At 61.4% G+C, this 56,094-nt stretch carries 57 protein-coding genes and 2 tRNA genes (2 of these 59 only partly in view); 48 read left to right on the top strand and 11 right to left on the bottom strand.

Going from position 1 to position 56,094, the window contains the following annotated elements; translation table 11 throughout:
* From hybB to hypE, 9 genes are all read left to right on the top strand, one after another.
* On the top strand, positions 1-481 hold the final stretch of the coding sequence (hybB, locus tag JFN90_RS07785; protein WP_199394546.1) for a Ni/Fe-hydrogenase cytochrome b subunit. Its footprint begins 857 nt before the window's first position; 481 of the gene's 1,338 nt are visible here — the last part of the coding sequence; the start codon falls outside the window, past its left edge; its stop codon occupies positions 479-481.
* A 34-nt stretch (positions 482-515) separates the two neighbouring features.
* A complete protein-coding gene (locus tag JFN90_RS07780) occupies positions 516-2,195 on the top strand; it encodes a nickel-dependent hydrogenase large subunit (protein WP_199394545.1) in 1,680 nt (559 codons plus the stop codon).
* 299 nt (positions 2,196-2,494) lie between these two features.
* On the top strand, positions 2,495-2,980 hold the full coding sequence (locus tag JFN90_RS07775) for a HyaD/HybD family hydrogenase maturation endopeptidase (RefSeq protein ID WP_199394544.1): 486 nt from the start codon (positions 2,495-2,497) through the stop codon (positions 2,978-2,980).
* 37 nt (positions 2,981-3,017) lie between these two features.
* The gene (locus tag JFN90_RS07770; RefSeq protein ID WP_199394543.1) at positions 3,018-3,200 is read left to right on the top strand and encodes a twin-arginine translocase TatA/TatE family subunit; all 183 of its coding nucleotides are present in this window, start codon (positions 3,018-3,020) and stop codon (positions 3,198-3,200) included.
* 17 nt (positions 3,201-3,217) lie between these two features.
* Positions 3,218-4,072 (top strand): hydrogenase nickel incorporation protein HypB, encoded by an 855-nt coding sequence (gene hypB / locus JFN90_RS07765; protein ID WP_199394542.1) that lies wholly within the window; start codon positions 3,218-3,220, stop codon positions 4,070-4,072.
* A gap of 21 nt (positions 4,073-4,093) precedes the next feature.
* The gene (gene hypF, locus JFN90_RS07760) at positions 4,094-6,367 is read left to right on the top strand and encodes a carbamoyltransferase HypF (RefSeq protein WP_199394541.1); all 2,274 of its coding nucleotides are present in this window, start codon (positions 4,094-4,096) and stop codon (positions 6,365-6,367) included.
* 159 nt (positions 6,368-6,526) lie between these two features.
* Positions 6,527-6,757: a HypC/HybG/HupF family hydrogenase formation chaperone gene (locus JFN90_RS07755; RefSeq protein WP_199394540.1), complete on the top strand. Its 231-nt coding sequence runs from the start codon at positions 6,527-6,529 to the stop codon at positions 6,755-6,757.
* Positions 6,754-7,845 carry a hydrogenase formation protein HypD gene (hypD, locus tag JFN90_RS07750; protein ID WP_199394539.1) on the top strand — a complete coding sequence of 364 codons (1,092 nt, stop codon included), beginning with the start codon at positions 6,754-6,756 and terminating at the stop codon, positions 7,843-7,845. The genes JFN90_RS07755 and hypD overlap by 4 nt, the downstream gene beginning before the upstream one ends.
* A gap of 56 nt (positions 7,846-7,901) precedes the next feature.
* The gene (gene hypE, locus JFN90_RS07745; RefSeq protein WP_199394538.1) at positions 7,902-8,912 is read left to right on the top strand and encodes a hydrogenase expression/formation protein HypE; all 1,011 of its coding nucleotides are present in this window, start codon (positions 7,902-7,904) and stop codon (positions 8,910-8,912) included.
* 55 nt (positions 8,913-8,967) lie between these two features.
* Here the strand turns inward: hypE and JFN90_RS07740 are convergent, their stop codons facing one another.
* Positions 8,968-9,240: a PilZ domain-containing protein gene (locus tag JFN90_RS07740; protein WP_199394537.1), complete on the bottom strand. Its 273-nt coding sequence runs from the start codon at positions 9,238-9,240 to the stop codon at positions 8,968-8,970.
* 196 nt (positions 9,241-9,436) lie between these two features.
* On the opposite strand from JFN90_RS07740, the gene JFN90_RS07735 reads away from it, so the two are divergent.
* Positions 9,437-10,732 (top strand): aspartate aminotransferase family protein, encoded by a 1,296-nt coding sequence (locus JFN90_RS07735; RefSeq protein ID WP_199394536.1) that lies wholly within the window; start codon positions 9,437-9,439, stop codon positions 10,730-10,732.
* A 57-nt stretch (positions 10,733-10,789) separates the two neighbouring features.
* Here the strand turns inward: JFN90_RS07735 and JFN90_RS07730 are convergent, their stop codons facing one another.
* Positions 10,790-11,635: a response regulator gene (locus tag JFN90_RS07730; protein WP_199394535.1), complete on the bottom strand. Its 846-nt coding sequence runs from the start codon at positions 11,633-11,635 to the stop codon at positions 10,790-10,792.
* Positions 11,636-11,769: 134 nt separating this feature from the next.
* A complete protein-coding gene (locus JFN90_RS07725) occupies positions 11,770-12,990 on the bottom strand; it encodes an ammonium transporter (protein ID WP_199394534.1) in 1,221 nt (406 codons plus the stop codon).
* A 239-nt stretch (positions 12,991-13,229) separates the two neighbouring features.
* Between JFN90_RS07725 and JFN90_RS07720 the strand changes: the two genes are divergently transcribed.
* From JFN90_RS07720 to JFN90_RS07665, 12 genes are all read left to right on the top strand, one after another.
* Positions 13,230-14,387: an acetoin utilization protein AcuC gene (locus JFN90_RS07720; protein WP_199394533.1), complete on the top strand. Its 1,158-nt coding sequence runs from the start codon at positions 13,230-13,232 to the stop codon at positions 14,385-14,387.
* Positions 14,365-15,168, top strand: a complete 804-nt coding sequence (locus JFN90_RS07715; protein WP_199394532.1) for a hypothetical protein — start codon at positions 14,365-14,367, stop codon at positions 15,166-15,168. Before JFN90_RS07720 ends, JFN90_RS07715 begins: the two co-directional genes overlap by 23 nt.
* Positions 15,169-15,188: 20 nt before the next feature.
* Positions 15,189-16,133, top strand: a complete 945-nt coding sequence (locus JFN90_RS07710) for a tetratricopeptide repeat protein (RefSeq protein WP_199394531.1) — start codon at positions 15,189-15,191, stop codon at positions 16,131-16,133.
* A gap of 8 nt (positions 16,134-16,141) precedes the next feature.
* Positions 16,142-16,237, top strand: a complete 96-nt coding sequence (locus tag JFN90_RS22375; RefSeq protein ID WP_199394530.1) for a twin-arginine translocase TatA/TatE family subunit — start codon at positions 16,142-16,144, stop codon at positions 16,235-16,237.
* A 58-nt stretch (positions 16,238-16,295) separates the two neighbouring features.
* Positions 16,296-16,700: a CoA-binding protein gene (locus tag JFN90_RS07700; protein WP_199394529.1), complete on the top strand. Its 405-nt coding sequence runs from the start codon at positions 16,296-16,298 to the stop codon at positions 16,698-16,700.
* A gap of 42 nt (positions 16,701-16,742) precedes the next feature.
* Positions 16,743-17,177 (top strand): hypothetical protein, encoded by a 435-nt coding sequence (locus JFN90_RS07695; RefSeq protein WP_199394528.1) that lies wholly within the window; start codon positions 16,743-16,745, stop codon positions 17,175-17,177.
* A 182-nt stretch (positions 17,178-17,359) separates the two neighbouring features.
* Positions 17,360-18,190 (top strand): ABC transporter ATP-binding protein, encoded by an 831-nt coding sequence (locus JFN90_RS07690; RefSeq protein ID WP_199394527.1) that lies wholly within the window; start codon positions 17,360-17,362, stop codon positions 18,188-18,190.
* Positions 18,191-19,195: a DmsE family decaheme c-type cytochrome gene (locus JFN90_RS07685; protein ID WP_199394526.1), complete on the top strand. Its 1,005-nt coding sequence runs from the start codon at positions 18,191-18,193 to the stop codon at positions 19,193-19,195. It abuts the gene before it with no gap.
* A 14-nt stretch (positions 19,196-19,209) separates the two neighbouring features.
* On the top strand, positions 19,210-21,483 hold the full coding sequence (locus JFN90_RS07680) for a hypothetical protein (protein ID WP_199394525.1): 2,274 nt from the start codon (positions 19,210-19,212) through the stop codon (positions 21,481-21,483).
* A 101-nt stretch (positions 21,484-21,584) separates the two neighbouring features.
* Positions 21,585-22,463, top strand: a complete 879-nt coding sequence (locus tag JFN90_RS07675; RefSeq protein WP_328755411.1) for an ABC transporter substrate-binding protein — start codon at positions 21,585-21,587, stop codon at positions 22,461-22,463.
* Between the two features lie 16 nt (positions 22,464-22,479).
* A complete protein-coding gene (locus JFN90_RS07670; protein WP_199394524.1) occupies positions 22,480-22,866 on the top strand; it encodes a response regulator transcription factor in 387 nt (128 codons plus the stop codon).
* Between the two features lie 39 nt (positions 22,867-22,905).
* Positions 22,906-23,295 carry a hypothetical protein gene (locus JFN90_RS07665; protein ID WP_199394523.1) on the top strand — a complete coding sequence of 130 codons (390 nt, stop codon included), beginning with the start codon at positions 22,906-22,908 and terminating at the stop codon, positions 23,293-23,295.
* Here the strand turns inward: JFN90_RS07665 and JFN90_RS07660 are convergent.
* Positions 23,292-23,756 (bottom strand): metallophosphoesterase family protein, encoded by a 465-nt coding sequence (locus JFN90_RS07660; RefSeq protein WP_199394522.1) that lies wholly within the window; start codon positions 23,754-23,756, stop codon positions 23,292-23,294. The genes JFN90_RS07665 and JFN90_RS07660 overlap by 4 nt on opposite strands.
* A gap of 393 nt (positions 23,757-24,149) precedes the next feature.
* On the opposite strand from JFN90_RS07660, the gene sppA reads away from it, so the two are divergent.
* From sppA to JFN90_RS07600, 12 genes are all read left to right on the top strand, one after another.
* Positions 24,150-25,031: a signal peptide peptidase SppA gene (gene sppA / locus JFN90_RS07655; RefSeq protein ID WP_199394521.1), complete on the top strand. Its 882-nt coding sequence runs from the start codon at positions 24,150-24,152 to the stop codon at positions 25,029-25,031.
* Positions 25,032-25,178: 147 nt separating this feature from the next.
* Positions 25,179-25,715 carry a DUF177 domain-containing protein gene (locus tag JFN90_RS07650; protein ID WP_199394520.1) on the top strand — a complete coding sequence of 179 codons (537 nt, stop codon included), beginning with the start codon at positions 25,179-25,181 and terminating at the stop codon, positions 25,713-25,715.
* Between the two features lie 13 nt (positions 25,716-25,728).
* Positions 25,729-25,911, top strand: coding sequence for a 50S ribosomal protein L32 (gene rpmF, locus JFN90_RS07645; protein WP_199394519.1), 183 nt, complete (start codon positions 25,729-25,731; stop codon positions 25,909-25,911).
* A gap of 53 nt (positions 25,912-25,964) precedes the next feature.
* Positions 25,965-27,017, top strand: a complete 1,053-nt coding sequence (gene plsX, locus JFN90_RS07640; RefSeq protein ID WP_199394518.1) for a phosphate acyltransferase PlsX — start codon at positions 25,965-25,967, stop codon at positions 27,015-27,017.
* Positions 27,014-27,994: a beta-ketoacyl-ACP synthase III gene (locus JFN90_RS07635; protein ID WP_199394517.1), complete on the top strand. Its 981-nt coding sequence runs from the start codon at positions 27,014-27,016 to the stop codon at positions 27,992-27,994. Before plsX ends, JFN90_RS07635 begins: the two co-directional genes overlap by 4 nt.
* A 172-nt stretch (positions 27,995-28,166) precedes the next feature.
* On the top strand, positions 28,167-29,099 hold the full coding sequence (gene fabD / locus JFN90_RS07630) for an ACP S-malonyltransferase (protein ID WP_199394516.1): 933 nt from the start codon (positions 28,167-28,169) through the stop codon (positions 29,097-29,099).
* The gene (gene fabG / locus JFN90_RS07625) at positions 29,099-29,839 is read left to right on the top strand and encodes a 3-oxoacyl-[acyl-carrier-protein] reductase (RefSeq protein ID WP_199394515.1); all 741 of its coding nucleotides are present in this window, start codon (positions 29,099-29,101) and stop codon (positions 29,837-29,839) included. The genes fabD and fabG overlap by 1 nt, the downstream gene beginning before the upstream one ends.
* Before the next feature lie 137 nt (positions 29,840-29,976).
* Positions 29,977-30,210 carry an acyl carrier protein gene (gene acpP, locus JFN90_RS07620; protein WP_012531540.1) on the top strand — a complete coding sequence of 78 codons (234 nt, stop codon included), beginning with the start codon at positions 29,977-29,979 and terminating at the stop codon, positions 30,208-30,210.
* 84 nt (positions 30,211-30,294) lie between these two features.
* On the top strand, positions 30,295-31,527 hold the full coding sequence (fabF, locus tag JFN90_RS07615; RefSeq protein ID WP_199394514.1) for a beta-ketoacyl-ACP synthase II: 1,233 nt from the start codon (positions 30,295-30,297) through the stop codon (positions 31,525-31,527).
* 2 nt (positions 31,528-31,529) lie between these two features.
* Entirely contained in the window at positions 31,530-31,976 is a 447-nt protein-coding gene (gene rpiB, locus JFN90_RS07610; protein WP_199394513.1) for a ribose 5-phosphate isomerase B, read from the top strand.
* Positions 31,977-32,109: 133 nt separating this feature from the next.
* Positions 32,110-33,357 carry a serine hydroxymethyltransferase gene (gene glyA / locus JFN90_RS07605; protein ID WP_199394512.1) on the top strand — a complete coding sequence of 416 codons (1,248 nt, stop codon included), beginning with the start codon at positions 32,110-32,112 and terminating at the stop codon, positions 33,355-33,357.
* A gap of 437 nt (positions 33,358-33,794) precedes the next feature.
* A complete protein-coding gene (locus JFN90_RS07600; RefSeq protein WP_199394511.1) occupies positions 33,795-34,679 on the top strand; it encodes a radical SAM protein in 885 nt (294 codons plus the stop codon).
* A gap of 3 nt (positions 34,680-34,682) precedes the next feature.
* On the opposite strand, the gene JFN90_RS07595 is transcribed toward JFN90_RS07600, so the two are convergent.
* Positions 34,683-35,138 (bottom strand): hypothetical protein, encoded by a 456-nt coding sequence (locus tag JFN90_RS07595; RefSeq protein ID WP_199394510.1) that lies wholly within the window; start codon positions 35,136-35,138, stop codon positions 34,683-34,685.
* A 361-nt stretch (positions 35,139-35,499) separates the two neighbouring features.
* Between JFN90_RS07595 and JFN90_RS07590 the strand changes: the two genes are divergently transcribed.
* The 3 genes from JFN90_RS07590 (at position 35,500) to hisS (ending at position 40,779) form a co-directional block, all read left to right on the top strand.
* On the top strand, positions 35,500-37,857 hold the full coding sequence (locus JFN90_RS07590; protein WP_199394509.1) for a DNA internalization-related competence protein ComEC/Rec2: 2,358 nt from the start codon (positions 35,500-35,502) through the stop codon (positions 37,855-37,857).
* A 75-nt stretch (positions 37,858-37,932) separates the two neighbouring features.
* Complete coding sequence (locus JFN90_RS07585; RefSeq protein WP_199394508.1) at positions 37,933-39,312, top strand: GGDEF domain-containing response regulator; 1,380 nt, start codon at positions 37,933-37,935, stop codon at positions 39,310-39,312.
* A gap of 213 nt (positions 39,313-39,525) precedes the next feature.
* The gene (hisS, locus tag JFN90_RS07580) at positions 39,526-40,779 is read left to right on the top strand and encodes a histidine--tRNA ligase (protein ID WP_199394507.1); all 1,254 of its coding nucleotides are present in this window, start codon (positions 39,526-39,528) and stop codon (positions 40,777-40,779) included.
* A gap of 236 nt (positions 40,780-41,015) precedes the next feature.
* On the opposite strand, the gene JFN90_RS07575 is transcribed toward hisS, so the two are convergent.
* The 3 genes from JFN90_RS07575 to JFN90_RS07565 are packed head-to-tail and all read right to left on the bottom strand — an operon-like array spanning position 41,016 to position 42,219.
* Positions 41,016-41,714 carry a pirin family protein gene (locus JFN90_RS07575; protein ID WP_199394506.1) on the bottom strand — a complete coding sequence of 233 codons (699 nt, stop codon included), beginning with the start codon at positions 41,712-41,714 and terminating at the stop codon, positions 41,016-41,018.
* A gap of 32 nt (positions 41,715-41,746) precedes the next feature.
* Positions 41,747-41,947 (bottom strand): hypothetical protein, encoded by a 201-nt coding sequence (locus JFN90_RS07570; RefSeq protein WP_199394505.1) that lies wholly within the window; start codon positions 41,945-41,947, stop codon positions 41,747-41,749.
* Positions 41,948-41,982: 35 nt separating this feature from the next.
* A complete protein-coding gene (locus tag JFN90_RS07565) occupies positions 41,983-42,219 on the bottom strand; it encodes a CDGSH iron-sulfur domain-containing protein (protein ID WP_199394504.1) in 237 nt (78 codons plus the stop codon).
* 538 nt (positions 42,220-42,757) lie between these two features.
* On the opposite strand from JFN90_RS07565, the gene dnaE reads away from it, so the two are divergent.
* On the top strand, positions 42,758-46,231 hold the full coding sequence (gene dnaE, locus JFN90_RS07560) for a DNA polymerase III subunit alpha (RefSeq protein ID WP_199394503.1): 3,474 nt from the start codon (positions 42,758-42,760) through the stop codon (positions 46,229-46,231).
* Positions 46,232-46,282: 51 nt separating this feature from the next.
* Positions 46,283-47,242 carry an acetyl-CoA carboxylase carboxyltransferase subunit alpha gene (locus JFN90_RS07555; protein WP_199394502.1) on the top strand — a complete coding sequence of 320 codons (960 nt, stop codon included), beginning with the start codon at positions 46,283-46,285 and terminating at the stop codon, positions 47,240-47,242.
* 243 nt (positions 47,243-47,485) lie between these two features.
* Here the strand turns inward: JFN90_RS07555 and JFN90_RS07550 are convergent, their stop codons facing one another.
* The gene (locus tag JFN90_RS07550) at positions 47,486-48,748 is read right to left on the bottom strand and encodes a DUF445 domain-containing protein (protein ID WP_199394501.1); all 1,263 of its coding nucleotides are present in this window, start codon (positions 48,746-48,748) and stop codon (positions 47,486-47,488) included.
* Between the two features lie 102 nt (positions 48,749-48,850).
* Complete coding sequence (locus JFN90_RS07545; protein ID WP_199394500.1) at positions 48,851-49,822, bottom strand: PD40 domain-containing protein; 972 nt, start codon at positions 49,820-49,822, stop codon at positions 48,851-48,853.
* Positions 49,823-50,047: 225 nt separating this feature from the next.
* Here JFN90_RS07545 and JFN90_RS07540 point away from each other — a divergent pair, with 225 nt between their 5' ends.
* Positions 50,048-50,836 (top strand): pseudouridine synthase, encoded by a 789-nt coding sequence (locus JFN90_RS07540; RefSeq protein ID WP_199394499.1) that lies wholly within the window; start codon positions 50,048-50,050, stop codon positions 50,834-50,836.
* Positions 50,837-51,023: 187 nt separating this feature from the next.
* Here JFN90_RS07540 and JFN90_RS07535 read toward each other — a convergent pair whose 3' ends face one another.
* Positions 51,024-51,530 (bottom strand): MucR family transcriptional regulator, encoded by a 507-nt coding sequence (locus tag JFN90_RS07535; RefSeq protein WP_199394498.1) that lies wholly within the window; start codon positions 51,528-51,530, stop codon positions 51,024-51,026.
* 193 nt (positions 51,531-51,723) lie between these two features.
* Here JFN90_RS07535 and JFN90_RS07530 point away from each other — a divergent pair, with 193 nt between their 5' ends.
* From JFN90_RS07530 to JFN90_RS07495, 8 genes are all read left to right on the top strand, one after another.
* Positions 51,724-51,927 (top strand): 4Fe-4S binding protein, encoded by a 204-nt coding sequence (locus JFN90_RS07530; RefSeq protein ID WP_199394497.1) that lies wholly within the window; start codon positions 51,724-51,726, stop codon positions 51,925-51,927.
* Positions 51,928-52,046: 119 nt separating this feature from the next.
* On the top strand, positions 52,047-53,117 hold the full coding sequence (locus tag JFN90_RS07525; RefSeq protein WP_199394496.1) for a 3-methyl-2-oxobutanoate dehydrogenase subunit VorB: 1,071 nt from the start codon (positions 52,047-52,049) through the stop codon (positions 53,115-53,117).
* 22 nt (positions 53,118-53,139) lie between these two features.
* Entirely contained in the window at positions 53,140-53,886 is a 747-nt protein-coding gene (locus JFN90_RS07520) for a thiamine pyrophosphate-dependent enzyme (RefSeq protein WP_199394495.1), read from the top strand.
* A 59-nt stretch (positions 53,887-53,945) separates the two neighbouring features.
* Positions 53,946-54,500 carry a 2-oxoacid:acceptor oxidoreductase family protein gene (locus JFN90_RS07515; RefSeq protein ID WP_199394494.1) on the top strand — a complete coding sequence of 185 codons (555 nt, stop codon included), beginning with the start codon at positions 53,946-53,948 and terminating at the stop codon, positions 54,498-54,500.
* 41 nt (positions 54,501-54,541) lie between these two features.
* Positions 54,542-54,615 (top strand) — tRNA-Gln (locus JFN90_RS07510).
* Between the two features lie 38 nt (positions 54,616-54,653).
* Positions 54,654-54,728 (top strand) — tRNA-Glu (locus tag JFN90_RS07505).
* Positions 54,729-54,862: 134 nt separating this feature from the next.
* Positions 54,863-55,762 (top strand): phosphatase PAP2 family protein, encoded by a 900-nt coding sequence (locus JFN90_RS07500; RefSeq protein ID WP_199394493.1) that lies wholly within the window; start codon positions 54,863-54,865, stop codon positions 55,760-55,762.
* A 27-nt stretch (positions 55,763-55,789) separates the two neighbouring features.
* Positions 55,790-56,094, top strand: the 5' end (the start) of a protein-coding gene (locus JFN90_RS07495) for an HAD family hydrolase (protein ID WP_199394492.1). It continues 370 nt past the right edge of the window; the window shows 305 of its 675 coding nt (coding positions 1-305); it begins with the start codon at positions 55,790-55,792; the stop codon falls past the right edge of the window.

The following is a 56,094-nucleotide window of genomic DNA, read 5'->3' as shown; positions in this document are numbered from 1 at the left end:
GCTGATCCCGTTTGTTACCGTGATCTGGCTTACCGTCGTCATCGGCGACCTGTCCTATCGCGGCCAGATTCACGCGGCGCTCAAGGGCGACTTTTACTCCGGCTGGTTCATGACCGAGTTCCTGCTCATCGCAGGCGGTTCGCTGATCCTCTTCGTCAAGAAGTGCAGAAGGTCGGCACGCTGGCTCTTCATCTCGGCGTCCATGATCGTCCTGGGCGGCGCCCTGTACCGCTTCAACGTCTACCTGATCGGCTTCAACCCGGGCCAGGGTTGGAAGTACTTCCCCTCCTTCGCCGAGGTGATGATCACGGTCGGCATCGTGGCCCTGGAGATCTTGGGCTACAAGGTCTTCGTGGCGCTGTTCCCGGTTCTGCCCAACATGGACCTGCACGGCGCCCACAAGAAGAAGGGACACGCGAAGAAGCACAAGGGTGCCGAGGCAGAAAAAACTCTGCCGGCCGGCGAGGCGCACGCGCACTAACATTAATTAAGCAATAAGCCTTTTGGAGGAATAAATGTCTAGAATCACGCTTGATCCCATCACCCGAATCGAAGGACATCTGAGGATCGATGTCGAAGCAAACGGCGGCAAGGTCACCAACGCCTGGTCCTCCGCCCAGATGTGGCGCGGCATCGAGGTCATCCTCAAGGGGCGCGCCCCGGAGGACGCCTGGAGCTTCGTGCAGCGTTTCTGCGGCGTCTGCACCACCGTGCACGCCATCTCTTCCATCCGCGCCGTCGAGCACGCCCTCGACGTCGAGGTGCCGCTGAACGCGCAGTACATCCGTAACATCATGATCGCGCAGCACTCGGTGCAGGACCACATCGTCCACTTCTACCACCTCTCGGCTCTCGACTGGGTCGACATCGTCTCCGCGCTGAAGGCCGATCCCAAGAAGACCGCGCAGATCGCGCAGAGCATCTCCGACTGGCCGGGCAACTCCGAGAAGGAGTTCAAGGCGGTGCAGGACAAGCTGAAGGCGTTCGTAGCCGGCGGCAAGCTCGGCATCTTCGCTACCGGCTACTGGGGCCACCCGGCGATGAAACTCTCCCCGGAAGTGAACCTGATGGCGGTCGCCCACTACCTGAAGGCACTCGACTACCAGCGGAAGGCTTCCCAGGCCACCGCGATCCTCGGCGGCAAGAACCCGCACATCCAGAACCTCGTGGTCGGCGGCGTCGCCACCGCGATCAACACCGAGAACATCGCGACCCTCAACATGGAGCGCCTGATTTACCTCAGGACCCTGATGGAAGAGACCCGCGACTTCGTCCAGAAGGTCTACTATCCGGACCTCCTCGCCATCGCCGGCGCCTACAAGGACTGGTTCAAGTACGGCGCGGGCGTCACCAACTACATGGCGGTGCCGGAGTTCCCGGAAGATACCAAGAACACCAAGTTCATGCTGCCGGGCGGCGTCGTCATGGGCGGCAACATCGGCGGCATCAGGATGGTCAAAGATCACCGCGACGACTACCTGATCAAGAACATCAAGGAGAACGTCACCCACGCCTGGTACGAGGGTAACGGCACCCTGCATCCTTGGGACGGCGAGACCAAGCCGGACTACACCGACTTCAAAGAAAACGGCAAGTACTCCTGGTGCAAGGCTCCGACCCTCGACGGCAAGCCGGTCCAGGTCGGTCCGCCGGCACAGATCATGGCCGCTTACGCCGCAGGAAACCCGAAGGTCAAGAAGCTCGTGGACGGCGCCGTTTCCGCCCTGGGCATTTCGCTCGGAGACATCCACTCCACCATGGGCCGCCTCTTCTGCCGCGGCGCTCGCGCCCACGTCATGGCCGACCTGTCGCTGGATAACCTGGACAAGCTGATCGCCAACATCGCTTCCGGCGACCAGACCTACGCCAACCACACCGTGATCCCGAAAGGCGAGTACAGGGGCGTCGGCTTCCACGAGGCGCCGCGCGGCACCCTGTCCCACTGGATCGTGATCAAGAACAAAAAGATTGAGAACTACCAGGCCGTCGTTCCCTCGACCTGGAACGCCGCGCCGAGAAACGACAAGGGCGAACTCGGTCCCTACGAGGCATCGCTGGTGGGCAACCCGATCGCCGACGCCAGCAAACCGCTCGAGGTGCTGCGTACCATCCACTCCTTCGACCCGTGCATCGCCTGCGCCGTCCACACCGTGGACCCGGAAGGGGCAGAGATCACCAAGGTCAAGGTACTGTAGGGCGAAAGGGGACTGGCACCTCACGGAGCCAGTCCCCATCAACGGGCAGGGGACTGGCTCCGCAGGTGCCGGTCCCCCTCTCGCAGATGGTGGCCGGGACTGGAGAACAGCGGTTAGGTATGTTGGGTAGGGCGGCACAGATTCGGCAATTCCACAAGGCCTAGGGGGCGCGCGCCAGCGAAAAAAGCTTGTGCCGCCGCCGGTACTCGTTTAATTTAGAGCCTGGTTTTGCTAGCCCCCAGTCCCTAGTTCCTAGCCCCTGGTTTTCCCCCCGGTCTTTCTTTTTTTCTGGAGGTTATATGCAGGTTCTCATCTATGGCGCCGGCAACCTGATCCTCTCCGACGAGGGGTTCGGCGTCCATTTCGTTAGACATTTAGAGCAGCATTACCAGATCCCGGAGAACGTCGAACTTTACGACGGCGGCACCTTGGGCATCATGGTGCACTTCAAGTTCGAGGAGGCCGACAAGGTCATCCTGGTGGACGTGGTGCAGGCCAAGGGCGAGCCGGGTGACATCTTCCGCTACGAGCGCGAAGACATCATGCTGAAGAACATCCCGGTCAAGATGTCGCCGCACCAGATCGGCCTTCAGGAGATGCTCCTGATCTCCGAAATGCGCGATGCGCCGAAGCCTGACCTCACCTTCTTTGGTATTGTTGCCAAGTCCCTCGACCCGGGCGACCAGCTCACCCCGCCGCTTCAGGCCGGGCTCGAGAAGGTGGCCGCCCTGGTGGTCGAAGAGCTGGCCAAGGTCGGCGTGGAACTGAAAAGGAAAGATGCCTGATCCGGTCAGCGGATCCGCGCTGAAAAGGAGAAACGATATGTTTGGATTTGGTTTGCCTGAGTTGATCATCGTAGCCGTCATCCTGCTGGTTGTGGCCGGTCCCAGCAAACTGCCGCAGTTCGGCCAGGCGCTGGGGAGCAGCATCAGGGGCTTCAAGAAGGCCATGAACGGCGAAGACGTGGTCCAGATCAACGAGAAGAACGAGAAGAAAGACGCCTAGTCCGGAGGTTGAACGATATGTGCGTAGACTGCGGCTGCGGCCCGAACGATAAGCACGACCATGACCATGAGCACGACCACGATCATCATGGACACCACCATGGGCACGGTCACGACCACGATCACGGGCATGACCATGACCATGGCCATAAGCACGAGCACGGACACAAGCACCACCATCAGCATGACCACGCCCAGGCAGTGGAACAGCCTGCCCGGAAGGTAGTGATCGAGACCGACATCCTCGCCAAGAACAACAGGATGGCTTCGGGCAACCGCGCCCTGTTCCGCGAGAAGGGGCTGTTCGTGCTGAACCTGGTTTCCTCTCCCGGTTCGGGCAAGACCACCATCTTGGAGCGGACGCTGAGGGATCTGGCCGAAACCTGCCGCTGCGCGGTGGTTGAGGGCGACCAGCAGACCGACAACGACGCCATGCGCATCGCCGCTACCGGCGTGCCGGTAAAGCAGGTGAATACCGGCGCCGGCTGCCATCTCGACGCGCACATGGTGCTGCACGCTACGGAGAGCTTCGACCTGGACAACCTGGACCTGCTCCTGATCGAGAACGTCGGCAACCTCGTTTGCCCCGCATCCTTCGACCTCGGCGAACATCACAAGGTGGTGGTCCTGAGCGTCACCGAGGGCGAGGACAAGCCGCTTAAGTACCCGCAGATGTTTCACGCCGCCGACATCATGCTGCTCAACAAGGTAGACCTGCTTCCTTACCTCGACTTCGACGTCGAGAAGTGCAAGGAGATGGCGCGCCGCGTCTCCCCGGGCATCCACATCCTCGAGGTCTCCAGCAAGACCGGCCAGGGGATGGACGAGTGGTACGCCTGGCTCAAGAAAGGGATGGAGCGGTCCAAGGCTTAGTCCGGACCTTTCGGTAACGAGATGACCTCACGCGAGCGCGCCAGCCTGGAGATCGACGGCATCGTGCAGGGGGTGGGCTTCCGCCCCTTCGTGTACCGTCTCGCCCTGCGTTTCGGGCTTTCAGGCTGGGTGCGCAACACCGGCAAGGGGGTGCAGATCGAGGCGGAAGGGGATAGGGACGACCTGCTCGCCTTCAGCCACGCCCTGCGCGAGGATGCACCCCCGCTGGCCATGATCGGTTCGCTCAAGTTGGAGAAGATCGCGCCTGTCGGTGGGGACGGCTTCGTCATCCTGGAAAGCGCCAAGGCGGGGAAGGGGGGCGAGATTTCCCCCGACTGCGACGTCTGCGACGACTGTCTCGCCGAACTCTTCGACCCGAAAAACCGCAGGTACCTCTACCCGTTCATTAACTGCACCAACTGCGGCCCGCGCTATTCCATCATCACCGGCATCCCCTACGACCGTCCCGCCACCACCATGGCCGGCTTCGCCATGTGCGACGACTGCCTGGCCGAGTACCACGATCCGCTGAACCGCCGCTTTCATGCCCAGCCCAACGCCTGCCCGGTCTGCGGCCCGCGCCTGAGCCTTGTCGACCGCGAGGGAGTCGCCGTGACCGGGGATCCGTTGCGGCAGACGATCGAGGCGCTGAAAGATGGTGCCATTGTCGCCGTGAAGGGGGTGGGCGGGTATCACTTGGCGGTGGACGCCTGCAGTGAAGCGGCCGTGGGGCTGTTGCGCCGGCGCAAGAAGCGCGATGAAAAACCCTTCGCCATGCTGGCCCCCGACCTCGACTCCGTGCGCCGCCACGTGCACTGCTCCGATCTGGAAGGACGGCTCCTCGCGGGAGTGGAACGCCCCATCGTTTTGATGAGGAACCTCCCGCAGACCCCGATAGCGGAACTGGTTGCCCCGGGCAACGGCTGGTTCGGCTTCATGCTGCCGGGGAACCCTTTGCAACACCTGCTGACGCGCGGTTTCGGCGGTCCCCTTGTGATGACCAGCGGCAACCTCTCCGACGAGCCCATCGCCTACCGGGACGACGAAGCGCTGCGCATGCTCTCCGGCATCGCGGACCTGTTTCTCACCAACGACCGCGAAATCCACACGCGGACTGACGATTCGGTGATCCGCCTGTACCGGGGCGAGCCTCTCTTTTTACGCCGCTCGCGCGGTTACGTGCCGCGTGCGCTGGCGCTACCGGCCGAACAGGCCAGCGTGCTGGCGTTGGGTGCGGAGCTGAAGGCAACGCTTTGCCTCACCCGCGGCGCTCAAGGGTTCATGAGCCAGCACATCGGCGACCTGAAGAACGCGGCTACCATGGCCTCGCTCGAGGAAAGCGCGGCGCACCTGCAGCGGTTGCTCGAGATTTCTCCCGAGGTGGTCGCCCATGACCTGCACCCGGACTACCTCTCCACTGTGTACGCGCAGGGGCTGGGACTGCCGTGCATCTCCGTGCAGCACCACCACGCGCACATGGCGTCCTGCATGGCGGAGAACGGTCTGGACGGTGATGTGATCGGGGTGATCCTTGACGGGACCGGCTACGGCAGCGACGGCACCATTTGGGGGGGCGAGTTCCTGGTGGGCGGTTATGAAAGTTTCAAACGGCAGGGTTACTTTGCTCAACTGCGCATGCCCGGCGGTGATGCGGCGGTCAAGGAACCCTACCGCATGGCGCTCTCGGCGCTGTACCGGTTGCATGGTGCAGAGCTGTTCAGGCAGCCGTTGGCCGTCTGCGGCGAGGTGCAGGAGGCGGACCGAGCGCTATTTCTGAAGATGCTGGAGAAGGGAATCAATGCGCCGCTCACCTCGAGCTGCGGCAGGCTTTTCGATGCCGTGTCGGCGCTTCTAGTAGTACGGCACCGGATCAGCTACGAGGGTCAGGCCGCCATCGAGTTGGAGGCGCTCGCCGAGACGGGGAGCGCATCAGAGTCCTATCCGTACCTGGTGGCAGGGGAGGGGGAGGAGGTCATCGACTTCGGCCCGGCTATCGCTGCCATCTGCGCGGACCTTGCCGCCGGCAGGAGCCGCGCAGATATCGCCCGTGCTTTCCACCGCACCGTCGCGGCGGGGATCGTTGAGATGTGCGGACGGATCAGGACGGCACGTGGGCTGGACCGGGTGGTCCTGTCAGGCGGGGTGTTCCAGAACCGGCTGTTGACCGAGGACGTGGCGGATCAGCTTGCGGGAGACGGATTCAAAGTTTATTGCCACCGGTTGGTGCCGCCGAACGATGGTGGCCTTGCCCTCGGGCAAGCCGTCATCGCCGGGAGTCTTTTCCGGAGACAGTAAATGCTTTTGCTCCTCCCCCCGGAGAGGTTGGGAGGGGGGGATTGTTTGCACAGCCGCTACGCGCCCCCTCCCTATCCCTCCCCCTCCGGGGGCGGGGACACAGGCAAACCTTATGACGACGAAACGACGAACGCGGATATTGTACAAAGGAGTCCAAAGATGTGTGTAGGTGTACCGATGCAGGTGATCAGCATTGATGGCGATTTCGCCATGACTGAGGTCGATGGCGTGAAGCGCGAGGCGAGCCTGATGATGCTGGACCAGGAACTGAAGGTTGGCGATTTCGTCATCGTCCACGCCGGCTTCGCCATCTCCAAGCTGGACGAGGAAGATGCAAAGGCGACCCTGGAGTTGATGCGTGAAGTCTACTCGCCGGAGTTGATGGGATGAACTACTCGGACAGCTTTCGCGACAAGGAACTTGTGCAGGGACTGGCGCGCCGCATCGCCGAGTTGACCAAGGGGTTGGAGAAGCCCCTGGTCTTCATGGAAGTCTGCGGCACGCACACCATGGCGATCTACCAGTTCGGCCTGAGAAGCCTGCTCCCGCCGCAGGTAAAGCTTATCTCCGGCCCGGGCTGCCCGGTCTGCGTCACCCCCAACAGCTACCTCGACCGGGCCATCGCTTTGTGCCGCCTTCCCGACGTGATAATCACCAGCTTCGGGGATATGCTCCGCGTGCCCGGTTCCAGTTCCTCGCTCATGGAAGAGCGGGCGAAGGGCGCCGACATCCGCGTGGTCTACTCGCCGCTGGACGCCGTGCAGATCGCAACCAAGAACCCGGCGAAGCGCGTGATCTTCCTCGGCGTCGGCTTCGAAACCACTGCCCCCACCATCGCCGGGAGCATCTTGGCGGCGAAGGCGCAGGGACTGACCAACTACTTCGTGCTCGCCTCACACAAGACCATGCCGCAGCCGATGGCGATTCTTTCCGCCGACCCCGAACTGCAGGTCGACGGCTACATCTGCCCGGCCCACGTCAGCGCCATCATCGGTGCCGACGCCTATCGCTTCCTGTGCGAGGAGTACAAGGTGCCCTGCGTGGTGACCGGTTTCGAGCCGACCGATGTCCTTCAGGGCGTCGAGCTGCTGGTACGCCAGGCGCTGGCTGGCGAGAGCAAGGTGGAGATCCAATACTCGCGCGTGGTGCGCTGGGAAGGAAACGCCAAAGCGCAGGCGATGCTGGCCGACGTCTTCACCCCCTTCGACGCCCCCTGGCGCGGCATCGGCGTGCTCCCCGGCAGCGGGCTGCGGATCGCCGACAAGTACGCGGAGTTCGACGCCGAGCAGGCGATCCCGGTGCAGGTGGAGGAGCTCAAGGAGCACAAAGGGTGTCTGTGTGGCGAGATCCTGAAGGGAAAGGTTTCCCCCTTCGACTGCCCGCTTTTCGGCGGAAAGTGCACCCCCGAGTCCCCGGTAGGCGCCTGCATGGTCTCCTCCGAGGGAACCTGCGCCGCGGCCTTCAAGTACGGCCGGTAGGAATAATCGATACCAGTTCGACCAGTCGGACTGGTCAGACTGAAAAGGAGAATCCTTTGAATAACGACCTCATCCTCCTGGGCCACGGCAGCGGCGGGAGGCTTTCGCACCAGCTCCTCGACGAACTGATCATCCCGCAGCTCTCCAGCGTGCCGGTGGCCGGCCAGAACGACGCCGCCCTGCTCAATATCGGCGGCATCAAGCTTGCCTTCAGCACCGACTCCTACGTCGTGGACCCTGTCTTCTTCCCCGGCGGCAACATTGGCGACCTCGCCGTCAATGGCACGGTCAACGACCTGGCCATGATGGGCGCCCGCCCCTTGTGCCTCTCTGTAGGCTTCATCCTCGAGGAAGGTTTCTCCAAGGCTGAGCTGGCCAGGATCCTCGCTTCCATGCGGGAAGCGGCCGACGCTGCCGGGGTAGCCATCGTTACCGGCGACACCAAGGTGGTGCCGAAAGGGAAGGGAGACCGCATCTTCATCAACACCTCCGGCATCGGGGCGGTCGAACATAACCTGCTCATCGACGGCGCCTCGGCGCAGGTCGGAGACAAGGTCATCGTCAACGGCTGCATCGGCGACCACGGCATCGCCGTCCTCTCGGCGCGCGAAGGGCTGGAGATAGACAGTGGCATCCAGAGTGACTCGGCTCCCTTGAACGGGCTGGTGGCGGACCTTTTGCCGCTGGGTCCCGCGCTCCACGTGCTGCGCGACCCGACCCGCGGCGGCGTGGCGACCACCCTCAAGGAGATCGCCCTGCAGTCGGGCGTGACCATCACGCTGGACGAGAAGAGCCTCCCGGTCAATCCGGGGGTCAAGGGGGTCTGCGCCATCCTGGGGCTCGACCCGCTCTATGTCGCTAACGAGGGGAAACTGCTGGCCTTCGTGGCGCCGGATCAGGTCGAAGCGGCCCTGGCCACCATGCGCCGGCACCCGCTGGGGAAGGATGCAGCTATCATCGGCGAGGTCACTGAGACCTCCGCTGGCAAGGTGCAGATGGAAACTTTGGTTGGTGGAGTGAGGGGAGTGGAGATGTTGGCGGGGGAACAACTGCCACGCATCTGTTAAGGCCTGAACGGGCCCGTACCAACTCCCCTTGGGGGCAGTTTATTCCGGACCCTTCTCAGTCGAGAAGGGTCTTCTCAAATTGAAGTCCCATCCCCTGCTCGGTGATCCGGACCACCTTTGCCTTCAGGTCGCACAGTACCTGCGGCGTCAGGGTGTGGTAGATGGTCACGGCTACCATGTCGTTCAGTTCCAGCTTCCGTGCTGCCGTCACGAAGACCCCCTTCATACTGAGGTTTTCGACCTCTCCTTCGATGGTGCGGTCGCCCAGGTGAAGGTTCGCTTTCGCGTGTAAGGCCAGCCTGGCGAAGTTTCTTTTCTCCTTGTACATCGCCCCTCCTTTTTGTCCTTCATTGGTTTTCGACCGGCGTTTTCGGCACAGACGTTAGTGTAGACTAATCTTTTTTATTTGCAACAACCGCAAAAAAAACTTCTCCGGCAGGATTAACGGCCGTCTTGCGCACCCTCATGACTCTGCTATCATCTACAATTCATGTGCGGCAGTTAATGTATTGTGGGGGTGCACCATGACCGAAGACGACAGGCTGGTTCGACGGGCATTTGCAGTGATAGCTCCGCCGGCGCATCACTACTACCCGATCACCATCGCCCGCGGCAAAGGGACGGAAGTGGTGTCCATTGATGGCAGGCGCTTTCTCGACTTCTCGTCCGGGCTCGCCGTTTTGGACTTGGGGCACAACCATCCCAAGGTGATCCAAGCGGTCAAGAAACAGGTGGATCATTACCTCCACGCCGGTGGCATCTACTACAGCGAAGCGACGGTTGCGGCCGCCGAGGAGCTGACCTCGGTCACGCCCCAAGGGCTGGACATGCTTTTCTTCGGCAACTCCGGCGCCGAGGCGGTCGAGGGAGCCCTGAAGCTGGCGCGCTACACGAGCGGCCGTCAGGCCATCGTCTCCTGCACCGGCGGCTTCCACGGCCGCACCATGGGGGCCCTCTCCCTTACCAGCAGCTCCTCCGCCTACCGTAGGCGCTACCACCCGCTGGTCCCCTCCGTGTACCAGGTCAGCTATCCCGCCTGCTTCATCTGCTCGTGCGGCATGAACGCCGAAGCGTGCGGAGGGAAATGCCTGGAGGAGCTGGACCGGCTCTTCCAGCGCCAGGTGCCCCCCGAAGAAGTCGCCGCCATTATCGTCGAGCCGTTCCTCGGGGAAGGTGGCTACTACCCGGCCCCCAAAAGCTATTTGAAGGGGCTGCGCAAGATATGCGACCAGTACGGCATCCTGCTCATCTTCGACGAGGTGCAGTCGGGGATCGGACGGACCGGTAAGTGGTTTTGCTGCGAACATGCCGGGGTAAAACCCGACATCCTGGTGACCGCCAAGGCGCTCGCTTCCGGTCTGCCGCTTGGGGCGGTGGTCGCCTCCAAAGAACTCATGGACAAGTGGGATTCCCCCGCGCACGGTTCCACTTTCGGAGGGAACCCCGTCTCCTGCGCGGCCGCTCTGGCGACGCTGCAGGCGATCAAGGAAGAGGGACTTCTGGATCGGGCCTGTGCGGCCGGCGCCAAGATGGTTTCCTACCTGCAGGAAGTGGCCATGCACAACCCAAGTATCGGCGAGGTCAGGGGGATGGGGTGTATGATCGGAGTGGAATTCGTGGACGAGGCCGGCGCCGCTGACGGCAGGCTCTGTACGAACCTGATCGACGAGTGCCTGGCCAAGGGAGTGATCCTGATCGGCTGCGGTTTGCAACGCAACGTGGTCCGTCTGATCCCCCCACTAAACGTGGGCGACGCCGACCTGAAACAGGCACTGGGGATCTTCTCCGATGCGTTGGTAGAGCTGACCAGGAGGAAGTAACTGAAAGGAAGGCCCGGCAGCAGCAGGCTGTGCTGCCGGGTTAAAGGCTAGATCTGATCAGGCGGGGGGAGCCATCTGGGGGTCTCGGTACTTGTCCATGATTTCGAAGGCGCGTTTCACCCGGGAGACCACGCGGATGGTCATCACCGGCTTGGCGATGAAGTCGTGGAAGCCCGCCTTCAGCGCGCGGTGCTCCTCCTCGGGGGACGCCTTCGAAGTGAGCAGGATCATCGGAGTTCCAGCACTGGCGGGGTTCGCCTTGATGGCGCGCATCAGGGCGTAACCGTCCATCCTGGGGGTCCCAGCATCGCACAGGATCAGGTCGGGCTTTTGCGAGAAGGCAATCTTCAGACCCTCGACCCCGTCCCGCGCTATGACCACCTGGTATCCCTCCTTCTTGAGGGCTCCTTCCACGTCGCAGGTCATCGCCGAAGGATCATCCACCAGCAGGATCTTCATTTCCGCCAGCGCCTGGGCTTGGCGGTAATACTGTTTCACGGCATGGCCGATCTCTTCCGGGGCGGCCAGCAACTGCACGACCCGACGCGAACTGCACCGTTCCAGATGCCGGAGCGTCTCGCCGTCCAGCGGGTCGCCGACTGCGACAAAAAGTGTCCGGTCCTGCTGCTTGAGCGGGAACAGCTGCTTCGCGAGGGCGAGTTCGCCAGGCACCAGCGCCAGGAGCTCCGGCGAGAAGTGATCGAGTGGGATGCTCTTCACCGTCTCGAGTCCGGACTGTTGGCCCAGCGCCTCGAGCAGTTCCTCACCGGTAATCACTCCCATCTCCAGGAGCACCCCGCCAAGCCTCAAACCGCAGCTTTGCTGCCGCGCCAGGGCCCGGTCCAGTGTTTTTACCGTTATGATGCCGGATTGAACCAGCAACTGTCCCAAGGGTATCTTCATGATAAGGTACGCCTTTTAGGGTAATGAGAATTTATTAACATCGGAAATAATACAGTCTTCTCAAAAAAATACAAAACAAAAAAAAGAGGCCCCGGTTTCGGGGCCTCCATAGTGCGGTAACAGGTCGTGCCGGATCAGCGGATATGCTGCTCCGGGTAGGCGCCGATACTGTGGATGGAAAGGTCGGCACCCGCGAATTCCTCCTCCTGGCTCAGCCTGATGCCCACGGTCTTGGCGAGTAAGCCGTAAACCAGGAAGCCGTTGATCAGGGCGAAGACGATTGCGGAGAGCGAACCAAGGAGCTGCGAAACGAAAGTGACGCCGCCCAGGCCGCCCAGCGCCTCATGCCCGAAAATACCCGCGGCGATGCCCCCCCAGGAGCCGATGATGCCGTGCAGCGGCCAGACGCCCAGCACGTCGTCGATCTTCAGTTTCTCCTGCTCGATGTGGAAGCCGTACACGAAAATGACCGAGGCGATGGCGCCGGTAACGAAGGCGAACACGGGATGCATGATGTCGGAGCCGGCGCAGACGGCGATAAGCCCGGCGAGCGCGCCGTTGTGTACGAAACCCGGGTCGTTCTTGCCGGCGACGAGGGCTGCCAGCACCCCGCCCACCATGGCCATCAGCGAGTTGACCGCGACGATGCCGGAGATCTTCTCCAGGTGCCCGGCGCTCATGACGTTGAAGCCGAACCACCCTACCGCGAGGATCCAGGAGCCCAGGGCCAGGAAGGGGATGTTGCTGACCGGAATCGGGTGGGATTTACCCTTGATGTAGCGTCCCATGCGCGGTCCGAGGATCAGGACGGCAGGAAGCGCCAGCCAGCCGCCGATGGAATGCACCACCACGGAACCTGCGTAGTCGTGGAATTCGGCGCCGCCGAGCTGCTTGAAAAGCCCCTGCAGGCTGGAGCAGTGCTGCCCCCAGATCAGGGATTCGAACAGGGGATAGGTGAGGCCTGCGAAGATGGCGCCCGCCACCACCTGCGGCCAGAACTTGGCGCGCTCGGCGATGCCGCCGGAGATGATGGCCGGGATGCAGGCCGCGAAGCAGAGCAGGAAGAAGTAGTGGGTGATGTCATAACCCTGGTTCGGCCCCAGGAGTTCCTTCACCGGCTTCAGGAAACTGATGCCGTAGGCGATGGGGAAGCCGACCAGGAAGTAGACCACGGTCGAGACGGACCAGTCGGTCAGGATCTTCACGAAGGCGTTCACCTGGTTCTTCTGACGCACCGTTCCCACTTCGAGAAACGCGAATCCGGCGTGCATGGCGAAAACCATGACCGCGCCGAGCATCAGGAAAAGTACGTCGCTGCTGTTGCCAAGTGTCGTCATCGCTGACATCCCGTTCATTTGCTACCTCCGTTGGTATCTCGCTCCCCGTCGTTGGAGAACGCCACACCCTAGCAAGCACTCTGCCAAGCCGATATACCCTTGAAATAACAGAGGTGGGCTTTTTTTGCTAATGAGAGGGTCGCTCCGAATTGCCCGGAAAATAAGCAGCGATGCTTAAGGCGTGGGCAGGATTTAAAGGTTGACCTGTAAACGGCCAACGGGTAAATTTGTGCACACTTTCGCCGGAGGTTTACCCGTTGCCGCGCAAAACCGCACTCATAGCCTGTACCGACTTGTCCGGGTACTGCTACGGCGAACAGCACCCGTTCAAGGTGCAGCGCTACCGTTTGGCGCGCGACCTGATGGACGCTTACGGACTTCTGAGCCTGCCGGCGATGACCGAGGTGCGTCCGCGTCCGGTGAGCGAGCCGCAACTGTTGAGCGCCCATTCCGGGGAGTACCTGGACCGGTTGCGGGAGTTCAGCGCCGCCGACGAGCCGAGGGCCGATTTTCGCTACGGGCTGGGCGACGTAGAGAACCCCGTCTTTCCCGGCGTCTTCGATTGGGCCTGCCTCGGGGTCTCCGGCACGCTGGAGGCGGCCCGTCTGGTCGCCGAGGAGGGCTTCGCCGCCGCCTTTAATCCGCTCGGGGGGTATCACCATGCCCAGGCGGGGCGGGCGTCCGGCTTCTCCTACCTGAACGACGCCGTGGTCGCCATAAACTACCTCTTGGAGCAGGGGAAGACGGTGGTCTACCTGGACCTGGACGCCCACCACGGCGACGGCGTGCAGAACGCCTTCTACGGCGATGATCGGGTGCTCACCATTTCCCTGCACGAAAGCGGGGTGTATTTCTTTCCGGGGACCGGTTTTGAAAACGAGACCGGCGAAGGGGCGGGGCAGGGATACTCGGTGAACCTCCCCCTCCTGGCCCACACCGACGATGCTTTGTTCATGAAGGCCTTTGACGAGGTGGCCTTCCCCCTGATCGCCGCCTTCGATCCCGACGTCCTTTTCACCCAACTCGGGGCCGATACCTTCAGGACCGACCCCCTTACCCGTCTCGAGGTGACCACCCACGCCTACTCATATATAATGAGGAAGCTGCGTGCCCTGGAGATCCCCTGGGTCGCGGTGGGGGGAGGGGGGTACGACCAGATGAACGTGGCGCGGGCCTGGACCATCGCCTGGGGCATCATGAACGACCGGGAGCTCCCCCCGCGGCTTCCGGCACGGTTCGTCGAATTGATCTCGCAGCTTGGCTACCCGCACCGGATGCTCCTCGACGCCATGCACTGGGCCGAGGAGGACGACCGCAACCGGGCGCTCGACGCGGTGGAAAAAAGCATCGCCTACGTGCGCGAACACATCTTCCCGGTCCTGATCGGCGACTATGGCAAACGATACCGAACATAAGGTATTGACCGACAGCGGGGGGAGGCAGCTCTTCTCCCTGTATGACATCAACCGGTTGCCCGCCGCCGAAAAGGAGGCGATCTACCGGTCGCTGCTCCCCGAGCGCCTGCTGGAGCTGATCCGGGACCGGGGCAGCGTCGAGGTGATCGCACCTGAGGGGCTGCGCTTTCTGCGCCTAGTGGCCCGCCGGGCTCCCGAGGACCGTGATCCGGTGTTCTTCCTGGAGCTTTGCGATACGCATCATTGCCAGATGGAGCTCTCCTTCTGCACCATAGCGGATCCGATGGCGCCGCGTTACGACGTGGACCTCGACGAGTACGGAAAAAACAACCTCTTCGCGACCCTCGGGCGCAACCTGGCGGAAGAGGAACGCGCCATGGAGGCAGGGCTCTTCCCGAACCAGACCCGGCGCGGCCTGAGGATGTTCGGCGAGTTTCTGCCCCTTCTGGAGCGTTTTACTGAGGCGCTCGGGATGCCGCTCATCGTCGGTGAGCCCCTCACCTACGACAACGCGATCCGCTACGAGAAGTACGGCTTCGACTACACGGTGGGGAAGAGGCTGATGCAGGAGATCGACGCCGGTTTCGCTCCGGGGGGCGTGCTGTACCAGAGGCTGGACGGCTCCACCCCTTTCCGGCGGCCCGGGATGGAAAAAAGCGTGCAGGGGCGCAGTTGGGCCATCCACGACGGCATCCTCGACGAGCCCTGGGACGAGGTGCGCATCTACAAGACCATCGGCGTGCACGCCGGTGTTGACACGTTCCCGGGACGGGAGCGCTAGCGGAAAAAGGAGTGTGTTGCATGGAACGGGATATGACCCCCATCAATGGTGTTACTTATTATCGCCCACCGGCGGGGACCGTGGTGAGTGGGCTCGACGGCAAGGTCTCCTTTACCGTGGGGCCGGAGCCGATCCCGCTTTTGGACGACGACTACCGCGCGCTGGAGGGACAGCTTCCCGGTTACGACGCCGTCGGGCGCGGCATTTACCAGGCGCTGCGCACCGATCCCGGCTGCCGCTGCTGCGAGCTTTACGCCGAGATGCTCAAGGGATATCCGCACTACGTGTCCGAGCTCGCCAGCCACATCCTGATGCTCGGTGAAAAGGACGTCGAGGTTCCCTACCTGGAGCGGCGCGTGAAGCTTTTGCGCATCTTCGCCCTGATGGAGCCGGAGAACGCGCACTTCCCGCTCGAGATCGGGGCGACCCTTTTGGAGCAGGCCTGCCGGTTCTCGGCGCTGCACCTCTCAACGGTCACGCTGTTCAAGGCAGAGGGCTACCTGGACCGGGCCCGCGAGCTGGGAGGCGATCAGCCCCGTTGCCTCACCACCCTGGCCGAGGTTTCTTTCCTTTTAGGCAAGTACGACAAGGCGGCCTTGCTTTGGAGCCTTCTGCTGCCGCAGGTCGAGGCGAAGGCCCAGGCTGAGCTGAAGGCGCGCCTGGAGAGAATCGAGCGGGGCGAGGTGCCCCGGGTGCCCGCGGTGGACTACCTGGAAGCGATCGCGGGGGCCATGGCCCTGCGTGAGGACGGCGGTTACCAGGAGGCGACCGCGATCCTGAACGACGTCATGGCCGACGCCTGGTTCGCCCTGGAGTTCCCCATGGCCGAGATCCCGTACCTTTTGGCGCTCTGCTGCAAGGATCTCGGCGCCGCCGGCGACGCCCGCTTTTACCTGCGCCAGGCCCTGAAGATCAACCCCGATTTTGAAGAGGCCCAGGCCACACTGCAGCAACTGGAACAGTAGGAGGAGTCATGTTCGGATTCAGCCCGGCAGATTGGATCTTCATCGCCGGTGTAATGGTGGTAATCTTCTTCTTCGTCACCGTGAGCGGCATGCGCAATCGGTGATGTAACGAGCCGGCAGGTCACGCGCCGCCGGCACTTGAACCGGATGAGGGAGGTGCTTATGCAAGTTCCTGACATCAAAGAGATACTGACCAAGTACCGCACCGTCGCCGTGGTGGGACTCTCCCCCGACGCCGGCAAACCCAGCCACGAGGTGGCCGCCTACCTGAAGCGGGCCGGCTACCGCATCATCCCCGTCAACCCGGCCGTGGCCGAGGTTTTCGGCGAGAAGAGCTACCCGACCCTGGCCGAGATACCGGAGCCTGTGGAGATCGTTGACGTGTTCCGCCGCTCCGAGTTCGTGCCGGAGATCGTGGAGCAGGCGATCGCCAAGGGGGCCAAGGTGGTCTGGATGCAGGAAGGGGTGGTCCACGAGGAGGCCGCGCAGCGCGCCCGCGACGCCGGGCTCGAGGTGGTCATGGACCGCTGCATGCTGAAGGAGCACGTCAAGGCGGGGAGACGTTGATATTGTTGCTGCGTTTCGTGAGTGAAAACAGCGGGGTGCCGCATGGCCGATGAAAACGGCCGGCGCCCCGCTTCGCTGTGGCCCCTGGTCCTGCTTACCTCTTTCTCGCTGCTGCTCTGCTTCTCCAGTTACGGCAACCCGTTTCCCTTCATGGGGACCCTTTACCAAGGGGGAATCGCCCAACGCTTCGTCTTCGCCGACAGCCTGATCTCGCTTTATCTGCTGCTTGGGGTGCTCAAACGGCAGCGGCTCACCGTCTGGCTGCTGATCGGTTACAACCTGCTCGACATCTGCAACGCCTGGGTCAACCTCTCCCTTATTCCAGCGGCCGAATATGCGCGCTTGGCCGACTCTCCCGTCCCGGAAGGGGAGCTCCTTTCCTCAACGCTGCTCGCGTCCATCGCCCTGGTCCTGATGAACCTGTACATCTTCAGGGTGAGGCGGGAGTTCGATAACCCTTCTCCTTATCTTTTCTGAGTGTGACCACCCTCGCGAAGATTGTGTAAACGTTAAGTGTCCTCAAATATTCCCCCTTGCCAGCGGGCTTACAACTCTGGTAGTATGTGCGCGCTTCTTTGCAACGGCAGGTGGCATAATTTACTGGCAAAGCCGGTCTTATCACGTGCCCGGCACGATAACTCGTTCTCAAAAGGAAACCGATGTTCGAGAAGCTTAAACACGGCCTCCCCGGCTCTTTCTTTCACTCAGAGAACAGCCAGCCGGTGAACCTGCACGATACCAGGGGCGTGGGCATCAGGATCGAGCAGTTGAACAAGTCCTTCGGGCCTAACCACGTACTGAAGAACGTGAACCTCGAAATTCGGGCGGGAGAGACCTTCAGCATCATCGGTCCGTCCGGCACCGGCAAGAGCGTCCTTTTGAAACACATCGTGAAGCTGGAGACCCCGGACAGCGGCGAGATCTACATCGACGAACTCCCGATCTTCGGCGCCGGTGCCCAGCCCGCGGCGCACGATTACCGCTACAGCATGGTGTTCCAGTCCTCGGCCCTGTTCAACTCCCTCACCGTCGGGGAGAACGTCGGGCTCTGGCTCAGGGAGAAGAGGGTCTGCAAGGAGCTGCAGGTCCGCGAGATCATCAAGCAGAAGCTGGAGATGGTAGGCCTTGTGGGCAAGGAGGAGCTGCGCACCTCGGAGCTCTCCGGCGGCATGAAAAAGCGCGTCGCCATCGCCCGCTCGCTCGCGATGAACCCGGACCTGATCCTGTACGACGAGCCGACGGCCGAGCTCGACCCGGTCACCACGGACGAGCTGGCCAACACGATCCTGAAGCTCAAGGAGAGCACCAGGAACACCACGGTAATCGTCACCCACGACCTCAACTTCGCGCTGTACATCTCGGATCGGATCGCCATGATGCATGGCGGGTCGGTGGTCGAGATCGGCACGCCGCGCGAGATCAAGAAAAGCGAGAATCCCATCGTGCGCGGCTTCATCTACACGACGACCAAGGGGATAAGGGGGGAATAGATGTCAGCACGTCTTCTGCGCCGCGGCAAATTCGTGATCCTCATGGCGCTTTTCCCCCTTCTGTCGGTCTCCTGCGCCGATCTCAAGCAGAGTAAACCCATCCTTCCCATCCGCGACTACGAGAAGATGATCGTAGGGCGCCTCGACGCCGAGTACGTCGGCACCAACAACTGCGTCTCCAAGTGCCACGCGCACGACAAGATCACCCATGACTTCAGCCACAGCGTGCACGGTGAACAGATCAAGCCGGAGACCGGCCTGCCGCTGGTCAACTGCGAATCGTGCCACGGTCCCGGCAGCCTCGCCATCGCCCATTTAAGCGACGACCGCGAGGAGAACACCCGCCTCAAGAAGAAGTGCGACACCTCGACCTTCCTGGACATCATGCACCTGCCGCCCCAGGCCCAGGCCCTGCTTTGCCTGAAGTGCCATTCGGCCGCCTCGATCCCGGTGCTCTCCCACTGGAACGCCAGCCCGCACGCGCTGCACGACGTGGGGTGCCTGGACTGCCACAAGCTGCACCAGGGGCCGCAGCAGAAGGTGAGCCGGCAGCAGATGTCCGAGATGTGCTTCACCTGCCACCCCGAGGTCCAGGCGGAAAATGCCCTGTTCTCGCACCATCCGCTGCGCGAGAAGAAGATGTTCTGCGTGGACTGCCACGAGGTGCACGGCTCTACCCAGGACCGCCTGCTCAAAGGGAATACCCCCAAGGAAACCTGCACCAGGTGCCACATGGAAAAACAGGGGCCCTTCGCCTTCGAGCACGGTGACGTCACCGAGAACTGCATGAACTGCCACACCCCGCACGGGTCGGTGAACAACCACCTGCTGAACGCCGCCATGCCGTTTCTGTGCCTGCAGTGCCATACCGGGCACCTAGCCACGGACAACCAGCCGGGGCTGAAGCAACTATTCGTCAACCGCTGCACGGACTGCCATTCCCAGGTGCACGGCACCGATACCCCCTCTCCGGCCATCACCGGCAGGGGCACGCTGCGCCAGTAACAGAAAGGAGCCGGATGGTGGAAAAACCTCTCATATCAACCGTCGTCTCGCCTCTGCTGCTTTTGCTGCTGGCCGCCGGGGGAGTGGCTGCCCAGGACTTGGAGCCGCTTCCGGCGGCGAGCCAGGAGGCGCCCGCGGCTGCCGAAAAGGATGCTCCCGCCGATGAACCTGCCGCCACCGCCACGGGCGAGGAGCAGCAGAGCGATCTCCCCCCTCCTGCCGCCACGGAAGAGGCGCCTGCCGCAGGCGCGGAGGTCCCCCCCGCCGTAACCGAGGAGCCCGTCGCACCGCCGCAGATCGAGGGCGCACCACTGTCGGAGGACGAGCGCCAGGTGGAAGTGCTGGAGCAAAAAGGGGGCTCGCTCGGCTACAACTTCATTTTCGGGGACGGGTACCGCGGGCGAGCCGTGGAGTACGGCTTTCTGAAGTCCAGCCGTAGCGGCGGGCTCTTCTACCGGCACATGGAGAAAGACACCAACCTCGAGCTGGAAGGGTTCTACCTTAACGAGAACGATTACCACGCCGACCTGCTCATGGACTATAAGGGCGATTACCGCCTGCATCTGAGGACGGAATCTCTGTACCACAACCTGGACCGGGAACTGCTGTTCCCCGCCCGTTTCGAGGCGGGTAGAACGGATGACCGCAACTCGCTGGCTGAATACATACCTCTCCAGGACCCGGTTGCGAACTACGGCGTGAGCGTGGTACAGGACCGGGCGGATTTCCGCTACCGGCTGCATAACTACCCCCTCCACGTAAATCTTGGGTACTGGCGCTACGTCAAGGAAGGGACCATCCAGCAGCGCTTCGCCGATACCGCCTTCGAGGGGGCCACCAACAAGATATACGCCCAAGCCCGCCGAGTGGATCAGCAGATCCAGGAAGGGCACGTGGGTCTTGACTCCCACCTGGGACCGGTCGACCTCGTGTACGACTTCAAGGTGCGTTACTTCGAGGACCGGATGCCGATCCCCGTGGACACTTATGCACAACGTAACAAGTTCAACGGTACTCCCGACTTCTTGAGCCAGTTCCCTTCAGGTTTGCCGCGGCAGCACAACGAAAACCCCGACAGCAGCTTCTTCTCCCACACCGTGAAGCTGCACACCTCGCTGGCCGGCGGCCTTGTCGGCTCCGGCTCGTACAGCTTTGAACAGCGCGAGAACCTGTCGGAGCTAAGTGATACCAGCGGCGTCCGTCACATGAAGAGCTACCTGCAAAACGCGGCGGGGGACCTCATCTATACCCCCAGCCGCGAGTACACCTTCGCCCTCAAATATCGGCGCCAGGAGATCGACTACAACAAGCGCGGCCCCCTCAGCAACAGCGCCTTCACCGATCCGGTCATGGTCGTCAAGGCGCCCAGTGAAACCACGCGGGACCTGATAACCGGCACCTTCTCGTACCGTCCCCGCCTGGACCTCGCGCTGGTCGGCGAGTACCGGGGCGACTTTCTGCGCAGGGACAACGTGGCTGAGCTGCCAACGGAGACAACCTGGGGGCTGCCACAGAGCACCTCGACCCACACCGGGTCGCTGTCGGCGTACTATCGCCCCGTGAAGGGACTGAGGACCAGCGCCCACTACAGTTATGCCAGCGCCGAGCACCCCGCCTACGGCGCTTCCTTTCAGAACCGCCAGGAAGCGAAGCTGTTGGCGACCTACACCGTCAACAACCGCTGGGGGCTCACCAGTCACGCCATCTTGCGCCGTGACCAGAATGACGAGGTGAGAAAGTACCTGGTGAACTTCCCGTTCGAGCCGCTCTCCTTTTCCCTGGCGCCTTTGACCTCCCGGAGCACCAACAGCGAGAACGCGAACATCGGCGCCTGGTGGGTGCCGCTGCAGGGGCTCACGGTAGGGGCAACCTATTCGTACCTGCACCAGGAGGTCGAGCAGGGGATTCTCTTCACCGGTGTAGTTGTCGGCAGCCAGGCTGTTTCGCAGTTTTCCAGTATGTCCCATGTCTATGGTGTCAACGCCTCGTATGCGCTGACCGAGAAGAGCGATTTAGCGGTGGCGGCACAGCAGATCAGGTCCTCGGCCGCTTTCAGCCCCAGTGACAAGAGCTTTTCGCTGACCAGCAGCACCGACGGCATCAAGGAGATCACCGCGCAGGACACCGTGATCACGTCATTGTCGACACGCGGCGAGTACCGCTTTACCAGCGCGCTTTCCACCACGCTGGAATATTCGTTCAACGACTACAACGAGCTGAAGTCCGCCTACAAGAGTTACAGTGGCACCGTTCACACCATCGTCGCCGCCGTGGCGGCCAAGTGGTGACCAAGGGGTAGCGTATCAAGACACTGGTCCGTTCCATACTTCTGCTTCTGCTGCTTTGCGCGGTGATCCCCGCGGCGGACTCCCGCGCGGCCGGAAAGCTGGTGGCGGCGTTGCTGACCTGCGACCTGCCGCGCTACCGGGATGCCCACAAGGCGTTCGTAAAGGCGCTGGTACAGAAGGGATACGATCAGAGTAACGTAGAGGTGATCACCCAGACCCCCAACCCGGACCTCATCTCCTGGTCCAACAGCGTCAGAAAGTTCAACGCCATTGGTGCGGACGTTATTGTCACCTACGGCACCTCCGCCACTTTGGCTGCCCTGCGCGAGGTGCAGGACATCCCCGTCGTTTTCGCCGATGTCTACGGTCCGGTGGAGACCGGGGTTGCCAGGAACATGGCCTCCAGCGGGCGCAACAGTGCCGGGGTAAGCTCCAAGGTTCCCCTGGTCACGCTGATCAAGACCGCCACGGAAGTCAAGCCGATCAGGACCCTGGGCATCATCAGCGCCAACCGGGAAGAAGGGGCCTTGGTGCAGCTTAAGGAGGCGCGCAAGATCGCCGCCCAATCGGGGATCGTGCTGGTGGAAACCAACGTCGGCTCGGTTGGTGCGCTGGATGGAGCCTTGGCCACCCTCTATGCCACAAGGGTCGACTGCGTCTATGTTACGGAATGCACCGCCGGGAGCCGTTCCTTCGAAAAAATCGTGCACCGCTGCAACGAACTGAAGATCCCCGTGATATCGCAAATGCCGGGAGCCGCCCACAAGGGGGCCCTGATTTCACTGGAGGCGGACCCTGTCGAGCAGGGGCAGCTGGCTGCCGAATACGTGGCACGCATCCTGAGTGGCAAGAAAGCGTCGCAACTGCCGGTGGTCACGCCGAGGCGTGTGGATCTCATCGTCAACCTGAAAGCGGCGCGGATGCTTGACCTGAATGTCCCTTTCCCGGTGCTCAGCGCTGCGACCCGGGTGCTTAAATAGATACAAAGAGGTATGGATGGGAAAAATTCTGATCGTTGATGACGACGCGGCATTCGTAGGGGCGCTGAGGGACAAGATCCACGCGCTCTATCCGCTGTTGGACGTCATAACCTGTACCGAACCGCTGTTGGCCCTGACCATACTGAAGCAGGGCAAGGTCGACCTCTTGCTGGTGGACCTGGAGATGCCCACCCTGGACGGGTCCAAGATTTTCAGCTATGCCGTTTCCGTCGGTATGGACAAGAACCGGATCGTGATCCTTTCCGGGCGGGACTCCGACTACCTGCACGAGCAGTTTCCCATGGGGACCTGCCTGGCGGTTCTCAACAAGTACGAGGCGAAGCAGAAGGCGGTGCTGGACATGATCTTCAGCTCGATGCAGAGAAAGGCCGCGGGGAGTTAATATCGGGGGCTCGCCCCTGTTTTCAGGAGTTATACAAGCATGGCAAAACAGATGAGACTTACCTGTTACGGACGCAGCAAGAGTAAGCCTGAGTGGGAGGGGATCCTTTCCGGATTCACCTTTGATATCTTCTTCGCGGAACTGGCCCAGGAACTGGAGCGCTTCGGCATCACCTTGGAACTGGGGGAGGACCCCGGGCAGGTGATAGAGGTGAACGGCTACGGCGACCTCTTGAACTCGATTCGCATCGCTTCGCCGTCGGACGGGATCAGCAACATCTGCATCGGACATGTCATCGGACAGAGCCCGCGCCTTGATCTTCAGGAAGACATCCGGCGTGCGGTGAACCGCATCGCCTTCGCGCCGGAGACCGTCGCTCCGGATGACGAGAACCGCAAGGTCTGCCACAACTGTGGCTGCGGCTGCTAGAGAGGGAAGATCTCGGCCCTTGCCGTGGCTCCCTCGACGGTGACGATGGCGTAGCTCCCGGGTAGTCCCTCCTTCAGGGCTCCCGGGTTCACCAGCAGCATCCCGTCCGCCGAGTGGACGTCGGCGAGGTGGGTGTGGCCGTAGAGGACCACCGACGCTCCCAGTTGCATCCCCCGCCCGATCAGTTGAGACAGTCCGCTCTTCACGTGCTGGCGGTAACCGTGGGTCAGCAGGAACCGGCACTCCCCAAGTTCCAGCGTGAGCTCCGCCGGCACATGCCGGTCCAGATCGCAGTTGCCGGCCACCCGGTGCACCGGCACTTCCAGTACTTCCTCCAGCATGCGGGCATCATCGCAGCCATCCCCAAGATGAACGATGTGATCCACCGGTCCGGCTAATTCGTGCGCCTTGAAGGCGTGGGCGTAATTGCCGTGGCTGTCTGAGATAACCAGTACTCTCATAATTCCTCTTCTCGTATCTGTTTCACACGCTGTACACTCAGCCGGGCTCAAACGCGCTGGATATTTGCTTTTGCGCCACGGCCTGCATAGTGTAGAGTTGTTGGCGGCGCGCGCAATGCCTTTAACGCCTACTGTTCAGATATAGGACAGAGTCCCGGTAAAAGACAAGCAAAATAAGCCGTAAACGTTTGATCCTGTAGGGGCGAATAATTATTCGCCCATTGTATGGTTCCGTGGTGGTTGAGTAGTTGTAGAGGCAAATAATTATTCGCCCAGATCAGTTGCAGCAGTCAATGTCGATGGAGAGCGATGCCGAGGTGGCAGACGCGGTAAAGGCGGGCGAATGATTATTCGCCCCTACAGTTGGCTGGACATGGAAGAGACGGAGGAGTCATGAAGAAAGTGCTACTGTGGACCGCCGCCTTCAGCGTGGGGATCTTGCTCCTTTTCGCAGCCTGCGTCGCCGTGGTCACCTCCCTGATTGGAGACCGTGACACCCTCGCCGGAGGGGACGGGATCGGTATCGTCGAATTGAAGGGTGTCATTGTCGACGGGCAGGAGATCATCCGCCAGCTGCGGTCTATGAAGAAGGACGAGCACGCGAAGGCCGTGGTGTTGCGGGTCGATTCCCCGGGCGGCGTGGTGGGCCCCTCGCAGGAGATCTACGCGGCGGTGAAGGATCTGGCCAAGGTGAAGAAGGTGGTGGTCTCCATGGGGAGCGTCGCGGCTTCCGGCGGCTACTACGTCTCGGCCCCGGCGAGCCTCATCTACGCCAACCCCGGCACCATCACCGGCAGCATCGGGGTGCTGATGAAGTTCTCCAACCTGGAAGGGCTGATGGAGAAGGTCGGCATGAAGGCCTTCACCATCAAGACCGGCAAGTTCAAGGATACCGGTTCCCCCTCGCGCACCATGACCGACGAGGAAAAGGCGATGCTGCAGGGGGTGATCGACTCCACCCACGGCCAGTTCGTCAAGGCGGTGGCGCAGGGGAGGAGGCTCCCGGAAGAGCAGGTGCGCAGCATCGCAGACGGCAGGATCTTCTCCGGCGAACAGGCGCTGGCCCTGAAGCTCGTGGACCGGATCGGGACCATGCAGGACGCCATCGATGAGGCCGCGCGGCTGGGGGGCATCAAGGGTGAGCCGCGGCTGATCCGTGTGCCCAAGAAGAAGGGGCGCGCCCTGGACTACCTGGTGGAAACTGCGGCCCAGCGCATGGGCGTCCTCTCCGACTCAGAGAGCGGTGTCAGTGTCGACTACCGGCTTGGTTGGTAGAGTTTTGAGCGCGCAGAGAGTGCCTTTTATGCGGCTCTGTCAGTGGCTGAACGCCTGCCTGTGGCCCCTCCGCTCTCTTTAGATTTACCTTGACAAAAAAACCGCCATCTATATACTGGGAAACTTTGAAAAAGGGGAGATCTTCCTTTGAAGATAGAGATAGAGAAGGTCAAAAAGAAGCAGCTCGACCTCTCGGAATCGGAGCCTGCATCACACTTTTCTACCTTGGTAGAGATGGAAAAAGCGGGCGAGTGTGTCTTTACGGCGCCAGTCAACGCGCAGGTTACGGCGATCTGGGAGTACGACCACGTGAGGGCCACCGGCAAGGTGGAGAGCGCGGTGCGTCTCACCTGCTCACGCTGCCTGGCCGAGTACGATGCCGCGATCTCCTCGGACTTCACCATCTTCTACACCGAAAGCAAAGGTGAGGATCTGGACGAGGAAGTCGAGCTTTCCGACGAGGAGCTCATTTCGGCCACCTACAGCGGCGACGAGATCGACATGGATTTCGAAATCGCCGAACAGGTTATGCTGGAAGTACCTTATAAACCGTTATGCAGCGAGACGTGCCGCGGCCTTTGCCCCGTGTGCGGAGCTGACCTGAACGCCGGAGAATGCGGCTGCGATCGCGGCGGGATAAATCTGAAAATGGCCGCTTTGAAGAAGATCAAGATAGAAAAGTAAAAAGGAGAACATCATGGCTGTACCTAAGAAGAAAACCTCCAAGTCGCGCAAGAACATGAGGCGTGCACACGATTTCCTCACCGCTCCGACCGTTTCGTCCTGCCCGCAGTGCAAGGCCCCGAAGCTGCCGCATTGCGTCTGCCCGTCCTGCGGTACCTACAAGGGACGTCAGGTGCTGAAGGCTGAAGAGCTCTAGGATTTCGTTTCACCTAAGCCGTGACTGTTCGGAATCCGCTCCCTAGGGGAAATATGAGAGTTGCTGTCGATGTAATGGGGGGCGACAACGCCCCTCATGTTGAAGTAGAAGGTGCGGTAGCTGCCGCCAGAGAATTCGGTATCCCGGTTACTCTGGTCGGCGACGTTGAAAAGGTGCAGGCCGAGCTGGCCCGCCACGATTGCAAGGGGCTGGACATCGAACTCTGGCATGCCTCCGAAGTCGTGGGCATGCACGACTCCGCCTCCGATGCGGTGCGCAAGAAGAAGGATTCCTCGATCCGCGTCGCCTTCGAGTTGGTCAAGGGTGGCGAGGCCGTGGCCGTAGTAAGCGCGGGGAACTCGGGCGCCACCATGGCGGCCGGCATGTTCGTGCTGAAAAGGATGAAGGGGATCGATCGCGCCGCAATCGCCCAACTCTTTCCCACCGTTACCGGTAAGACCCTCGTTCTCGATGTCGGCGGCAACGTCGACTGCAAGCCCATCCACTTGGTCCAGTTCGCCGTCATGGGCGAGGTGTACGCCAAGTTCGTCATGGGCGTCGACAAGCCCAGGGTTGGCCTACTCTCCAACGGGGAGGAGGACAGCAAGGGGAACGAGCTCACCCGCGAAACCAGCACCCTCCTGCGTGACAAGCCCATCAACTACATTGGTTACGTGGAAGGCCGCGACATCTTCAATGGCTCGGTCGACGTCGTCGTTTGCGACGGCTTCGTGGGCAACGTCGCGTTGAAGCTGTCCGAGGGGCTCGCTGATGCTGTGGGCAAGATGCTCAAAGCCGAGATCAAGCGCAGCTTTCTGTGCCAGATCGGCTACCTCTTAAGCCGCAAGGCGTTCAAAAATTTCAAGAAGACTGTAGATTATGCCGAGTACGGCGGTGCGCCTCTGCTTGGGATCAACGGCGTGGGGATGATCTGCCACGGCGGCTCGAACCCCAAGGCCATCAAGAACGCGATCCGCTTTGCCCATGAATACGCACTCAAAGGGGTCAATGGCCGCATGGCCGAAAAGCTCAACGAGAGCTTCCCCGGTGAGACTCGCGAGCGTACCGGCCAGAACCCGGACGCCACAGAAAGGGTTGCTTCATGATTAGACCGAGAATCACCGGTACCGGTTCCGCCGTGCCGGAGAAAGTGCTGACCAATTTCGACCTTGAAAAGATGATGGACACCACCAACGAGTGGATCGTCACCAGGACAGGTATCCGCGAACGCCGCATCGCCGCCGAGGGAGAGTACACCTCGACCTTCGCCATCGCCGCCGCCGAACGGGCGCTGGCAGCCGCCGGAGTGAAGGCGGAGGAAATAGATCTCATCGTGGTGGGCACGCTCACCCCTGACTTCCCGTTCCCCGCCACCGCCTGCATCGTGCAGCAGGCCCTCAAGGCCACCAACGCCTTCTGCTTCGACCTTTCCGCTGCCTGCTCCGGTTTCATCTACGCCCTGTCCACCGCGCAGAAGTTCATCCTGTCCGGTCAGGTGAAGAAGGCCCTGGTGATCGGTGCCGAGGTGCTGTCCCGCATCGTCGACTGGAATGACCGCAACACCTGCCTGCTCTTTGGCGACGGTGCCGGCGCCGTCGTGCTCGAGGCGCAGGAAGGCGACAGCGGCATCCTCTCCACCCACATGCACAGCGACGGCAACTACTGGGAGATCCTGTACCAGAAAGGCGCCGGCAGCCGCAACCCTGCGACCCACCAGAACGTGGACGACGGTCTGGTCTTCCTGACCATGCAGGGCAACGAGGTGTTCAAGCTGGCCGTGCGCTCCATGGGCGAAGTGGCCATGGAAGCACTCGAGGCCAACGGGCTTACCCCCGACGACGTCAACCTGTTCATACCGCACCAAGCCAACCAGAGGATCGTTGACTCCGTCGGCAAGCGTCTCGGCATCACCGGCGAGCGCGTCTTCGTCAACCTGGACCGCTACGGCAACACCTCGGCGGCGTCGATCCCGATCGCGCTGGACGAGGCGGTGCGTGCCGGCCGTCTCAAGGAAGGCGACCTGCTGCTGCTCGACGCCTTCGGCGGCGGTCTCACCTGGGGCTCCGCGCTGGTGCGCTGGTAAAAAGTCCCCTCTCCCGCCGGGAGAGGGTGCCCGAAGGGCGGGTGAGGGAATTGCCCTGGACTGAGTAGTTGCAGCTGCGGACGCCCTCACCCTGACCCTCTCCCTGAGGGAGAGGGGAGGTGGACGTAGCTGGCAAAGATCACGCCCAACAGCAAAAGAAAAGAGGTTACCTATGCAATCCTATGCATTCATCTTCCCGGGGCAGGGTTCCCAGTACGCCGGGATGGGGAAGGATCTGGCGGATAACTTCAAGACCGCCAAGGTCGCCTTCGAGGAGGCCGACGACGCGCTCGGCTTCTCCCTTTCGAAGCTCTGTTTCGAGGGGCCCGAGGAGGATCTGAAACTCACCGCGAACACCCAGCCGGCCATCCTGGCCGCCAGTGTCGCGGCATTCAGGGTGCTCAAAGAGGAGTCCCCGCTTGTGCCCTCCTTCGTGGCCGGCCACTCGCTGGGCGAGTACTCGGCCCTGGTTGCCGCCGGCGCGCTCAACTTCGCCGATGCGCTCAGGACCGTTCGTGCCCGTGGCAGCTACATGCAGGACGCCGTTCCGGTCGGGGTAGGGGCCATGGCCGCCATCCTCGGCGCCGAGGCGGACGTACTCAAGGACATCTGCGCCGAGGCGGCGCAGGGTGAGGTTGTCTCCCCGGCCAACTTCAACTCCCCCGGCCAGATCGTGGTCGCCGGCCATACCGCCGCGGTGAACCGCGCCATCGAAATCGCCAAGGCGAGAGGCTTCAGGAAGGCGATGCTCCTTCCGGTTTCCGCACCCTTCCATTGCGCCCTGATGAAGCCCGCCGCCGACCGTCTGGCGCAGACGCTCGAGGCCGTGCAGGTGAACGCGATGACCGCTCCGGTGGTCAGCAACGTCGAGGCCAAGCCGAACTCAGACGCGGCCCGCGTCAAGCCGCTTCTCGTGGAGCAGGTCTGCGCGCCGGTCCTGTGGGAGCAGATCATCCAGAACATCGTCGCCGCCGGCGTCACCAACTTCATCGAGATCGGACCGGGCAAGGTGCTCGCCGGCCTGGTGAAGAGGATCGACAAGGAAGCGGCCTGCGTTAGCGTGCAGGATGCCGCAGGCGTAAAAGCAATCACGGAGGTGGCGTAATGAGCCTGAACGGACAGGTAGCAGTCGTCACCGGTGCCTCCCGCGGCATCGGCCGGGCCATCGCCCTCAAACTCGCCGCACAGGGCGCCGCCGTGGTGGTTACCGCCACCAGTGTGCAGGGTGCCGCCAAGACCGCCGACGAGATCGTCGCCGCGGGTGGCAAGGCCCTCGCAGTCAAGGTGGACGTCTCGGTGGTCGCCGAGGTGGAGAGCCTCTTCAAGCAGTCCGTGGAGGCCTTCGGCAAGGTCGACATCCTGGTCAACAACGCCGGCATCACCAAGGACGGCCTTCTGCTGCGCATGAAGGAAGAGGACTGGGACGCGGTGCTCGACGTGAACCTCAAGGGCTGCTTCAACTGCACCCGCGAGGCCGCCAAGCTCATGTCCAAGGCACGCTTCGGCAGGATCGTCAACGTATCCTCCGTGGTGGGCGAGATGGGTAACCCGGGCCAGGCCAACTACTGCGCTTCCAAGGCGGGCATGATCGGCCTCACCAAGTCGGTGGCCAGGGAACTCGCCAAAAGAAACGTCACCGTCAACGCGGTCACCCCGGGCTTCATCGAAACCGACATGACCTCTGAACTCTCTGAGAAGACCAAGGAGTCGCTCCAGGAGCAGATTCCCATGGGCCGATTGGGGAGCGCGGATGACATAGCGGGGGCGGTTCTGTTCCTCGTTTCGGACGCTGCAGCATACGTTACCGGGCATGTTCTCTCGGTCAACGGCGGCATGTACATGTGAGTTGACTAACGGCGTTCTTTTTACTTTCAGCGCCAAAAATACCTTTTGCAAATTCTACTTTTCATGCTATGAAATAGCAGTCTTGGGCACAACAAATCAAATAACGTCTGACGTTACAATCAAATGGAGGTAATTGAATGGCTTCGATCGAGAAACGCATTAAAGAGATAGTCGCTGAGCAGCTTGGTGTTGACGAGGCTCAGGTGACCAACGAGTCCTCCTTCATGGACGACCTCGGCGCTGACTCCCTGGATACCGTAGAACTGGTGATGGCCCTTGAAGAGGAATTCGAAATCGAGATCTCCGACGAGGACGCCGAGAAGATCCAGTCGGTTCAGGACGCGATCGACTACATCACTGATCACACCTAGTAGAGAGGGGGGAGTTATGCTTCCCCTTTTTCATGCCGCCTCCGGGCGGCCATGAGTCAACAGTACCTAAGGAGAGTTCAGAGTATGAGAAGAGTTGTTGTCACGGGGGTAGGCGTGGTCTCCCCGCTGGGGACCGGTAACGGCAAGAACTGGGACGCGCTGGTGGCCGGTACATCCGGCATCGCTCCCATCACCCGTTTCGATGCCTCCGACCTGCCGGTGAGGATCGCTGGCGAGGTCAAGGACTTCGTCGCCGAGGATTTCATCGACAAGAAAGAGATCAAGAAGATGGATCTCTTCATCCAGTACGCGCTGGCCGCGGCTCACTACGCCATGGAGGACTCCGGGCTGCAGATCACCGAGGAGAACGCCGAGCGCGTTGGCGTCCTGGTGGGCGCCGGCCTGGGCGGGCTTCCCGCCATCGAGCGTTACCACACCGCGCTGCTGGAGGGAGGGTACAAGAAGGTCTCCCCGTTCTTCATCCCGATGCTGATCATCAACCTGGCTCCGGGACACATCTCCATCAAGTACGGCGCTAAAGGTCCCAACGTTTCCTCCGTCTCCGCCTGCGCCACCGGCACCCACTCCATCGGGGACGCCTACCACATGATCCAGCGCGGCGACGCCGACGCCATGATCGCAGGCGGCACCGAATCCACCGTGACCCCGCTGGGGATCGGCGGCTTCTCCGTGATGAAGGCGCTTTCCACCAACAACGAGAATCCGGCCGGCGCTTCCCGTCCCTTCGACAAGGGCAGGGATGGCTTCGTCCTCTCCGAGGGTGCCGGCATCGTGGTGCTCGAGGAGTACGAGGCGGCCAAGGCGCGCGGCGCCAAGATCTACGGTGAGGTCGTGGGCTACGGACTTTCCGGTGACGCTTACCACCTGACCTCTCCCGCCCCGGGCGGCGAGGGTGCGGCGCGCTGCATGAAGATGGCGCTGCGCACCGCCGGCATCAACCCGGAGCAGGTCGACTACATCAATGCCCACGGCACCTCGACTCCCTTCGGGGACGTCGGCGAGACCACGGCGATCAAGACCGTGTTTGGCGACCATGCCACCAAGCTGATGGTTTCCTCCACCAAGTCGATGACCGGCCATCTGCTCGGCGCAGCCGGCGGCGTTGAGGCCGTTTTCTGCCTGATGGCGATGCAGAACTCGGTGGTGCCTCCGACCATCAACTACACCGATCCGGATCCCGAGTGCGATCTCGACTACGTGCCCAACACGGCGCGTGAGGCGAAGCTCGACTACGCCATGAGCAACTCGTTCGGCTTCGGCGGCACCAACGCGTCGCTGCTCTTCAAGAGGGTCTAGGCATGATAGTCCTTGGTAGCGATCACGGTGGGCTCGAGCTGAAGAACGAGATCAAGAAACTGCTCGAGGAGCGCGGCCTTCCCTGCGAGGATCTCGGCACCCACAACGGCGATTCCGTCGACTACCCGGATTTCGGGATAGCGGTCTCTCGTCGTGTTTCCGCGGGGAGCGCCGAGAAGGGGATCCTGGTCTGTGGCACCGGTATCGGCATGTCCATCGTGGCCAACAAGTTCCCCGGCATCCGCGCGGCTCTTGCCACCGACGTCTTCATGGCGACCATGGCCAAGGAGCACAACAACGCAAACATCCTGGTGTTGGGCGGGCGCGTGTTGGAGACCGAGAAGGCGCGCGAGATGGTGGCGGCCTGGCTCGATACCGAGTTCGCCGCAGGCAGGCACCAGAAGCGGCTGGACAAGATCGCCGAAGTGGAGCGCGAGCTCAAGGGATGATGCACTACCCAAAAGCGAGCGGATCATCAGCACAGCGGCACTGGTAAGACACACGATTCTAAAGCACAGAACGGGACTCCCAGAGTCCCGTTTTCTCATTTCCACAGCACTTTTTCACTTAGGAGAGTCAGACATGTCAGTACTGGAAACATTCGACCCGGCAGTGGCGGAAGTCATCAGGCTCGAGACTGAGCGCCAGGAGTACAACCTCGAACTGATCGCATCGGAGAACTTCGTCTCCGCAGCGGTGCTCGAGGCGCAGGGATCGGTCCTTACCAACAAGTACGCCGAAGGGTACCCCGGCAAGCGTTACTACGGTGGCTGCCACGAGGTGGACAAGGTCGAGAACCTGGCCATCGAGCGCGCCAAGGAACTGTTCGGCGCCGACCATGTCAACGTCCAGCCGCACTCCGGTTCCCAGGCCAACATGGCGGTCTACTTCTCCGTGCTGAAGCCGGGCGACACCGTCCTGGGCATGAACCTCGCCCACGGCGGCCACCTGACCCACGGCTCCCCGGTCAACTTCTCCGGCAAGCTCTTCAACATCGTTCCCTACGGCGTCTCCAAAGAGACCCAAACCATCGACTACGAGGAGTGCGAGCGCCTCGCCGTCGAGCACAAGCCGAAGATGATCGTGGTGGGCGCCTCCGCGTACCCGCGCATCATTGACTTCGAGGCCTTCCGTCGCATCGCCGACAAGGTAGGCGCGGTGGTCATGGTGGACATGGCCCACATCGCCGGCCTTGTTGCCGCCGGCCTGCACCCGAGCCCGGTTCCCTACGCCGAGTTCGTGACCACCACCACCCATAAGACCCTGCGCGGACCGCGCGGCGGCATGATCATGTGCCGCGAGGACTGGGCCAAGACCCTGAACTCCAACATCTTCCCGGGCATCCAGGGCGGCCCGCTCATGCACGTCATCGCCGCCAAGGCGGTCGCCTTCAAAGAGGCGCTGACCCCGGAGTTCAAGCAGTACCAGCAGCAGATCGTGAACAATGCCCAGGCGCTCGCCGCCGGCCTCACCAGCCGCGGCTTCAAGCTCACCTCCGGCGGCACCGACAACCACCTGATGCTGGTCGACCTTTCCCAGACCGAGCTGACCGGCAAGGTAGCCGAGGAGGCACTCGACCGCGCCGGCATCACCGTGAACAAGAACGGCATCCCCTTCGACACCCGCTCGCCGTTCATCACCTCCGGCATCCGCATCGGCACCCCGGCGGCCACCAGCCACGGCCTGAAAGAGGCCGAGATGGAGCAGGTCGCGGGCTTCATCGCCGAGGTCCTGGGCAACGTGGGTGACGAGGCGAAACTCGCCTCCGTCAAGACCCAGGTGAACGCGCTGATGAAGCGCTTCCCGCTGTACGCCGACCGCCTCAAGTAAATAGCTACCGTTATTGCAGTAAAGAAAAAGGGGACGATTTTATCGTCCCCTTTTTAGCAAGGTTTTTAAAATTGAGGCTGAACCCGGAGTGTACGACGCTTCAAGCACCGCACGAGAACTCACGTCCTCCCCTTTGCGAAGGGGAGGCAGAGGGGATTTGCTTTTGCGGTAGACCACGCAGTCGCCATCAGGTGACTTAAGTTCTGGATGAGATGTTGCTGGTGTGTAGCTAAGATCAAATCCCCCTTGTCCCCCCCCTTCGCAAAGTGGGGAACTCTGTACCACGTGCGCTGCCTGGCGGTCAACATTCCACACTGTCCCAAATTGCCAGGTGAACGTTTGCAAAGGATCACAGCGGGATTTGATCTTTGCCCCTTTCTCAGGTACAGTACCCGCCTATTCTGCTCCTGTACCGTCAGTCTTAGGGGATTCACCGCATGTTCTTCCGTTACCACGAGCCGCTCTTTCGCCCCCCTTCCGAGGCCGGCAGCCTCATTTTCCAGATCACCATCGGCTGCTCGCAGAACCGATGCAAATTCTGCGGCATGTACAAGATGAAGCAGTTCCGGGTCCGGTCGCTGGACGAGGTCTTGGCTGAGGTCAGATCCATCCCGCCGCACTACCGGCCGGGTGTGCGGCGCGTATTCCTCGCTGACGGCGATGCCCTGATTTATCCCCAGGAGGGGCTGGAGCGCATACTGGATGAACTGAGCGAGGTCTTTCCCTCCCTCACCCGGGTGGGAGCCTACGCCTCGCCCAACAGCCTCAACCTCAAAAGCGGGCAGGACCTCGCCGCCCTGCGCGCCAGGAAGCTCCGCATCCTGTACTACGGGCTGGAAAGCGGGGACGCGGCAACCCTGCGGCTGATCGACAAGGGATTCGATCCGGAGCAGATGCTGGAGCAGTGCCGGAAAGCAATGGCCGCCGGCATGAAGCTCTCCATCACCGCCATCCTCGGGCTTGCTGGTAGAGCACGCAGTGCCGAGCACGCCGCCGCCACCGCGAAGTGGATCACCGCGCTCTCGCCGGAATATTTCTCCCTGCTTACCATGTTTCAGCGCCACAACGACGATTTCCTGAAGCTGATCGAACCGCTGAGCCACGGGGAAATCCTGCTGGAGACCCGGGAGTTGCTGCAGCGGTTGGCCCCCCAGGGCACCATCCTGCGCTCCAACCATGTCTCCAATTTCCTAAGTCTGGCTGGCAGCTATCCCAAGGACCGGCAGCGCCTTATCGATACCGTGGAAGCCGCCCTTATTGAAGCAAAAAGGGACCCCCGCTGGTACGCGGAGATCCCTTCTTATCAAGAGGAGTATTACTAGGTACTATCTCGCCACGCCGCAAAGCTTCAGCTCGTTCTCCAGCTTTTCGCGAGAGATGCCGAGCACCCGGCATGCCTTCTCGCGGTCGCTTTGGTAGCGCTCCATCACCAGCAGCAGGAGGGCCTTTTTCAGCGAGGCCGAAAGTTTGTCCATCACGCCCTGCCCCTGGGTTGCCGCCAGGGTTGAGACCAGGGGCTCCAGGTTTTTTTGGAACAGCTTGGCGCTCTCGTCGATGGTACGACCCGTCGGCTCGTTCCGCTTGAGCCGCACCACGTTCCCGACGCAGTGGTCCATGTTGTCCTGCACAAAACGCAAGGTGTCCCAGTGGCTGTCCACGGTCATGAAGCGCAGGTCGTCCTTGGTCCCTTCCGGTGCACCCTTCTTCCTCAGGCGTACTTCCATAATCGTATAAGCGTAAGAGCCAGACCTTTCATTGGTGCTGCGATCTCTGTATGCCATGGTGTCCTCCCGGTAGAAATGCCGTTTTCTTATGCTTTTCAACGGCCGTACCAAAATTGACATGGACTCCCTCAATGTCGTAACTAGCCGAAACCTCACGGCAAAAAAGTTGAATCATCCACTTTTGACCGCGAGGTCGAAAATGGCGGGTCTGTGCTAAACCTGCACAAGGTTTTGTCTTGTATTAGATATTAGTCTATAAAACCGAATAGTTACCTGCGTTGCGAACTCTGAACAGCAGCTGATGAATGCACAGAGCGTTGTGCAACCCTTGCCATCTGCTATAACGTGTGTGGCTTTTTATTTTCCTGTGTGCTCCCACCCTGCAGCCGGGAGGTGACCCCTGGAGAGACCTCTGCTGGTGCCGTTAGCCGCGCTGATCGCCGGCCTGGCCACCACTCACCTTTTCGAAACCTTTCCACCACCCTGGTGCCTGCCGGCGTTGCTTGGTCTTACCCTCTGTACTTCCTTCCTCAGTTCGCGAGTCACTTTCCTGGTTCCTTTGGCCGTTCTCTTCTTCGCGTGGGGTCAGTTGTCTCTGGCTCCGTTCCTGAGGCCGCAGCCCGGTTTGGAGGGCTTCGCCTCAGATCGGCCGGTGGTGATCGAGGGGGTGCTGGACGCGCGGCCCGAAGCCACTTCAACGGGTGGGAGCAGGGTTTATCTGCAGGTGGAGCGGGTGAGCACTGACGAGCGGGACTTCCTGGAGTCGGGGCGTTTGCTGGTGTACGTGAAGGAGGGGCGTGCCAGACTCCATATCGGCGACAGGGTCAAATTCGTTTCGCGACTCCGGGTGCCCCGCAACCTGGGACTGCCGGGTGAGTCCGACTGGGTGCGCAGGCTGGCCTACCAGCAGGTGCACGTCACCGGATTCGTACTGGCGGCGGAGGATCTGGTGCTGCTGCGCGAGGGAGCGGGATGGCTGCACGACATCGACCTCCTGGCGCAAAGGCTCGGGAACTTCATCATGAAGGTGGAGCCCGGACCTGAGGGGGGTGTCCTGAAGGCGCTGCTGCTCGGGGATCGGGCCGACGTGCCGGAGCAGTTGCAGGAGGCGTTCGCCCGCAGCGGCGTAAACCACATCCTCTCCATCTCCGGCTTCCACGTCGGCATCGTCTTTCTGTCTTTGTGCCAGTTTCTCTATTATCTGGCTCGGCGCTCGGAGTGGCTCGCCCTGCACCTCAAGTTGAGGCCCTTGATCATGCTGGCGTCCCTGCCTATGGTGGCCTTTTACTTGGTCCTGTCCGGTCAGGCTCCCGCCACGCTGCGCAGTGTGCTGATGATCTGCGTCGTCGTGGCGTCGCTGCAGATGAAACGGGAAGTGGATCCTGTCCACACCATCATGCTGGCCGCTTGCGCCATCCTGTTCGCCGCACCGCAACTCGTCTTCGACGTCTCCTTCCAACTCTCCTTCCTGGCCATCTGGGGGCTCTCCGTGCTGACACCGACCCTGCCGGCATCACCTGACAAAGCGGGAAGGATAATGCGGTGGGTGTTGCTCCTTTTGATCGCTTCAGCGGCAGCCATCGCCGCCACCTCCGTTCACGTCGCCTACTACTTTCAACGGGTGTCGCTGGTGGGGTTGGTCGCCAACCTTCTGGTGGTGCCGCTCATGGGATACGGGGCCGTCGTCCTCGGCTTCAGCGCACTGGCCGTAAGCTGCTTATGGAAAACGCCTGCCGCCGTGCTGCTCCAGTTGGCGGCGGCCCTGGTGCGCTGGTCCGACCTGGTGGTGGGGCAACTCTCCCGGGCGCCAGTCTTTACCGGTTACGTCCCCGGCCGCCTCGACCTCCTGCTGGCTTGCCTGGTGCTGTGCGTGATCACTTTCGTCAAGTCGAAAGGGTGGCGTCGTACCACCGCGCTGGTGCTCGTTGTCGGGCTTGTCGTGCGAGCGGTTCCGGCGGCCCAGGCGATGGATGGGATCCTGCGGCTGTACTTCCTGAGCGTGGGGCAGGGGGATGCCGCGTTGGTGCGCCTGCCGGACGGCAAGTGGATGCTGGTCGACGGCGGCGGCAACGCCACAGACTCCGATACCCGGGTGGGGTCGCGGCTGTTGCTCCCTGCCCTGAGGGCCCTTTCGGTGCGGCGCATCGATTACCTGGTTTTGTCCCATGGGCATCCGGACCATCTGCAGGGGGTGCTGTACCTGGCGGCCAACTTCGAGATCGGCGAATTCCTGGCTGAGCGCCAGACCTTGGCTGCGCCGGAGTTGCCGCAACTGAAGTGGGTCCTGGCTGCGCGTGAGGTTCCGGTGCGGGAACTTGTGACGGGCCTGCCACCTGTGCAGGTGGGGGGCGCGCAACTGGAGCCGCTGTGGCCTGTTGCCGGGATTGCGTCGCCGTCGGATGCAAACGCATCTTCTTTGGTGTTCAGACTGACACACGGGAGGAGTTCGGTGCTGTTCACCGGGGATATCGGCGTGAGGGAAGAGCGGGAGCTTCTCGAGCGGGGAGCGTTACAGCGGTGCACCCTGTTGAAGGTGGCGCATCACGGCAGCAGGTATTCTTCCAGCGACCCCTTTGTAGAAGCGGTGCAGCCGGCGGCCGCGGTCATTTCCGCAGGGTACGGGAACGCCTTCCATCTCCCTGCGGCGGATACGCTTGTGAGACTGCAACGCCATGGCGTCACGATCTACCGGACCGACCTGGAGGGTACTGTCGAGGCGGCCTGCAAAGCGGACGGTTCAGTTATATTATCGAGCCCTTTGGGGCATTTTAATTGACACTCCAGAGCCCTATCTGCTAGTTTATGCTGGCATTGCCCCCGGTAACACCCGATCATCCAGGAGATTCTTTGCATGGAGAGAATTCTTTTAGTCGAAGACGATAGCTTTTTCCGAGAGGTCTACACGGATCTGCTCAAGGAAGACGGCTATGTCGTCGAAGTGGCCGCTTCCGGAGAGGAGGCGCTGGAAATGATCAGCAATGGAGGGTACCAGCTCGTTGTCACGGACTTGGTGATGCGCGACGTGTCGGGTCTCGATATCCTCTCGGAGGTGAAGAGGCTCGATCCTGCCACTGCGGTAATCATGGTCACCGGACATGCCAACGTAGAAACCGCCATATACGCCCTCAAAAACGGCGCCACCGATTATCTCATCAAGCCGATCAATCAGGACGAATTCCGCCACATCGTCGCCCATTGCATGGAGCAGCGCAGGCTCCTGGACGAAAACCTGGAGTTGAAGGGGCTGGTCAACCTGTTCCAGGTGAGCCAGAACATCGCCAACTGCCTGGAGCTCGAGCGCATCTACTCGATGCTGACCGATGCCCTGCTCAAGGAAGTAGGTGTGACCCGGGCGCTGGGGTATTTCAACGATAACGGACAGCTCACGTTACGCGAGATGAAGGGGGTCGAGGAGTTGAGCGCGCACCTGCTGGGACAGGCGGTGATCAGCGAGTGCGACCTTCGCGACGACGGCAGCACCAACCAACTGCTCCTGAGGAACTTTCTCCCAGAGGATGCCGATTACGGCAATGAAGTGACCGAGGTCATGTGCCTTTACCTGCGGCAGAAGATGGATCTGCAGGGGGTCATCATCCTGTTCAACGATACCGGCCACCTGCTGCCCCGGGAGATAAACCGCAAGCATATCTCCTTCCTGCTCGACCAGGGTTCGCTGGCCCTGGACAACGCCGCACGCTACAACATCGCCAAGGATCTCCTCTATATAGACGAATTGACCGGCCTGTACAACTACCGTTACCTGGACGTTGTATTGGAGCGGGAACTCAAGCGCTGCGAGCGCTACGGCTCCAACCTGGGCATCCTTTTCCTCGACATCGACCTCTTTAAAGGCGTGAACGACAACTTCGGGCACCTGATCGGGAGCCGCGTGCTGCGTGAGGTCGGCTCGTTGGTCAGAAAGAGCGTACGCGACGTGGACGCGGTGATCCGCTACGGCGGCGACGAGTACACCATCGTCTTGGTGGAGACCGGGATGGAAGGCGCTGCTATCGTGGCCGAGCGCATCCGGAAGACCATCGAGGGGCACACCTTTGCCAAGGCGGATGGGTTGGCCATCAGGCTCACTGTGAGCCTTGGTTTCGCCTGCGCTCCCGACGACGCCAACACCAAGGCCGAACTGCTGGAGATGGCGGACCAGGCCATGTACCGCGGCAAGAGCGCCGGCAAGAACCGGGCGTTCCATGCCGAAAGGATGATCACCCCGCCCTGACCGTGGCGCGGGATGACAGCATGTTGCAACGGACCGGACAGTAGTCTCGCCGGTTTTTTTGTTTTTAGAAACTCAACGCAAAGGCGCAAAGGTGAACCAAGGATTTGGGTTTGCTTTTCCCCCAGCTGCAGTTTTTCTTCGCGCCTTAGCGGCTTTGCGGCTTTGCGTTAAGTTGTTCGGGTTTTATTTCGTGAGTGAGGAGAGGGATTAACCGTGGCAATCACCGGCATTAAAGGTTTTAACGACATCCTCCCGGGCGAGGTCGAGAAGTGGCAGCACATCGAGGCCACCGCGCGCCGGGTTTTCGAGCTTTACGGGCTTTCCGAGATCAGGATCCCGATCCTGGAGAAAACTGAACTCTTCTGCCGCTCCATCGGTGATGCCACCGACATCGTCGAAAAGGAGATGTACTCCTTCGTGGACAAAGGGGAGAACAAGGTCACCATGCGCCCGGAAGGAACCGCTTCGGTGATGCGCGCCTATGTCGAGCACAAGATGCACGCCCTTGATCCGGTCGCGCGCCTGTACTACATGGGGCCGATGTTCCGCTACGAGCGCCCGCAGAAGGGGCGTTACCGCCAATTCCACCAGATCGGCGCCGAGATCACCGGTGTCGCGGCTCCCACGGTCGATGCCCAGGTGCTCACCATGTTGACCCATTTCTTCCAGGAACTGGGGCTCACCGAACCTTCGCTGCAGATCAACTCGTTGGGCTGCCCCTGCTGCCGTCCCGCGTATCGCGAGGCGCTCAAGAAGTTCCTGCTGGATCGCATCGACAAGCTTTGTGACGACTGCAAACGCCGCTACGATACCAACCCGCTGCGCGCGCTGGACTGCAAGTCCGCCGGCTGCCAGGAGGCGACCCAGGGGGCGCCCTCCATGCTGGACCACCTCTGCGCCGAGTGCGGTGACCACTTCGACAAGACCAGGAAGTACCTGGAACTGGTCGGCACCCCTTACAGCATCAACCAGCGCATGGTGCGCGGCCTCGACTACTACACGAGGACCACCTTCGAGATGGTCACCACCATGCTGGGGTCGCAGAGCGCCGTTGCAGCCGGTGGCCGTTACGACGGCCTGATCTCTTCCATCGGGGGACCGCAGATTCCCGGCATCGGTTTCGCCATGGGTGTCGAGCGCGTGGCGCTCCTTTTGGCCGAGAAGGATTTCTCCCGCCGCCCGGACCTCTTTATCGCAGCGCTGGGGGATGAGGCGCATCCCGAGGCTTTCCGCCTGATGAGCGCCCTGCAGCGCCTGGGTTTGGCCGTCGAGATCGACTACGAAGGGAAAAGTCTGAAGAGCCAGATGCGGCGCGCCGACAAGTTCAATTCCCGCTTCACCCTGATCATCGGCGGCGACGAACTGGCCCGCGGCACCGCACCGCTCAAGAACATGGACGGCGGCAGCCAGATCGACGTTAATCTGGACGCGGCAAGCATCCAGGCTGCCATGACCGGCGGAGCGTAAAACTACCTGAAGGGCTGCAAGTAGCATGTCCCCTTCATTCCCGGTCATAGTCTCCTCCCCCGGAGGGGAAGGGTTAGGGAGGGGGAGCCTGCGCCAGGAATCGATTTCCCCCCTCCCGACCTCCCCCCTCCGGGGGGAAGAGCGACGTCCGTCTCGTATAAAAAAGAAAAGAAAAGGGGACAGGCTACTTTTCAGGATAAAGTAGCCTGTCCCCTTTTTGTCTGCCGCGTATGCCGCTACGGCAGTTCAAAAACCAGCAACTCGCTGGCTTCCTTCCCTACCAGGCGCAGCAGTTCTTCGTTGCTGACCGCCGCGCCGTCGCCTGCCTCCAAAAGATGGCCATTGACGAGCACCTTGCCGCGCGCGACCTGCACCCAGGCGTGGTGTGCCGCAGGCAGGTGATGCACTATTTCCTGGCCCGGGTCGAGAAGCGTCGCGTACAGCCTCGCGTCCTGATTGATGGTGACCGAACCGTCCTTCCCGTCCGGGGAGGCGATCAGCCTGAGGCTCCCCCGTTTCTCCTCATCCGAAAAGAATTTCTGCTCGTAACCCGGTGTTAGTCCCTCGCGTTGCGGCAGAATCCAGATCTGGAAGAAGTGCAGCGGTTCGTCTTTGCTGTGATTGAACTCGCTGTGGGTAATGCCGGTCCCGGCGCTCATTCTTTGCACGTCGCCGGGGCGTATCACCGATCCCGTCCCCATGCTGTCGCGGTGCGCCAGTGCTCCTTCCAGCACGTAGGAGATGATCTCCATGTCCCGGTGCGGGTGGGTGGGGAATCCTACCCCGGGCTGCACCCGGTCCTCGTTGATGACCCGCAGGTTCCGGAACCCCATGTGGCGGTCGTCGACATATCCGGCGAAGGAAAAGGTGTGGTAGGTGTTGAGCCAGCCGTGGTCGGCGTGGCCCCTGTCTGCCGATCTTCTTATCGTGATCATCGTATTTCTCCTCTTCGGTGCTGCTTGCCCGTTCACTCACGGGCAAGCAGTTCTTTTGGCAACAGGCCGAGCGTTGCGAATAGGCAGAACGGGATAATGAACCCGCCAAAGAACATGCCCCACATGAACCCGCCGCTGCTGAGCACGGACCACTCTACCCATGCACCGATCGCCAAGGCCAACAGCAACGCCGCCCACCCTGTCACCTTAAGTATCAGCTTGATATGGTACATCTCGCCCACCTCACCTTATCCTTCCCGCCATCTCTTTAGGGTTTTTGGCAGCTGCCGTCGCAATAGGGGGCGTTGGCGGTCTTGCCGCAGTTGCAGAGATACACTTGCTGCTTTTCTTTCACCTCGAAGGCAATCGGGGCATGCTCGGTCCCGGCGTGTGCGCCGTCGCAAAATGGCATGCCGGCAGATTTGCCGCAGGTACAGCGGTAATAGGTTCCTGCTTCGAGTTCCATGACGATGGGTTGGTTGGGGGTGATAGTGACGTCGCTCATCTGTTCTGTCTCCTGTTTCCTGTTTCCTGTTTCCTGTTTTGTGATCTCCCCACGAGGGAAGGTTGATATTGATTAGTTCAATGTTAAACCATATTTGCCAAAAAAACGGCCTGGTACGAGGCCCCTGTACTGCTGCTCTTGAGTTGTGTGCCGAACGTGATACTGTTTCGACTTCAATGATTTGATATTGAACTAACCTCCCGCGCTTGTCAATGGCTTTTTTTACGGTGCTTCCGTGGAGCGCTCCCCTCGACGTGAGGCGGGCCATGCTGTCTGCCGGGAAATGCAGGGGAAAGGCTTCTTTTCACCGACCCGCAGTCCCGGTTCTACAGCGGCTGCGCCTCGTCCGGTTCGCACATTGTTTATGCGCCCTTTCTCCCTGTCGACGCCCCTTCTGTTTCATTGACAGAATTTCCACTTCGTGAGATATTTGGGCGCAAATTTTCCCCCGAAACAGTCACTGGAGCCACTAAAACTACGGCTCCTTTTATTGTTTCAACCCAGACAGTTTTCGATTCTTGATTAAGGCTTACCTGCTATGGATTCAGCGAATTTCGTACATCTGCATCTGCACTCCCAGTATTCCCTGCTGGACGGGGCCATCCGCATCGGCGACCTGGTCAAAAAGGCCAAGGAATACCACATGCCGGCGGTGGCGGTTACCGACCACGGCAACATGTTCGGATCCCTCGAATTCTTCCTGAAGGCCCAGGACAAGGGGATCAAGCCGATCCTTGGGTGCGAGGTCTACATCGCCCCCGGCTCCCGTCTCGACAAGAAAGCCCCCACCGCCGCAGATCCGGTCACCAGCTACCACCTCATCCTGCTGGCCGAGAACATGACCGGTTTCAAGAACCTCTGCTACCTCACCTCCGCCGGCTACAAGGAAGGCTTTTACCGTCGCCCCCGCATCGACAAGGAGCTGCTGGAGAAGCACCGGGAAGGTCTCATCTGCCTCTCCGCCTGCCTGCAGGGAGAGATCGCTTACCTCGCCGGCAGGAACAAGATGGAGGAGGCCAAGGCCGCCGCCATCTGGTACGCGGACATGTTCCCGGGGAGCTACTACCTGGAGATCCAGGAGAACGGGCTCCCCGAGCAGACCATCGCCAACAGGCGCGTGATGGAGATCGCACGCGAGCTGAACCTGCCGCTGGTCGCCACCAACGACTGTCACTACCTCAACAAGGAAGACGCCAAGGCGCACGAGATCCTGCTCTGCATCCAGACCGGCAAGACCATGAGCGACCCGAGCCGAATGCGCTTCACCACCGAGGCCTTCTACGTGAAGAGCCCGGAAGAGATGGCGCGGGAGTTCCACTACTGTCCGGAGGCGCTGACAAACACGGTCAAGATCGCCGAGCGCTGTCACTACGAGTTCGACTTCAAGACGTACCACTTCCCGGCCTACGAGGCGCCGCCGGGTGAGACCCTCGACCAGCAGTTGGAGCGCGAGTCGATAGCAGGCCTCAAGCTGCGCCTTGAGAAGATCAAGATCAAGTACCCGAACCTGACCCCGGAGCAGGAGCAGGCCTACCACGACCGCCTGCGCATCGAGCTGGACTGCATCAAGCACATGGGGTTCCCTGGCTACTTCCTGATCGTGGCGGACTTCATCAACTGGGCCAAGGACCACGGCATCCCGGTCGGGCCGGGCAGGGGCTCGGCGGCCGGCTCGCTGGTCGCCTTTTGCATCAGGATCACCGACATCGACCCGATGCCGTACAACCTGCTGTTCGAGCGATTCCTCAACCCCGAACGTATCTCCATGCCTGATATCGACGTCGACTTCTGCCAGGACCGCCGTGAAGAGGTGATCCAGTACATGGTCGAGCGCTATGGCAGGGACAAGGTCTGCCAGATCGCGGCTTTCGGTACCATGGCTGCCCGCGGCGTCATCCGCGACGTGGGGCGCGCCCTCGACCTCACCTTCGCCGACGTGGACAAGATTGCCAAGCTCATTCCGGAGGTCTTGGGCATCACGCTGGATAAGGCGATCGAGCAGGAGCCCAAGATCAAGGAGCTGATGGCCGCCGACGCGAAGGTGAACGAGGTCATGACAGTCGCCCTGCGCCTGGAGGGCCTCGCCCGTCACATCTCGACCCACGCCGCCGGCCTCGTCGTCGCGCCTAGGCCGATGGAAGACTTCTGCCCGGTCTACAAGGACCAGAAGACCGGCTCGCTGACCACCCAGTACTCGATGAAGTACGTGGAGAAGGTCGGCCTGGTGAAGTTCGACTTCCTCGGCCTCAAGAACCTGACCGTCATCGACAACGCCTGCAAGCACATCCGTAACGGCAAGGACCCCAACTTCGACATCACGCTCCTGACCGACGACGACCCGGAAACTTACAAGCTGTTGCAGGCCGGCAACACCACCGGCGTCTTCCAGCTCGAGTCCAGCGGCATGAAGGAGCTCCTGGTCAAGCTGAAGCCCTCCTGCTTCGAGGACATCATCGCGGTCTGCGCCCTCTACCGTCCGGGCCCGCTCGGCTCAGGCATGGTGGACGACTTCATCGAGCGTAAGCACGGCCGCAAGCAGACCGTCTACGACCTGCCGCAGCTCGAGCCGGTCCTCAAGGACACCTACGGCGTCATCGTCTACCAGGAACAGGTCATGCAGATCTCCCGTTCTCTGGCAGGCTACTCGCTTGGGGGCGCGGACCTGTTGCGCCGCGCCATGGGTAAGAAGGACGCCGAGCAGATGGCGAAGGAACGCATGAAGTTCATGGAGGGGTCCGAAAAACTCGGGCTCGATGCCAAGAAGTGCGCCGCCATCTTCGACCTCATGGCGAAGTTCGCCGAGTACGGCTTCAACAAGTCGCACTCCGCGGCCTACGCCCTCGTCGCCTACCAGACCGCGTACCTGAAGGCCCACTACCCGGTCGAGTTCATGGCCGCCCTCCTTACCGAGGACATGAGCAACACCGACAAGGTGATCAAGAGCATTGGCGATTGCCGCGAGATGGGCATCGAGGTGCTGCCGCCGGACATCAACGAGTCGCTGCGCTCTTTCCGGGTGCTGGATACCGCCATGCGCTTCGGCCTGGGCGCCGTCAAGAACGTGGGGGAGGGTGCCATCGAGGCCATCCTGGAGGCGCGCGGCAACGAGCCCTTCAAGGACATCTTCCACTTCTGCGAGCGGGTCGATCTGCGCCGCTGCAACAAGAGGGTGATCGAGGCGCTCATCAAAAGCGGCGCCTTTGACTGCACCGGCGCCAAGCGTGCCCAGCTCATGGCCGCCCTGGAAGACGCCGCCGCGCAGGGGCAGCGCGTGCAGCAGGAGCGTGACAGCGCCCAGGTGTCGCTCTTCGGTATGGCCGAGATCCAGCGCGGCTCCAACGGCGGTGGCAACCGGCTCCCCGACATCCCCGAATGGGACGAGAAGTACCGGCTGGGCTGCGAGAAGGAGGCGATCGGCTTCTTCATCACCGGGCACCCCCTCGACCGTTACGTAGCCGACATGCGCCGCTTCTCCACGGTGGACTGTTTCTCGATCAACGAGAGCAAGGACAAGAGCGAGGTGAAGATCTGCGGCGTCCCCGCGAGCCTCAAGGAGATCATGACCAAGAAAGGCGACCGCATGGGTTTTGTCACCCTGGAGGACCTGGTCGGCTCGCTGGAGGTGGTCGTCTTCTCCGACGTCTATGCACGCAGCTCCGAGTTCCTCAAGGGCGATGACCCGGTGTACATCACCGGTACGGTGGAGCACGGCGAGAAGGGCGCCAAGATCATGGCCAGCGACATCGTGCTCCTGCGCGACCTGGTGGAGCGCGAGACGCGCCGGGTGAACTTCACCATCGACGCCAAGGAAGCCGATCCGGTAAAGCTCAAGACGCTTAAAGATATCATCTCCCGCTACCAGGGGATCTGTCGGAGCTTCCTCCACCTCGACATAGAGAACAGTTCGCGAGTCACCATTCGACTTTCCGATGTATACAAAGTGGCGGCCAGTGAAGAATTAACAGTGGAAGTGAGTAACCTCTTCGGCTATAATGCCGTGTCCTTCGAGTAGCCTCAGGATGGTTGCGTTTATTTTTATTTGAAAGCAAGGAGATAGAGATATATGGCATTGCAGCAAAGCTATCTGGAATTTGAGAAGCCGCTGGCGGAACTGGACAAGAAGATCCAGGAACTGCTCGCATTTTCCACCGAGGGGGTCGATCTCTCCAACGAGGTCGCCAAGCTTGAGGAGAAAGCCGAGAAGATGCGTACAGAGATGTTCGCCAACCTTTCCCGCTGGCAGACGGCCCAGGTGGCCCGCCATATCAACCGTCCCTTCACCCTGGACTACCTGAGCCTGATCTTCACCGAGTTCGTGGAACTGCACGGCGACCGTAACTTCGGTGACGACCACGCCATCGTGGGCGGCTTGGCCCGCCTGGACGGCGAACCGGTCATGGTGATCGGCCACCAGAAGGGGCGCGACACCAAGGAGAAGGTGTTCCGGAACTTCGGCATGCCCAACCCGGAAGGGTACCGCAAGGCGTTGCGCCTGATGGAGATGGCCGAGCGCTTCAAGCTCCCCATCATCACCTTCGTCGACACCCCGGGCGCCTTCCCCGGCATCGGCGCCGAGGAGCGCGGCCAGGCCGAGGCCATCGCGAGGAACCTGAGGGAAATGTCCCGCCTCACCGTCCCCATCATCGTGGTGATTACCGGCGAGGGCGGCTCCGGCGGTGCGCTTGCCATCGCGGTGGGCGACCGGATCTTGATGCTGCAGCACTCCGTCTATGCCGTCATCTCCCCGGAAGGTTGCGCCGCGATCCTCTGGTCCGACGGCACCAAGGGGGCCCAGGCTGCCGAGGCGCTCAAGCTGACCGCGAAGGACATCAAGGATCTCGAGGTCATCGACGAGATCGTTCCCGAACCGGCCGGCGGCGCGCATCGCGATCACGAGGCGATGGCGAAGAACCTGCACGAGGCGCTCTCCAGGAACCTCAAAGAGCTGAAAGCAATTCCGGCCGATGAGCTGATCGAGCAGCGCTACCAGAAGTTCAGGAAGATGAGCCGCTTCGCCGAATAGATTTCGGCTGATGAACTGATAAGGCGCACCCTGTAACGGGGTGCGCCTTTTTATTGAGGGCTAGCGAGAAGAAGTTCTTCCCAGGCACCCTGAAGAGCTACATGCTTTTCCGGCGCTGAGACTAGATTGAGTAATGGGGCATGGCTGTGATAGCCATGCCCCATTTTGATCTCTGAACACCGGCCGAAACGATGGTAATCAACCAGGCGGCGGTGAAGTGGGGGGGGAGGGGGCGGAGGGAGGTTAACCTAAAAACAGTGACACCGCGTGCAGCAGGATGCCGATCATGCCGCCCACCAGCGTGCCGTTCATCCTGATGAACTGCAGATCGGAGCCGATGCTCAGCTCGATCTCCTCGATGAACTCCTCGTTCTTCCACTCCTTCACAGTCCCGGCGATGTGCCTGGCCAGGCCGCTACGCAGATCGCCGGCGTACCTTCTCACCACACCCTCCAGGTGCTCGTTGATGGAGTCGCTCAACTCGTTGCTGTGGGAAAGGGTGTTGCCCAGTGCTACCGCCGCGTCGGCGATCTTTCTGTGGATGGCGGAATGTTCCTGATCCAGGTCCTGCACCATCCAGTTCTTCAGGTCACTGACCAGACCCTTGGCATACTGTGAGAGCTGCTGGTTGTCGACCAGTTCCTGCTTCAGTTCCGCCACCTTGGCTCGCATCCCTTCGTCTTCCTTGAGCTTCACGATGAAGTCGCCCACTACGCGGTCGAATTCGTTCCGCAGTTCGTGGCCGGGATCCGCGTTGACTGCATCGAGGAACCCGCTCACCTTCATGACGATCTTTTCGCCGGCGTTACGGGCGAACTGGGGACGGTTGGGAATGAACTTGCTCAAAAGCGGGTACTCCGCCTCAACCCAGTTGTCGAGGGCGACGGCTACCTTCTCCTGCGACTCCGGCGTCGACAGCCAGCCCCCCAGGCGCCTCAGCAACTCGTCAAGCACCACCTGGTGCCTGCTCTCACTTCTCAGGCTCTCCAGGATGTTGCCGGCCGAGGTTGCCACGTCGAACTTGTCGATGCGATCGCTCAGCGCAGCGCTCACCACCTTGCTGACCCTCTCGTCCTCGAGAAACCCGATGGATTCGGAGATGACGCGGGTGATCCCCCTGGCCAGCCCCTCCGCGTTGTCGCGGCGGAGGAGGTAGCTGCACAGGTGCCGGGCGGGGTCGAATTGGCGCATCCGCTCCACCAGGACTTCGGTGGCGAGAAACTTCTCCTGGATGAAGCGCCCCATGTTGTCGGCGATACTCTCTTTCTTTTCGGCGATGATGGCCGTGTGCGGGATGGGGACTCCCAGCGGGTGCCGGAACAGGGCGACCACGGCGAACCAGTCGGCGAGAGCGCCCACCATGGCGGCTTCCGCGAAGGCGGCGACCCAGCCCCAGGCGCCGGCGCCGTGGTTCAGGCGGGCCACGATGAACAGTAAGGCGGCGCCGACCAAGAGGGCGCCGGCGACGGTCTTGTTCTTTTTCAGTGCTGCTTGTCTGGTATCCATCTGCTTCTACTCCTTGTTTCCTGGCGGATCTGTCGCCGAAGACGGCGGCCCACCTTTTTAGCAGGTTGCCGGAAACAAGGCAATAACCAGAATGGCACCGCGCTATATCGTGATGCCTCCGGCCGGTCCGGCGACGGTGACATGGTTTGCTACCTGGGGAGGATGCATGGTCATGTCGAAGGTCACCAGTTCGCTGCCGCTAACCATGTACAGCCGCGTCCCGTCGGGGCTGAAGGTCATCGGCCCGGGCGCGTAGGTGCTGGTAAAGAACAGGCCGGTGCCGAGCGGGATGGCGGAGACATCGTATATCGCGTAGTTTCCCTCTCCACCGGCGGGCTCGGCGTATCCCATGAGGAGCAGCCGACCATCGGGGCTGAGCGCCGAGCCGTTCACCTCGCCGCTACCCACGGTGGACAGCAGCACCGGCGGGGTGGCAGCCGCATCGAAGACGTTGATGCCGCCTTGTCGAAAGCTCGCGATGGCAAAGGAGCCGGTCGGATTGACATAGACGAATTCGGGGCTCTCATTCTGCCCCTCCACGGTAGCTATCAGGACCGGCGCGCTGCCGGTGATGTCGTACACGGAGAGGCTGTCATTGATGGTGTCATCCTTGGGGCCGCCGGCTACAAACAGCCGCTTGCTGTCTGGTGGTACGGCCAGGCCCCGGAACAGCAGGCCGCCCACGGGCGTGGAACTTCTCAGGGCCGGCTTTGTCCCGGTGAGGTCGATGACCTTGATGCTTCCCGCGTCCATGGGACCGCAGCTGACGAAGATCCTGGTGTCTTCCGGATCGAGCGCTATCGCCCAGGGCTCCGCTGCCAGTGCGACGGTGGCGATCACTTCCATGGCGACGGTGGTCGTGTCTACTATGCTGATACTGTCGGAGCCCCTGTTCATGACATAGAGCCGGGTCTTGCTCCGGTTGGTGACCAGCTGCTCCGGCTGGACGCCGACCTTTATGGTCGTCACCTCTTTAGGCTTGTCTTTACCGGTGTCCATGACCGATACGCTGTCGCCTGTTTTATGGGAGAAGTAGAGATACTGCTGCCCGTTTCTTTTTTCGGGATTGGTCATGTCAGTGGGTCTCCTTTTGGTTTGGGTTGGCTCGCCGTCATGGTGTTCGCCTGATCGAGAACCAGGTAAGGGTATCAAAGTGTGATTAAAGATCTATAACCGTTGCAACTGTGTCAGCGGGGCAGGGTACGCGGCCGGCGTGGGGTAAAAGCTTGCGGTTGCTACAGCAGCATGTTATGAGTAACTTCGTTCAGAGAACCGGGTAGATCCGGGTAAGGAGAATAGATGCAGGAGCGTTTGCAGAAGATACTTTCACAGGCCGGAGTCGCGTCGCGCCGCGAGTCGGAAACCATCATCACCACGGGGCGGGTGGCCGTGAACGGTGTCGTGGTAACCGAGCTGGGAACCAAGGCCGATCCGGACACCGACACCATAACCTTGGATGGCAAACCGATCACGGTAGCAGAAAAGCGGGTTTACCTGCTCCTTTATAAGCCGGTCGGCTACATGACCACCATGAAGGATCCGGAGGGGCGCCCCATCGTCTCCGACCTGTTGAAGGGGATAGACGAGCGCGTCTACCCCGTGGGCCGTCTGGACTACAACACCGAGGGGCTGCTGCTTCTGACCAACGACGGCGCCTTCGCCAACATGCTGATGCACCCAAGCCACGAGGTCGACAAGGGGTACCTGGTGCGGGTGAGCGGGCACGTGTCGACTGCGCAGATAGAGAAGCTGGCTGCAGGGGTGAAGCTGGAGGATGGCATGACCGCACCGGCCAAGGTGGTTCCGGTGAGCGAAAGCGACAACAACTCCTGGATTTCGATCACCATCCACGAGGGACGGTACCGGCAGGTCCGGCGCATGTGCGAGGCGGTGGGGTTGAACGTCGTGCGTCTTAAGAGAGCCCGCTATGACTTCCTGGTAATCGGGGACATGAAGCCGGGTGAATTCAGGCATCTCGCTCCCGAAGAGGTGGCGAAACTGAAGCGGAAGACGGTTCCCAGCGGCAGCGGACGCGGGCCCAGGAAGACGGGGGTCGTGGCCAGGAGAAAGAGCGCACCGCGCAGGTGACCCGCTAAGTGCCGGTTACAAAGAAGAAAGCCGCCCGCAGGCGGCTTTTTTCATAGATATATTATAACTGCACGCACTGGTGGGACTCAGGCCGAGGGAGGGCAGCTCCCGTCGGAATCGTCCTCTGACGGCTCCGGGAACCCCGAACCGTCCCACTGGAAGCAGACAGGAATCATCACATTTGGTGCTACGCGCTCATCTGCTGCTTCTGTTTCGGCACCCGCGGCGCCTTCGCAGGCTTTTTTTCAGCACCACCTTTGGCCGCCAGCTTCGCCGCGCGTACGGCGCGTGCCTTGGCCAAATTGTCCGCCAGTCCCTTCTCCTGGGCCATCCTTCTACGCGCCTCGGAGAAGTTCTTCGCGGTCAAGGCCTGGTTGCTGGGTATGCCGAATTGCTTGCGGTACTCGCCGGGTTTGATGCCGTGCACCTGTGCCAAGTGACGCGCGAGGGTCTTCATGCCGCTCTTGCCGCAGAGCATGCAGCTCACCTGGTCGGGTTGGAAGGCCTTCTTCAGGGTAACCGCAGGCCCTTTGCCCTCGACCCTTTCCACCCCCTCACCGGTCTCCACTTCGAGTTTCTGCAGGGCGCCATGGACCTTCTGCAGTTCAAGAAGCAAATCTTCGCCTGACATCTCTGTAACCGAGGCATGTGAAGATACAATGTTTGCCGTCAATTCGAGCAGTGATGATGCCATCGTTTCGCTCCTCCTTTTAGAGTTTTAAGGTGCGCAAATGAGACGCTTATTATTAAACTATACACACGTTTAAAAGCAAGTGATAAATCACATGTGTAAACAAAAAAGTTGACTGGCTTCACAGATTTCTGCTAGTTTTCCAGCGCTGATTGCATGGCCGGAGCAGGCCGCGAGACAATGAGGGGACTAAGGCATGGGTAGAATTGTAATAGACGAAATGCGCTGCAAGGGTTGCGGTATCTGCACCATTGCTTGCCCAAAGAAGCTGATCAGGCTATGCGAGAAGGTCAATGTCCAGGGCTATGCACCGGCTGAAGCTCCCGACTTGGAGCAGTGCACCGGGTGTGCTCTCTGTGCCGAAATCTGTCCTGATGTTGCCATAACTGTTTTTAAGTAATTTCTTCATTCACACTGAAAAAGTGTTGCCTGCTGTCTCATCGATGGTGACCGGCGCGTCGCCCGGACACGTCGACCGCCGGGGTGCGCCTCGGCCGGCAGGATCTGTGGGAGGGTCAATTGTCTAAACGGCTTTTTGTCAAGGGGAACGAGGCCGCCGCCATGGGCGCGGTCGAAGCCGGCTGCCGCTACTACTTCGGTTATCCCATCACCCCGCAAAGCGACATCCCGGAATACCTTTCGCGAGAACTCCCCGGGCTGAACGGCGAGTTCATCCAGGCCGAGAGCGAGATAGGGGCGATCAACATGCTCTTGGGCGCCTCCGCGACCGGTGCGCGTGCCATGACCTCCTCCTCGAGCCCCGGCATCTCCCTCAAGCAGGAGGGGATCTCCTACATGGCCGGAGCCGAGCTCCCCGGCGTCATCATCAACATCTCCCGTTCCGGCCCCGGACTCGGCGGCATCGACGCCTCCCAGTCGGACTACTTCCAGTCGGTCAAAGGCGGCGGTCACGGCGGCTACCACATCCCGGTGCTCGCCCCCAACTCCGTCCAGGAGATGTACGACCTCACCATGCACGCCTTCGACCTGGCCGACCTGTACCGCACCCCGGTCATGCTCTTGGGCGATTCGGTCATCGGCCAGATGAAGGAGGCGCTCATCGCCAACCCGCGCCCGGTGCGCGAGCTCCCGGCCAAGGGATGGGCGGTGCGCGGCAAGGGAGGCGCCGAACAGCGTGTGGTCAAGTCGCTGTTCCTGGGCGACGGCGAGCTGGAGGCCCATAACTGGCGCCTGCACGCCAAGTACCAGGTGATGAAGGAGAAGGAGTGCATCTCCGAGGAGTACGAGACCGCTGACGCCCGCCTCATCGTGACAGGTTTCGGTTCCGTTTCCCGCATCGCCCATACCGCCGTGACCATGGCGCGGGCCGAGGGAATGAAGGTCGGGCTCTTCCGCCCGGTCACCCTGTTCCCGTTCCCGGAGCAGGCCCTGGCGCAAGCAGCGGCACGCGCCGGCAAGGTGCTGGTCGTGGAGCTTAACACCGGACAGATGGTCGAGGACGTACGTCTCAGCGTAGGCGCCGCCGCGCAGGTCGCCTTCTACGGCAGGCCGCCGGGAGCGGGCTCGCTTCCGTCACCGGAGGAGTTGCTCGAAGTGATCAGGAAGAACTACGAGGGGTCGGCGCGCTAGGCCGGGAGAGGGGTTGATCCATATGCAACAGGTTTTCCAAAGACCGCAGAGTTTGAAGGACGTGCAGACCCATTTCTGCCCCGGCTGCCACCACGGCACCATCCACCGGCTGGTGGCGGACGCCATGGACCTCCACGGGGTGCAGGACCGGACCATCGGCGTGGCGTCGGTGGGTTGCTCCGTCTTCTTGTACGGCTATTTCGATATCGACGTCGTCGAGGCGCCCCACGGCAGGGCTCCCGCCGTGGCCACCGGCGTCAAGCGCGCCAAGCCGGACAGCTTCGTCTTCACCTACCAGGGAGACGGCGACCTGGCCGCCATCGGCACCGCCGAGATCATCCACGCCGCCAACCGCGGCGAGGACATCACCGTCGTCTTCGTGAACAACACCACCTACGGCATGACCGGCGGTCAGATGGCCCCGACCACGCTGGTAGGGCAGAAGACCTCCACCTCCCCCTACGGCAGAGACAAGTCCAAGGACGGCTCCCCCATCAAGATGGCCGAGCTGATGGCGCAGTTAGGCGGCGTCGCCTACTCCGCGCGGGTAGCAGTCGATTCGCCCAAGCACGTCCTGGAGGCCAAGAAGGTGATGCGCGAGGCGTTCGGCTACCAGGCCCAGGGCAAAGGCTTCTCCTTCGTCGAGGTACTCTCCGCCTGTCCGACCAACTGGGGTATGAACCCCCTGAAGGCCAACGCCAGGATCGGGGAAGAGATGATCCCCTATTTCCCGCTGGGCGTGATCAAGAAGGAAGAGGCGGCGGATTAAACTTAGAACGTAGAACATAGAACGTAGAACAGGTTCTTGTTCTTTGGGGAGGGACGTGGATGCGTAAAGATGTCTTGATTGCAGGGTTTGGTGGCCAGGGTGTGCTTTTGGCCGGCAACCTGCTCTCCTATGCAGCAATAGATGAAGGAAAGAACGTCAGTTACTTTCCCGCCTATGGGGTCGAGAAGCGCGGCGGTTCCGCCACCTGCACGGTCGTCATCGCCGACGGCGCGGTCGGTTCTCCTGTGGTCGGGCAGCCCTCGGTGCTGGTGGTGCTGAACCAGGCTTCGTTGGAGCGTTTCGGCGCCCGGGTGCGCCCCGGCGGCATCCTCATCGTCAACTCCTCCCTGGTCGATGTTTCCGCCCTTGGCCGCAGCGACATCAATGTCGTGCCGGTCGCGATGAACGACATCGCGACCGACCTGGGTGATCCCAGGATGGTGAACATGGTGGCCCTTGGTGCCTACGTCGCCCTCACCGACGCCGTGCAGCTCCCGTCCCTGGTGGCCGCGCTGTCCCAGGCACTCCCCGAGCGCAACCACAGGTTCATCCCGGCCAACGTCAAGGCGATAGAAACCGGCGCCGAGGCGGCCATGGCGAAAAAAGAAGCTTGACTTTAGCGTCACTGTTCTGGTATTAAACTTGTCTCTCGCGATGGGGTATCGCCAAGCGGTAAGGCAACGGACTCTGACTCCGTCATCCAAGGTTCGAATCCTTGTACCCCAGCCATACCATCCCCAGCTTCATTGCAAGCTGCTACATAGTTAGGTCCCATCGTCTAGTGGTTAGGACACCGGCCTTTCACGTCGGTAACAGGGGTTCAAGTCCCCTTGGGATCACCACCTTAAAAACAGCGCCAGAAGCAGGGCGCTGTTTTTTTTTAAGCTGTGCCGGTGCCGCCGCCGCGTCTGTGCACGCCGTCCCCCGCCCCGGAGTTGCTCGAACAGTGAGATAAATGAAAGGACGGAGAAAGTCGATGATCAGGACAGTGACCGTTTCAGAAAGAACCTCGCCAGCGCAGCAGTCAGCACCCGCCACCCTCAGCACTACCCGTCGCCCCCGAACCGGCCTATCCGCATTACTCTTAGCCCTGCTCGCTATCTGCCAACTGGCACTGGTCATGCCGCTTCATGCCGCCGACAGCGTCTTCACCAGCACCACCGCCATCAAGGAAGAGGTGGTGCGTTTCGGAGGAGAGGGGAAACTGTTCATGAAGGGGCCGGTCGACCCCTATCTCACCGGGACCGTCGTGACCGCGGGGCTCTTCGGCCTGACCTACCTCTTCGACGAAAAGATCCGTGACGAGTTTGCCGGTTCGCACCATGGTGTGATGAGGGGCATCACCGATGGCGCCAACGCCGTCAGTAACCCGCTGCTTCACCTTGGCGTGGCAGCCGCCTTCTATGGGGCCGGTGCCATGACCGACCAGGTGAAGGTCATGCAACTGGGCGAGGAGATGGGGGAGGCGCTGCTTTTAGCCGACGGCGCTACCTTCGTGCTCAAAGGAGTGATCGGGCGAGGGCGCCCGTACCAGGTCGACAGCAGCACGAGCTACCGCCCCCTCCAGTTCAAGGACGGCTACGATTCGCTTCCCTCGATGCACACGGCGAGCTCCTTTGCCCTAGCCCACGTCGTTGCCGCCAAGACGGACAACATCTACGGCAAAGTCGCCTGCTATGCCGCCGCCGGCCTGGCCGGTTTTTCCCGCGTGTACCAGAACAAGCACTGGGCCAGCGACGTGGTGCTCGGTGCCGCCATAGGCGAGCTGGCCGGCGCCGCCGTCACCAGGTACCGTTCCGCCCCCGCCGGCAGCGTCACCGTGGCACCCATGGCCATCGAGGGGGCTCCCGCATTGGCGCTGCTGGGCAGATTTTAGACCCCAATTATATATAAGGAGCTTCGCATGCTGCAGGCAGTCATCTTTGACTTCGATGGGATCATCGTGGACACCGAGCCGTTGCACTACAAGGCGTTCCAGGAACTGCTGGTGCCGCTTGGTCTGGGCTACTCCTGGCAGGAATACCTCGATCTCTATATCGGCTTCGACGACCGCGACGCCTTCCGCGAGGCCTTCCGGGTACACGGCCGTACCCTCGCCGACCAGGAGCTCAAGGAACTCATCAAGGGGAAGGCCGCGGCGTTCCTGAAGATCGTGTCGGGCGGCGTCGCGCCGTACCCCGGCGTGGTGGAATTGATCCGTGCCATCTC

This window comes from Geomonas propionica, assembly GCF_016458235.1.
Classification (GTDB): domain Bacteria; phylum Desulfobacterota; class Desulfuromonadia; order Geobacterales; family Geobacteraceae; genus Geomonas; species Geomonas propionica.
The sequence above is the reverse complement of the archived record's forward strand: the minus strand, read 5'-3'. Positions and strand labels throughout refer to the sequence as shown.

Bases quoted from the DNA above. Each gene is read 5' to 3' on its own strand.
- JFN90_RS07515 (WP_199394494.1), top strand. From the start codon at position 53,946: ATGCGTAAAGATGTCTTGATTGCAGGGTTTGGTGGCCAGGGTGTGCTT.
- JFN90_RS07710 (WP_199394531.1), top strand. From the start codon at position 15,189: ATGGAACGGGATATGACCCCCATCAATGGTGTTACTTATTATCGCCCA.
- JFN90_RS07570 (WP_199394505.1), bottom strand. From the start codon at position 41,947: ATGTACCATATCAAGCTGATACTTAAGGTGACAGGGTGGGCGGCGTTG.
- dnaE (WP_199394503.1), top strand. From the start codon at position 42,758: ATGGATTCAGCGAATTTCGTACATCTGCATCTGCACTCCCAGTATTCC.
- JFN90_RS07535 (WP_199394498.1), bottom strand. From the start codon at position 51,530: ATGGCATCATCACTGCTCGAATTGACGGCAAACATTGTATCTTCACAT.
- rpiB (WP_199394513.1), top strand. From the start codon at position 31,530: ATGATAGTCCTTGGTAGCGATCACGGTGGGCTCGAGCTGAAGAACGAG.
- JFN90_RS07595 (WP_199394510.1), bottom strand. From the start codon at position 35,138: ATGGCATACAGAGATCGCAGCACCAATGAAAGGTCTGGCTCTTACGCT.
- fabD (WP_199394516.1), top strand. From the start codon at position 28,167: ATGCAATCCTATGCATTCATCTTCCCGGGGCAGGGTTCCCAGTACGCC.
- JFN90_RS07700 (WP_199394529.1), top strand. From the start codon at position 16,296: ATGCAAGTTCCTGACATCAAAGAGATACTGACCAAGTACCGCACCGTC.
- JFN90_RS07660 (WP_199394522.1), bottom strand. From the start codon at position 23,756: ATGAGAGTACTGGTTATCTCAGACAGCCACGGCAATTACGCCCACGCC.
- JFN90_RS07755 (WP_199394540.1), top strand. From the start codon at position 6,527: ATGTGTGTAGGTGTACCGATGCAGGTGATCAGCATTGATGGCGATTTC.
- JFN90_RS07665 (WP_199394523.1), top strand. From the start codon at position 22,906: ATGGCAAAACAGATGAGACTTACCTGTTACGGACGCAGCAAGAGTAAG.
- JFN90_RS07725 (WP_199394534.1), bottom strand. From the start codon at position 12,990: ATGAACGGGATGTCAGCGATGACGACACTTGGCAACAGCAGCGACGTA.
- JFN90_RS07685 (WP_199394526.1), top strand. From the start codon at position 18,191: ATGTCAGCACGTCTTCTGCGCCGCGGCAAATTCGTGATCCTCATGGCG.
- JFN90_RS07635 (WP_199394517.1), top strand. From the start codon at position 27,014: ATGATTAGACCGAGAATCACCGGTACCGGTTCCGCCGTGCCGGAGAAA.
- JFN90_RS07740 (WP_199394537.1), bottom strand. From the start codon at position 9,240: ATGTACAAGGAGAAAAGAAACTTCGCCAGGCTGGCCTTACACGCGAAA.
- rpmF (WP_199394519.1), top strand. From the start codon at position 25,729: ATGGCTGTACCTAAGAAGAAAACCTCCAAGTCGCGCAAGAACATGAGG.
- JFN90_RS07540 (WP_199394499.1), top strand. From the start codon at position 50,048: ATGCAGGAGCGTTTGCAGAAGATACTTTCACAGGCCGGAGTCGCGTCG.
- JFN90_RS07600 (WP_199394511.1), top strand. From the start codon at position 33,795: ATGTTCTTCCGTTACCACGAGCCGCTCTTTCGCCCCCCTTCCGAGGCC.
- JFN90_RS07730 (WP_199394535.1), bottom strand. From the start codon at position 11,635: ATGAAGATACCCTTGGGACAGTTGCTGGTTCAATCCGGCATCATAACG.
- fabG (WP_199394515.1), top strand. From the start codon at position 29,099: ATGAGCCTGAACGGACAGGTAGCAGTCGTCACCGGTGCCTCCCGCGGC.
- hypD (WP_199394539.1), top strand. From the start codon at position 6,754: ATGAACTACTCGGACAGCTTTCGCGACAAGGAACTTGTGCAGGGACTG.
- JFN90_RS07545 (WP_199394500.1), bottom strand. From the start codon at position 49,822: ATGACCAATCCCGAAAAAAGAAACGGGCAGCAGTATCTCTACTTCTCC.
- JFN90_RS07555 (WP_199394502.1), top strand. From the start codon at position 46,283: ATGGCATTGCAGCAAAGCTATCTGGAATTTGAGAAGCCGCTGGCGGAA.
- JFN90_RS07565 (WP_199394504.1), bottom strand. From the start codon at position 42,219: ATGAGCGACGTCACTATCACCCCCAACCAACCCATCGTCATGGAACTC.
- hypB (WP_199394542.1), top strand. From the start codon at position 3,218: ATGTGCGTAGACTGCGGCTGCGGCCCGAACGATAAGCACGACCATGAC.
- JFN90_RS07695 (WP_199394528.1), top strand. From the start codon at position 16,743: ATGGCCGATGAAAACGGCCGGCGCCCCGCTTCGCTGTGGCCCCTGGTC.
- JFN90_RS07500 (WP_199394493.1), top strand. From the start codon at position 54,863: ATGATCAGGACAGTGACCGTTTCAGAAAGAACCTCGCCAGCGCAGCAG.
- sppA (WP_199394521.1), top strand. From the start codon at position 24,150: ATGAAGAAAGTGCTACTGTGGACCGCCGCCTTCAGCGTGGGGATCTTG.
- acpP (WP_012531540.1), top strand. From the start codon at position 29,977: ATGGCTTCGATCGAGAAACGCATTAAAGAGATAGTCGCTGAGCAGCTT.
- JFN90_RS07735 (WP_199394536.1), top strand. From the start codon at position 9,437: ATGACCGAAGACGACAGGCTGGTTCGACGGGCATTTGCAGTGATAGCT.
- JFN90_RS07670 (WP_199394524.1), top strand. From the start codon at position 22,480: ATGGGAAAAATTCTGATCGTTGATGACGACGCGGCATTCGTAGGGGCG.
- JFN90_RS07585 (WP_199394508.1), top strand. From the start codon at position 37,933: ATGGAGAGAATTCTTTTAGTCGAAGACGATAGCTTTTTCCGAGAGGTC.
- JFN90_RS07715 (WP_199394532.1), top strand. From the start codon at position 14,365: ATGGCAAACGATACCGAACATAAGGTATTGACCGACAGCGGGGGGAGG.
- JFN90_RS22375 (WP_199394530.1), top strand. From the start codon at position 16,142: ATGTTCGGATTCAGCCCGGCAGATTGGATCTTCATCGCCGGTGTAATG.
- JFN90_RS07530 (WP_199394497.1), top strand. From the start codon at position 51,724: ATGGGTAGAATTGTAATAGACGAAATGCGCTGCAAGGGTTGCGGTATC.
- hypF (WP_199394541.1), top strand. From the start codon at position 4,094: ATGACCTCACGCGAGCGCGCCAGCCTGGAGATCGACGGCATCGTGCAG.
- fabF (WP_199394514.1), top strand. From the start codon at position 30,295: ATGAGAAGAGTTGTTGTCACGGGGGTAGGCGTGGTCTCCCCGCTGGGG.
- JFN90_RS07780 (WP_199394545.1), top strand. From the start codon at position 516: ATGTCTAGAATCACGCTTGATCCCATCACCCGAATCGAAGGACATCTG.
- JFN90_RS07520 (WP_199394495.1), top strand. From the start codon at position 53,140: ATGCAACAGGTTTTCCAAAGACCGCAGAGTTTGAAGGACGTGCAGACC.
- JFN90_RS07680 (WP_199394525.1), top strand. From the start codon at position 19,210: ATGGTGGAAAAACCTCTCATATCAACCGTCGTCTCGCCTCTGCTGCTT.
- JFN90_RS07775 (WP_199394544.1), top strand. From the start codon at position 2,495: ATGCAGGTTCTCATCTATGGCGCCGGCAACCTGATCCTCTCCGACGAG.
- JFN90_RS07690 (WP_199394527.1), top strand. From the start codon at position 17,360: ATGTTCGAGAAGCTTAAACACGGCCTCCCCGGCTCTTTCTTTCACTCA.
- plsX (WP_199394518.1), top strand. From the start codon at position 25,965: ATGAGAGTTGCTGTCGATGTAATGGGGGGCGACAACGCCCCTCATGTT.
- JFN90_RS07575 (WP_199394506.1), bottom strand. From the start codon at position 41,714: ATGATCACGATAAGAAGATCGGCAGACAGGGGCCACGCCGACCACGGC.
- JFN90_RS07550 (WP_199394501.1), bottom strand. From the start codon at position 48,748: ATGGATACCAGACAAGCAGCACTGAAAAAGAACAAGACCGTCGCCGGC.
- JFN90_RS07770 (WP_199394543.1), top strand. From the start codon at position 3,018: ATGTTTGGATTTGGTTTGCCTGAGTTGATCATCGTAGCCGTCATCCTG.
- glyA (WP_199394512.1), top strand. From the start codon at position 32,110: ATGTCAGTACTGGAAACATTCGACCCGGCAGTGGCGGAAGTCATCAGG.